The organism is Thiomonas sp. FB-6, assembly GCF_000377645.1.
Lineage (GTDB): Bacteria > Pseudomonadota > Gammaproteobacteria > Burkholderiales > Burkholderiaceae_C > Thiomonas_A.
The window spans coordinates 1-55,834 of the sequence record NZ_KB898480.1; the positions used below are offsets into that span (position 1 = coordinate 1).

A 55,834-nucleotide genomic window follows, 5' to 3' on the forward strand; every position below is an offset into this window, starting at 1 on the left:
CCTCGCTCATCGCCGCCGTCGTGATCACGGCCTCAAGCCGGGCGCCCGCAGTCCAGGCCCGCCCTCGGGCGGGCCTGGACTGCGCATCCTCGCGCCACCGCTCCAGCGTCCCCGCTCCAATGCCCACTTCCCGCGCCACCACGTCCAGCTCCGCGCTCTCCGGCGGCAGCAACCGCGCCACCGCTCTGTCCTTGAATGCTTGTCCGTATCGAGCCACGTTCGTCCTTCATCTCCGCCCCCAGGGTTGATCTATGAAGGCGACATCTATTCTGACGCAGGGGGGTACTTTGCCAAGCAGTCCGGGTGAGGTATGCGTTCATCAAGGCGCAGGAGCAGGCGCATTCGGTTCGGACGCTGTGCAGGATGATGCTGGTGCACCCCAGCGGCTACTACGCATGGCGCAGCGAGCGTCGCAGCGCCCGTGCCGTCGAGGATCGGCGTCTGCTGGGGCGCATCAAGCAGTCCTGGCTGGAGAGCGGCGGCGTGTACGGGTATCGCAAGGTCCACGACGACATGCGCGAGCTCGGCGAGCGCTGCGGCCATAGCCGGGTTGCACGCCTGATGCGTGCCGAAGGAAAGCCGGCCCGTCAGGCGGCCGCCAAGGGCCGATATCCCACACAAAACGCAGGGAAATGGCGGCGAAGTAATCGCGGCGCATGCGAATCACTAGCATTCACGGCTTCACTTCCCCACGACCCCGGAGACTCGAACCATGGCCCAGATCACCCTGCGCGGCAACCCCGTCGAAGTGCGCGGCTCGCTGCCCAAGCGCGGCGACAAGGCGCCGGCGATGCGCCTGACCGACAAGAGCCTGGCCGAGGTGGGGCTGGACGCCTGGGCCGGCAAGCGCAAGGTGCTCAACATCGTGCCCTCGCTGGACACGCCGACCTGCGCGCAGTCCACCCGGCATTTCAACCAGGACGCCTCGGCGCTGGACAACACCGTGGTGCTGGTGGTCTCCGCGGACCTGCCCTTCGGCGCCAGCCGTTTCTGCACCGTCGAGGGCCTGGGCAACGTGCTGACCCTGTCGACCTTCCGCAACCCGGAGTTCCTCGACGCCTGGGGCGTGAACATGGTCAGCGGCCCGCTGCGCGGCCTGACGGCGCGCGCCGTGGTGGTGCTGGACGAGAAGGACCAGGTGCTGCACAGCGAACTGGTGCCGGAGATCGCGCAGGAACCCGACTACGCCGCCGCGCTGGCCGCATTGCGCTGAACCGGGGCGTGAGCGCGCGCGCAGGCGCGCTCACGCTACAGTGACGGCTGATTCCAGCCTTCATCAGCCTTCACGCGTCCATGTCCAGCCTGATCTGCGGTTCGCTCGCCTTCGACACCATCGCCCTGTTCGAGGGTCGCTTCGCCGAGCACATCCTGCCCGACAAGGTGCACGTGCTCAACGTGGCCTTCCTGGTGCCCGAACTGCGGCGCGACTTCGGCGGCTGTGCCGGCAACATCGCCTACACCCTGCGCCTGCTGGGCGGGGAGCCGGTGGTGCTGGCCACGCTGGGCGAGGACGGCGGCACCTACGAGCAGCGTCTGGAAAGCCTGGGCATCGGCCGCGGCCACGTGCGCGTGGTGCCCAACACCCACACCGCGCAGGCGCACATCGTCACCGACCGCGACGACAACCAGATCACCTCCTTCCACCCGGGGGCGATGCAGTTCGCGCACGGCCAGCCGGTGCCCGCGCTGCCCGGCCTGCGCCTGGGCATCGTGGCTCCCGACGGGCGCCAGGCCATGGTCGAGCACGCCGCGCAGATGGCCGCGGCCGGCCTGCCCTTCGTGTTCGACCCGGGCCAGGGCCTGCCGATGTTCGACGGCGCCGCGCTGCGCGAATTCCTCGGCCAGGCCGCCTGGGCGGTGGTCAACGACTACGAGGCGGCGATGCTGGCCGAGCGCACCGGCTGGAGCCTGGAGCAGATCGCCGCGCAGCTGCGCGGCCTGGTGGTCACGCGCGGCGCCCAGGGCTGCGACGTGTTCGAGGCGGGGGCCTGCACCCGCGTGCCGGGCCTGGCCGCGCAGCGCGTGGTCGACCCCACCGGCTGCGGCGACGCCTTCCGCGGCGCGCTTCTGTGGGCCCTGGAGGCCGGCTGGGCGCTGGCCGACGCCTGCCGCCTGGGCAACGTGCTGGGCGCCTGCAAGGTGGCTTGCAGCGGCCCGCAGAACCATCGCACCGATCTGGAACAGGCCCTGCGGGATTTCCGCGCGGCCTACGGCGAGCCGCCGGCGGCGCGCCTGGCCGCCTGAGCCCCCGCGGGACGGGCTCGCCGGGCAGGAAAACCCTGATCGGCGTAAAGTGGTTACTTTGCGCCGCCCGCGGCGCAAAGCTTCCCGAATCTCCCTTCCGCCCGTCCCCAGCATGTCCTCGTCCGACGCCGCCGCCGGCGCCTCGCAACGCACGCATTTCCCCGTGCTCGGCGCCATCAGCCTGTCCCACCTGCTCAACGACATGATGCAGTCGTTGATGCTGGCCATCTACCCGCTGCTCAAGGGCAACCTGCACCTGAGCTTCGCCCAGATCGGCCTGATCACCCTGACCTACCAGATCACGGCCTCGATCCTGCAGCCGCTGGTGGGCCTGTTCGCCGACCGCAAGCCGCGCCCGTATTCCCTTTCAGTAGGAATGGGCTTTACCTTCGTAGGGCTGCTGCTGCTGTCGCGCGCCGACAGTTTCCCGCACGTGCTCATGGCCGCGGCCTGCGTGGGCATGGGCTCGTCGATCTTCCACCCCGAATCCTCGCGCGTGGCGCGCATGGCCTCGGGCGGACAGCACGGCCTGGCGCAGTCGATCTTCCAGGTCGGCGGCAACGCCGGCAGCGCGCTGGGGCCGCTGCTGGCCGCGGCGATCATCGTCAGCCACGGTCAGCGTTCCATCGCCTGGTTCTCGGCCGCCGCGCTGCTGGGCATGGTGGTTCTGGCGCTGGTGGGCCGCTGGGCGCGGCATCACCTGAGCCTGGTGCGCAAGCGCGCCGCGGCGAAACCGGTGCAGGCGCCCGAGCCGGCCGTGGTGCGGCGGACCATGGCGGTCCTGCTGGCCCTGGTGTTCTCGAAGTTCTTCTACCTCGCCTCGATCAACACCTACCTGATCTTTTTCCTGCAAAAGCGCTTCGACGTCAGCGTGCGCGACGCGCAGCTGCACCTGTTCGTGTTCCTGGCCGCGGTGGCCGCGGGCACGCTGCTGGGCGGGCCCATCGGCGACCGCATCGGTCGCAAGCGGGTGATCTGGGTGTCCATCCTCGGCGTGGCGCCCTTCACCCTGGCGCTGCCCTACGTGGGCCTGGGCACCTCGGCGGTGCTGACCGCGATCATCGGCTTCGTGCTGGCCTCGGCCTTCCCCGCCATGGTGGTCTACGCGCAGGAGCTGATGCCCGGGCGCGTGGGCGCGGTCTCGGGGCTGTTCTTCGGCCTGGCCTTCGGGCTCGGCGGCATCGGCGCCGCGGCGCTGGGCCAGCTGGCCGACCTGATCGGCATCGTCGGCGTCTACAAGGTCTGCTCCTTCCTGCCCCTGATCGGCCTGCTGGCCGCGCTGCTGCCGGACCTGCACCAGGCCAAGGCGAGCCCGCGCGGCGCCGCGGCGGCGGGGGCTGGAGCGGCCTGAGACCGACCCGCACCGAGCCGCTGCGCCCTTTGCGCGGCAGCGCGGCCGCGGCAGCTCCGTGCAGCGGCCCAGTGCGGCAGCTCAGTGCAGCAACTGCACGCTGCCGCTGACACTGACACTGAGCTCGCGCCGGCCCGGCTCCACCGCCAGGCCCGGCTGCGCGGCGCGCGCCGCCAGCCCCTGCTGCAGCATCATCGGGCGCGGCTGCGGCTCGGCCCCCTGCAGGTCGCCGAGCTGCACTTCGCGCAGCGTGTAGCCGGCATAGCCGAAGTCGCGCGCGGCGGCCTGAGCGCGCGCGCGAAACGCGGCGATGGCACGCGCGCCCAGGCCGTCGAGTTCGCGCTGGCGCTGCGCGGCGGACATCTCGCCGCGCACCGAGCGCAGTTGCAGGGTCTTGCCCAGCTCGCCCAGCAGCGCGCCGAGCTGCTTCGGATCGGCCGCGCGCAGGGTCAGCACCGCACTGACGGTCCAGCCGTCCTGGCGCGTGGCGCCGCCGGTTTCGCGATACCGGGGCTGGGTGGAAACCTCGCCGGTGCTGGCCTGCACGCCCCGCACCGCCTGCGCGCTGCGTAGCGCGGCGTCCAGAGCCTGCGCCACCTCGGCGTTCAGCGCGGCCAGATCGTCGCCCTGCGCCACCGCGGCCAGGCTGGCCACGCTGCGGTCGGGCACCACCTCGGCGCTGGCCTGCGCCTGCAACTGCAACACGCCCGAAGGCTGGGGCTGGTCGGCCCAGGCCGGGCCGGCCAGGGCGCCGAGCGCCATCGCGCAGCAGGCGGCGCCTCGGCGCAGGACGGAGGGAACGGCGGGCGGGCGCAGGGGCATCGTGAGACTCCTCGGATCGGGAAGGGGCTGGAACAGCGGGGCACCAAGCATCGCGCACAACCCTACGCCTTGGCGCGGCCGGGCTTCAAGCCTTCACCCAGACTCCGTGGGGTCGTCGGCTCGGGCCCGGCACAGCTTAAGCCCCCCCTAAGCCCCGGGGAGCACCATGGCATCGTGTCGGATCGAATTCACCTGGATTGCACATCAGGAGCCACGCCCCCATGAAAAACACCAAACTCCTCGCCGCGATCGCGGCTTCCGCCGCCGTCGCTCTCGGCGGCCTCGCCGTCTGGCAGACCAGCTACGCCGGCAACCCGCCGCCGGTGAAGCTCAATCACCAGAGCCTGCCGCTGTTCAACAATCCGCCGGCGGCCTCGCCGCAGGCGGCACCGGTGGGCGGCCCCAACTTCTCCTCCATCGTCAAGCGCTTCGGCCCCACGGTGGTGCACATCAACGTGCGCGGCGAAACGACCACCACCGGCGGCGCGGACATGTCGCAGGTGCCGCCGCAGCTGCGCAACTCGCCCTTCTTCCAGTTCTTCCAGCAGTTCCAGAACCAGAGCCCGCATGAAGTGCCGACCGAAGGGCTGGGCTCGGGCTTCATCATCAGCTCCGATGGCCTGGTGCTGACCAACGCCCACGTGGTCAAGGGCGCCAAGTCGGTCACCGTCACGCTGACCGACCAGCGCAGCTACAAGGCCAAGGTGCTGGGCACCGACGCCAAGACCGACATCGCGGTGCTGAAGATCGCCGCGACCGGACTGCCCACGGTGCGCATCGGCGATCCGTCCAAGCTGGAGCCGGGCGACTGGGTGCTGGCCATCGGCTCCCCCTACGGCTTCTACAACACCGTCACTGCCGGCATCGTCAGCGCCAAGAGCCGCGCGCTGCCGGATGACAGCATGGTGCCCTTCATCCAGACCGACGTCGCGGTGAACCCCGGCAACTCCGGCGGCCCGCTGTTCAACACCCAGGGCGACGTGGTGGGCATCAATTCGCAGATCTTCACCCAGACCGGCGCCTTCGAGGGCCTGTCCTTCGCCATTCCCATCAACGTGGCCGAGGCCGTGGCGCGCCAGATCATCGAGCACGGCCAGGTGCAGCACGGCAAGCTGGGCATCGCGGTGCAGACGGTCACGCAGCAGCTGGCCAACTCCTTCGGACTGCAGAATCCGCGCGGCGCGCTGGTGGCGCAGGTCACCGACGGAAGCCCGGCGGCCAAGGCCGGGCTGAAGGCGGGCGACATCATCCTCAGCGTCGACGGGCAGCCGGTGAACGATTCCACCGACCTGCCGATGATGATCGGGATGATGCAGCCCGGGCAGAAGGTCAAGCTGGGCGTATGGAGCAACCACCGCCAGTCCACGCTGGAAGCCACGCTGGGCAGCTTCAGCGACGGCACCCTGGTGGCCGACGCCGGCAGCACCGCCAGCGGCCACGGCCTGGGCCTGCAGGTGCGCCCGCTGAACACCGCGGAACAGGCGCAGGCGCAGGTGCACAACGGACTGCTGGTGCAGGGCGTCTCCGGCCCCGCCGAGCAGGCCGGAGTGCAGCCCGGCGACATCCTGCTGGCCATCGACGGCAAGCCGGTGAGCGACGTGGCGCAGGTGCGCTCGATCCTCAAGGGCGCCGGCAACACCGTGGCGCTGCTGATCCAGCGCGGCCACGCCCGCATCTTCGTGCCGGTGGACCTGGGTTGATCCAGGCCCCGCGGCGCATCCCCGCCTCGGCGGGATCCGAATTCCGGCCGGCGCCGCAGGCGCCGGCCGGGACCTCCTGACCGGGTGGCACCGGCCAGGCCTCAAGCGAGCGGCAAGCGATTGCGGCGGGGCGAGTCCCCGCCGCCTTTTTTCGGGGCGGCCGCGCACTACCATGGAGGCCTGCCACCGCCTCCCGGATGCCTCGCGTGCCCCTGCTCGAATTCGACCCCGCCACGCGCCGCATGCGCACCCAGCGCATGCTGCTGCGTCCGCTGGAAGCCACCGACGCGGCGGGGCTGCTGGGCATCTACAGCCAGCCCGAGGTGACGCGCTACTACGAGCTGGACACGCTGAGCGACCTGCTGCAGGCGCAGCGCGTGCTGGACTTTTTCCTCAAGCACCACGACCGCTTCGCCATGCTCGAGCCGGGCAGCCTGCGCATGTTCGGCACCTGCGGGCTGTTCTTCTGGGACAAGACCACCAACATGGCCTCCTTCGGCTATGACATGGCCAGCCAGTTCTGGGGCCGCGGCCTGATGCGCGAGGCCGCCGGCGCGGTGCTGGCCTACGGTTTCGCCACCATGGGGCTGAACCGGGTGAACGCGCTCACCGCGCTGGACAACCGGGCCTCGATCAAGGTACTCGAAGCGCTGGGCTTCGAGCAGGAGGCGGTGCTGCGCCAGTTCGCCTACTGGAAAGGCGCCTACCACGACATGCGCATGTTCGCGCTGCTGCGCGAGCAGCTCGGCGAAGGCCCGATCGCGCAGGCGATGGCTGCGTTCTGAATCCCCTCGGGGCGCAGCCCTGCCAGGCCCGCCCCCCGCGCTGCTTGCGCTACAGTGGCCGCATGGCGGCCGGCCCGGCACGCCCCCCCTTTTTCCATCCCCGCTTTTCCCCAACGAAATCCATGGCGCAATACGTTTTCACGATGAACCGCGTCGGCAAGGTCGTCCCGCCGAAGCGTCACATCCTGAAGGACATTTCCCTGTCCTTCTTCCCCGGAGCCAAGATCGGCGTGCTGGGCCTGAACGGCTCGGGCAAGTCCACGCTGCTCAAGATCATGGCCGGCGTGGACCTGGACTTCGAGGGCGAGGCGGTGCCGCTGGCCGGCACGCGCATCGGCTACCTGGCGCAGGAACCCCAGATCGACCCGGAGCTGACGGTGCGCGAGGCCGTCGAGCAGGGCCTGGGCGGCGTGCTGGCGGCCAAGAAACGCCTGGAGGAGGTGTACGCCGCCTACGCCGAGCCGGACGCCGATTTCGACAAGCTGGCCGAGGAGCAGGCACACCTGGAGGCGGTGATCGCCACCGGCGAAGGCGCGAACACCGACCTGCAGCTGGAGATCGCCGCCGACGCCTTGCGCCTGCCGCCTTGGGATGCGCGCATCGGCCCGCTGTCGGGCGGCGAGAAGCGCCGCGTGGCGCTGTGCCGGCTGCTGCTGTCCAAGCCCGACATGCTCTTGCTCGACGAGCCCACCAACCACCTCGACGCGGAGAGCGTCGAATGGCTGGAGCAGTTCCTGCAGCGCTTTCCCGGCACCGTGGTGGCGGTCACCCACGACCGCTACTTCCTGGACAACGCCGCGCAGTGGATCCTCGAACTCGACCGCGGGCACGGCCTGCCCTTCAAGGGCAACTACAGCTCCTGGCTGGAGCAGAAGGAACAGCGCCTGGAGCACGAGGCGCGCGCCGAGGCCGCGCACCTGAAGACCATGAAGCAGGAGCTCGAATGGGTGCGCCAGAACCCCAAGGGGCGCCAGGCCAAGAGCAAGGCACGCATGGCGCGCTTCGAGGAACTGGCCGCGGTCGAATACCAGAAGCGCAACGAGACCAACGAGATCTTCATCCCGGTGGCCGAACGCCTGGGCAACGAGGTCATCGAGCTGCGCTCGGTGAGCAAGGCCCACGGCGAGCGCCTGCTGATCGACAACCTGAGCCTGCAGATCCCGGCGGGCGCGATCGTCGGCGTGATCGGCCCCAACGGGGCCGGCAAGTCCACGCTGTTCCGCATGATCGCGGGCCAGGACCAGCCGGACTCGGGGGAGATCGTCGTCGGCCCCACCGTGCGCATGGTCTACGAGGACCAGAGCCGCGGCTCGCTGCCCGATGACAAGACGGTGTGGGAGGCCCTGTCCGACGGGCAGGACATTCTCACCGTGGGCAAGTTCCAGGTGGCCTCGCGCGCCTATTGCGGGCGCTTCAACTTCAAGGGCTCGGACCAGCAGAAGATCGTCGGCCAGCTCTCGGGCGGCGAGCGCGGGCGCCTGCACCTGGCCAAGACCCTGGTGTCGGGGGGCAACGTGCTGATGCTGGACGAACCGTCCAACGACCTGGACGTGGAAACCCTGCGCGCGCTCGAGGATGCGCTGCTGGAGTTCGCCGGCAGCGTGCTGGTGAGCAGCCACGACCGCTGGTTCCTCGACCGCATCGCCACGCACATCCTGGCGGCCGAGGGCGATTCGCAATGGACCTTCTTCTCCGGCAACTACCAGGAATACGAGGCCGACAAGAAGCGCCGCCTGGGCGACGAGGGCGCGCGCCCGAAGCGCCTGCGCTTCAAGCCCTTGCGCTGAAGGCGTGAGCGCATCGGCCATGCACCCGGCGGCCACCCCCGAGGCGCCGCAGGGCGACTGGATCGTCGCCTGCCTGTGCGCGCAGTGGTGCGGCATCTGCCGCGGCTGGCACGAGGCTTTCCGCGAGCTGGCGCGCGAATCGGCCGCGCTGCTGCCGGGCGCGCGCTGGCTGTGGGTGGATGTGGAATCCCAGGCCGACGCGCTGGGCGACTTCGAGCCGGAGAACTTTCCCGTGCTGGCGGTGCAACAGGGCGCGCGCCTGCTGTACTGCGCCGCGCTGCCTCAGCAGGCCGGCAACTGGCGCCGCATGGTGCAGTCCCTGGGCGCGCTCGACGAGCCGCAGGCCCGGCGCTGGGCGGAGCCATTGCGGGACCTGGGCCTGGACCTGCGCCGCCTGCGCGACGAGGCGCAGCAGGCCTGAGGCGCTTCGCAACTAAGGCGGCGCGCGCCTGGCTCGCTCGCCGAACAGCGCGCTGCCCACGCGCACGATGGTGGCGCCCTCGAGCACCGCGGCTTCGAGGTCGGCGCTCATGCCCATGGACAGCGTGTCCAGCGCCAGCCCCTGCCGCGCGACCAGTTGGTCGCGCAGCTCGCGCAGGCGTGCGAAGGGCGCGCGCTGCGCCGCCGGGTCGGTCTCGGGCGCCGGGATGCCCATGAGCCCGCGCAGGCGCAAGCCGGGCAGGCGCGCGACCTCGCGGGCCAGTTCCGGCAGTTGCTCCGGGTGCACGCCGCTCTTGCTCGCCTCGCCGCTCACGTTGACCTGCAGGCACAACTGCAGCGGCCCCGGCAGGCCACCCTCGCCGGGCGGCGGGCGCTGCGCCGACAGGCGCTGCGCCACCGACAGCCGGTCGACGCTGTGCACCCAGTCGAAGCCGGCAGCGACCTCGCGGGTCTTGTTGCTCTGCAGGGGGCCGATGAAATGCCAGCACAGCGCGGGCCACTGCTGGCGCAGCGCGGCGATTTTCGCCACCCCTTCCTGCACGTAGTTCTCGCCGAATTCGGCCTGGCCGCAGCGCGCCATCGCGGCCACCGCCTCGGCGCCGAAGGTCTTGGACACCGCCAGCAGTCGCACCTCGGCGGCGTCGCGCCCGGCCGCTTGCGCGGCTCGCTCGATGCGCAGGCGCACCTGCCGCAGCCGCTCGGCGGGGCCGCCGGCCATGTCGTCGGGATCTGGAATCACGGACAGAATCTGCGAAAACCCGGTCGGGCCGCCGAGGGCGACGCCGGCCGAGACGTATGGACGAAACAACAAGGCTCAGGCATGCTTGTCCCAAAAAGCGGCGGCCCGACGCCCTGCCCGTACTATAGAGTGTGTTTCGGCTCGCCAGAATATCAGGGGGATTGCAGTGGATATCACGCAATTGTTGGCGTTCAGCGTGAAGAACAACGCTTCGGATCTTCACCTGTCGGCCGGACTTCCGCCGATGATCCGGGTGCACGGAGATGTGCGCCGGATCAACGTCGAGCCGCTGGACCACAAGATGGTGCATGCGATGGTCTACGACATCATGAGCGATGTCCAGCGCAAGCACTACGAGGAATATTTCGAAGTCGACTTCTCCTTCGAGATCAACGGCCTGGCGCGCTTCCGGGTCAACGCCTTCAACCAGCAGCGCGGCGCCAGCGCGGTATTCCGCACCATCCCGAGCAAGATTCTCTCGCTCGACGACCTCAACGCCCCGAAGATCTTCGGGGAGCTCGCGCTCAAGCCGCGCGGCCTGGTACTCGTGACCGGCCCCACCGGCTCGGGCAAGTCGACCACCCTGGCGGCGATGGTCAACCACCTGAACGAAAACGAATACGGCCACATCCTCACCATCGAGGATCCGATCGAATTCGTGCACGAATCCAAGAAGTGCCTGATCAACCAGCGGGAGGTCGGGCCGCATACCCTGAGTTTCTCCAATGCCCTGCGTTCGGCGCTGCGCGAGGACCCGGATTCCATCCTGGTGGGCGAGATGCGCGACCTAGAGACCATCCGCCTGGCGCTGACGGCCTCCGAGACCGGCCACCTGGTGTTCGCCACGCTGCACACCTCGTCGGCGCCCAAGACCATCGACCGCATCATCGACGTGTTCCCCGCCGCGGAGAAGGACATGGTGCGGGCCATGCTGTCGGAGGCCCTGATCGCCGTGGTCTCGCAGACCCTGTGCAAGCTCAAGGACGGCAGCGGGCGCGTGGCGGCGCACGAGATCATGATCGGCACCCCGGCGATCCGCAACCTGATCCGCGAGAACAAGGTCGCGCAGATGTACTCGATGATCCAGACGAGCCAGGCCCACGGCATGCAGACCCTGGACCAGAACCTGTCCGATCTGGTGCGCCGCAGCCTGATCTCCCCGGCCGAGGCGCGCAGCAAGGCCAAGCAACCGGAGAATTTCCCCGGCGGCTGACCCCCGCGCCCCGCCGGGCCGCGCCGCGGCCTTCCCGCCACCGATGCTTCCATCGACACCATCGGATGCCATGAAAAGAGTCCTGGATTTCCTGCGCAACGGACGCCCCGGAAACGATGCCGAGGCCGAGCGCGAGGGCTTTCCCGAATCCCAGTTCTTCTCCACCGGCTTCCACGACGCCTCAGCCAGCCCGGGCGGCCTGCTCGAATGGGGTGAGCGCGCGCGTGCGCTGGGCGCGCGGCGCCTTCCACACGAGCCGGGCGCGCGGCGCCTGCGCGAACTGTGGACCCAGGACCGCTTCATGGCCGGGCTGTCGGGTGCCGAGCTGGAAAAGTGCGCCCGGCACTTCCAGTTCTGGGCAGTGGACGCGGACCGCGACATCATCGAGCAGAACGAACACGGAAGCTTCATGCTCATCGTGCTGCACGGCGTGATCGCCGTGGACCGCCAGCAGCCCTGGGGCGAGCGCGTACGCCTGACCGAGTCGCGCGCCGGCAGCGTGCTGGGCGAGATGTCGCTGCTCGACGCCGGCCCGCGCGCTTCCTACTGCACCACGCTGCGCCCCTCGGAGATCGCGGTGCTGGAGGCGCGCATGCTCGACGAGCTCATCGAGCGCGATCCGGCCTCCGCGGTGCGTATCGTCGGCTCGCTGGCGCGGCGCCTGTCGCTGCGCCTGCGCAAGCTCGGTGCCCCCACGGTGGGCACTTCCGCGTGAACCGCAACCGGGGAATTCGTCCATGGAACGCGACCAGGCCTCCCGATTCGTCCAGGACCTGCTGCGCAGCCTGGTGCAGCGCGGCGGCTCGGACCTTTTCCTGACCGCCGACTTCCCGCCGGCGATGAAAATCGACGGCGAGGTGCACCGCGTGTCGGCGCAGTCGCTGAGCGCGCAGCACACGCAGGCGCTGGCGCGTGCGCTGATGAGTGAACGCCAGGCGGCCGAGTTCGAGCGCAGCAAGGAATGCAATTTCGCCATCGCCCCTCCGGGCCTCGGGCGCTTCCGGGTCAACGCCTTCGTGCAGCAGGGGCGCATCGGCCTGGTGCTGCGGGTGATTCCGCAGGAGCTTCCGAGCATCGAGGCGCTGGGCCTGCCGCGCGTGCTGCAGGATCTGGCCATGAGCAAGCGCGGCCTGATGGTGCTGGTGGGGGCCACGGGCAGCGGCAAGAGCACTTCCATGGCGGCGCTGCTGGACTGGCGCAACGAGCACAGCCGCGGGCACATCGTGACCATCGAGGACCCGATCGAGTTCGTGCACGCGCACAAGAACTGCATCGTCACCCAGCGCGAGGTCGGACTGGACACCGAGAGCTGGGAAGCGGCGCTGAAGAACAGCATGCGCCAGGCGCCCGACGTGATCCTGATGGGCGAGATCCGCGACCGCGAGAGCATGGACCACGCGGTGGCCTTCGCCGAGACCGGGCACCTGGTGCTGGCCACGCTGCATGCGAACAGCGCCAACCAGGCGCTGGACCGCATGATCAACTTCTTCCCCGAGGAGCGCCGCGCGCAGCTGCTGATGGACCTGTCGCTGAACCTGCGCGCGATGGTCTCGCAGCGCCTGGTGCCGCGCCAGGACGGGCGCGGGCGCGTGGCGGCGGTGGAAGTGATGATCAACTCCCCGCTGATCGCCGATCACATCTTCAAGGGCGAGGTCGGCGAGATCAAGGAGGTCATGCGGCGCTCGCGCGAGCTGGGCATGCAGACCTTCGACCAGGCGCTGTTCGACCTGCACGAACAGGGCACCATCAGCTACGAGGATGCCCTGCGCAACGCCGATTCGGTCAACGACCTGCGCCTGCGCATCAAGCTCGACAGCCAGCGCGAGCAGGCCGACCCCGCCAGCGGGACCGAGTACCTGGCCATCGTCTGAACCAGCCGGCGGCTCAGCGCGCGCCGAAGAACCAGTAGCACACGGCGATCGAAGCCAGCACCCCGGCCAGGTCGGCCAGCAGCGCGCAGCCCACCGCGTGGCGCACGCGCCGTATGCCCACCGCCCCGAAATACACCGCCAGCACGTAGAAGGTGGTCTCGGTGCTGCCCTGCATGGTGGCGGCGGTCAGCGCCGGGAAGCTGTCGACCCCGTCGTGGCGCATGGTCTCGATCAGCATGGCGCGCGCCGCGCTGCCGGAGAAGGGCTTGACCAGCGCGGTCGGCAGCGCGTCGACGAAGCGCGTGTCCAGCCCCGCGTGCTGCACCGCCCAGCGCACGGCCTGCAGCGCCATGTCCAGCGCGCCGGACGCGCGCAGCACGCCCACCGCGCACAGCATGGCCACCAGGTAGGGCAGCAGATCGCGCGCCACCTCGAAGCCCTGGCGCGCGCCGTCGATGAAGGCTTCGTACACGGGCACGCGGCGCCAGGCGCCCGCCAGCAGGAAGGCCACGATCACTCCGAAGAGCATGAGGTTGCCGGCCAGGTCGGACACGCGCGCCAGCGCCGCCGCCGACAGCGAGGCCAGGCCGGCCAGCGCCGCCGCGTACAGCAGCAATCCCGCGGCCATCCAGCCCAGCGCGCGCGCATCGCGCAGCGGCAGGCGCTGCACCAGCGCCACGCTCAGCAGGCCCACCAGCGTGGATGCGCTGGTGGCCAGCAGGATGGGCAGGAACACCAGCGTCGGGTCGCTGGCGCCCTGCTGCGCGCGGTACATGAAGATACTCACCGGCAGCAGGGTCAGCGAGGAGGCGTTGAGCACCAGGAACAGAATCTGCGCGTTGCTCGCGGTATCGGCGCTGGGGTTGAGGCTCTGCAGCTCGCGCATGGCCTTCAAGCCGATGGGCGTGGCGGCATTGTCCAGCCCGAGCATGTTGGCGGCCATGTTCAGGGTGATCAGGCCCAGCGCAGGATGGCCGCGCGGCACCTCGGGCATCAGGCGCGCGAACAGCGGGGCGAGCAGCCGCGCCATGCCCTGCACCAGCTGCGCGCGCTCGGCGATGGCCAGCAGGCCCAGCCACAGCGTGAGGGTGCCGAACAGCAGCACCATCACGTCCACCGAAAGCCGCGCCATCGCGAACAGGCTGGCCACGATGGCGGCGAACACCCCGACGTCCCCGCCGATCAGCCAGCGCCCCGCGGCCGCCGCCGCTGCGACCAGGAACAGGCCGAGCCACAGGCGGTTGAGCATGCTGCCGGCGCGGGCGCTTCAGCGTTCGTGCTTGCGCCGCGGTGCGGCGGCCTTGGCGCGCGGCGCGGCGCTGCGCGCGGGCGGCCGGGAAGCTCCCGCGCGGGGCGAATCCTTGTACGACGCGGATTCCTTGCGCGACGGGCGCGGCTCCGCGGCGGCGCTCTCCTCGGCCGGCGCCAGTTGCAGCGGCCGCCCCAGCACGCGCAGGCGTTGCAGCATGCGCAGCACGTCGCGCGGCATGTCGGCCGGCAGTTCCACCAGGCTGTAGTCGCGGCGAATCGCGATGTTGCCGATGCGGCTGTTGTCCATGCCCGTCTCGTTGGCGATGGCGCCCACCAGGTTGCGCACTTCCACGCCGTGTTCGCGCCCGATCTCCACGCGGTAGGTCTGCAGCGCGCCCGCCGGCGCACGCCGGCGCCGCGGCCCCTCGCCGTCGCCCTCATCCTGCGCCGCGCGCGAATGCTCGAAGTCCGCCAGCGCCTGCGCGGCCAGTTGCTCCAGGCTGCGCGGCGTGCCGGCCGGCGCGGGCCGGGCCGGGCGCGGCGCGGGCTCCTCGCCAGCAGCGCGGGTCTCGCGCACGGCGCGGCTTTCGTAGGGCTCGCGCATCGCGCGAGGGCGCGCGGCGGCCTCCTCGGCCCCCAGCAGCAGCGGCTTGCCGCCCTGCACCATGCTGGCCAGCGCGGCGGCGATCTCCACCGCCGGCACGTTGTGCTCGCGCTCGTAGCGCTCCACCAGGGCCAGGTAGGGGCGCAGCGCCTCGTCCTGCTCGCGCGTCTCGCTGATGCGCTCGAAAAAGCGCGCGGTGCGGCGGTCGTTCACCGCCTCCACGCTGGGCAGTTGCATCGGCTCGATGCGCTGGCGCGTGGCGCGTTCGATGGACTGCAGCAGGTAGCGCTCGCGCGGCGTGACGAACAGGATGGCCTGGCCGCTTCGCCCGGCACGCCCGGTGCGCCCGATGCGGTGCACGTAGGACTCGGTGTCGGTGGGAATGTCGTAGTTCACCACGTGGCTGATGCGATCGACGTCCAGGCCCCGCGCGGCCACGTCGGTGGCGACCAGGATGTCCACCTGCCCGTCCTTCAGCCGCTGCACCGTGCGCTCGCGCTGCGCCTGCTGGATGTCGCCGTTCAGCGCGGCGGTGGCGAAGCCGCGGGCCGCCAGCTTTTCCGCCAGTTCCTCGGTGGCCACCTTGGTGCGCGCGAACACGATCATGGCCTCGAAGGTCTCGACCTCGAGGATGCGGGTCAGCGCGTCGAGCTTGTGCATGCCGCTGACCATCCAGTAGCGCTGCTGCACGCCCGAGGCGGTACGCGTGCGCGCCTTGATGGTGATCTGCGCCGGCTCGCGCAGGTGGCGCTGCGCGATGGCGCGGATGGCGCTGGGCATGGTGGCCGAGAACAGCGCAACCTGGCGCTGCGGCGGCGTGCTGGCGAGGATGCGCTCGACGTCGTCGATGAATCCCATGCGCAGCATCTCGTCGGCCTCGTCGAGCACCAGATGGCGCAGCGAATCGAGCTTGAGGGTGCCGCGATCGAGGTGGTCGATGATGCGCCCGGGCGTGCCCACGACCACCTGGGCGCCGCGGCGCAGCGCCGCCAGCTGCGGCGTGTAGCTCTGCCCGCCGTAGACCGGAAGCACGTGGAAGCCGGGCAGATGCGAGGCGTAGCGCGAGAAGGCCTCGGCCACCTGGATCGCCAGTTCGCGCGTGGGCGCCAGCACCAGCGCCTGGGTTTCGCGCCGCGCCGCGTCCACGCGCGCCAGGATGGGCAGCGCGAAGGCGGCGGTCTTGCCGGTTCCGGTCTGCGCCTGGCCCAGCACGTCGCGCCCCTCCAGCAAGGGCGGGATGGTTGCTGCCTGGATGGGCGAGGGGCTTTCGTAGCCCACGTCGCGCAGCGCGCGCAGCAAGGCCTCGGGAAGGCCGAGATCGGCGAAGCCGATGACGGGCTCGGAGGGCGGGCCGTCGGAGACGGGGGACTGGGATTCGACGTCGGACATGAGTGCGAGGCTGGGGCTTGGCCCGACATTGTGCGCCACGCGCACCGGCCATGGGATGCGCACGCGCGCGGCGGGCAAAAAAATGCCAAGCACGCGGCTTGGCCAAGGGGGGATCGGAAGCCCCGCGATGCCTTCGGGCACCGTCGGGCAATGGGGGGGCGGGATCAGTGCATGCCTTCGCCCGCGGCCGGCGCGCCCTGCGCCGGAGAACCGGAGGCCGCACCGCGCTCCTGCTGCGCGGACACGCCATGCGCCTCGGCGCCGGCCTGGGCCGGCGCGGCGGCCGACTGCGACTCGGCCTGAGCGGCCGCAGGCGCCTGTTCCGGGGGCATGCCCGCCGCCCACGCGCCCGCCCATGCACAGCAGCCTGCCAGTGCGAGGGTCAAGGTCCTGGAGCGAAACGCAATCATGGTCGGAACTCCCTGCGGTCGCGGACCTTGCCGCGGCACATGCCGGAGCGGGTCTGCACCCACCATGAAGCAACCGCCGTGCCAGGCTGATTTTCCCCAGATATATCGGCAACTTGGGACACTTCGGCCGCAAGGCGGCCGGATCCGGGGCGGAATTCGGGGGGCCGGCGGGCCCGTTTTGTCGCCGGGAGCCGACGCTTTGGGGCCCCGTGGGGCAAATCTGCGCCGCCAAAGGCCTTTTTTGTCGCCGTGGGACGACAGCGCCCCAGGGACTCAGTCGCCCTGCTTGAACAGCGCGGGCGAGAGCTCGTGCTTCTGCAGCAGCCGGTAGAACTCCGTGCGGTTACGCTGCGCAAGGCGTGCGGCCTCCGACACCTGTCCGGCGGTGACTTTCATCAGCTGGATCAGGTAATCGCGCTCGAAGCGGTCCTTGGCCTCGGCATAACTGAGGATTTCCACCGGCTTGTTGCGCAGCGCGCGAGCCACCAGCGCCGCCGGGATGCGTACCGTCGTGCACAGCGCGCAGCACTGCTCGACCACATTCATCAGCTGGCGCACGTTGCCGGGCCAGTCGAAGCGCATCAGCGCTTCCATCGCCTCGGGCGCGAAGCCCAGCACGTGGCGCCCGTGCTTGGGCGCCAGGGTGCTGACGAAATGCTGCGCCAGCGCGGCGATGTCCTCGCGGCGTTCGCGCAGCGGCGGAATGTGCAGGTTGACCACGTTGAGCCGGTAGTACAGGTCTTCGCGGAAGCCCTGCTCGGCGATCAGCGCTTCCAGGTCACGGTGCGTGGCGGAGACGATGCGCACGTCCACCGGCACCGCGTGCTGGCTGCCCAGGGGGCGCACCTCGCGCTCCTGCAGCACGCGCAGCAGCTTGGCCTGCAGGGCCACCGGCATGTCGCCGATCTCGTCCAGGAACACCGTGCCGCCCTGCGCACTCTGGAACAGGCCCTTGCGGGCCACGTCGGCGCCGGTGTACGCGCCCTTGACGTGCCCGAACAACTCGGATTCCAGCAGCGCCTCGGGAATGGCGGCGCAATTGATGGCCACGAAGGGGCCGGCGCGCCGCTGGCTGGCCTCGTGCACCGCGCGCGCCAGCATTTCCTTGCCGGTGCCCGATTCGCCCTGGATCAGCACGTTGGCCTGGCTGGCCCCCACCAGCGCCACCTCGTCGAGCAGCGCCGCCATCAAGGGGCTGGCGGTGACGATGCCCGCCAGGCGCGGCTTGCCGGCGGCCGGCTGGCCCGCCGCGCCCTCGCCCACCGCGCGCCGCAGCAGGTCCAGCAGTTCGGTGGCCTCGAAGGGTTTGGTGAGATAGCCGAACACGCCGCGCTGTGCCGCGGCGACGGCGTCGGGGATCGTGCCGTGGGCGGTCAGGATGATCACCGGCAGCGAGGGATCGGAGTCGTGGATGCGTTCGAACAGGGCCTGGCCGTCCATGCCGGGCATGCGCAGGTCGGTGATGACCGCGCGCGGGCGCGCCACGGCCAGGCGCGCCAGGGCCTGCTCGCCGCTGCCCGCCAGCACCGGGCGGAACCCGGCGGAGCGCAGACGCATGTCGAGCAGGCGCAGCAGGTCGGCGTCGTCGTCGACCACGAGCACGCTGGAGGCGGCCTCGCTCATCGCGCCGGCCCCTTCGGCGGCGGCGGCTTCGGGGCGTGTTCCTGGCTACGGTTCTGCAATTGCACCTCCAGGTTCTTGATCTGGCCGATCTTGTCCTCCAGATCGGCGGCCTTGCGATTGGCTTTCACGAGGTCGGCGCGAGCCTGGGAAAGTTCCACGGTCTGACGGCTCAGGCGCTGCAGAACGCGGATGAACTGGCGGCTGGCGCGATCCTCGGTCAGGAAGTCCAGACCTCCAAGCAATTCGTGTGCCTGCGCGGCCTCTTCGATGGTGGGCGCGGCCCGCGCGATCAGCAGGTAGGCCAGTTCCAGGCGCTGCTCCGGGCGGCGGCGCGCGCCCAGCGCCTGCAGTTGCTGCTGGCGCTGGTTGGCGGAAGCCTGGCTCATCGCGGAGATCTGGCGCAGCAGCTGCGCGATGGCCGGCATGCCCAGCGGAGCGCTCGCGGCGCCCGATTCGACGCCTCCAGGCGACAGCTCCGCCGCCTCGGATGCGGTCTCGGATGCGGTCTCGGATGCGGACTCGGATGCGGCCCCGGATGCGGCCGCTGCCGCGAAGGGCGCGCCGCCGGGCCGCGAAACGCCCGCGCGCGGCGCGCTGGCCCCGGGCGCGGCCGGCGCACCGGGGGTTGCCGGCGGCACCGCGCAGGCGCCGAGCCCGGCGGCCAGCGCCAGGGGCAGCGCGCGCAGGACCAGGCGCGGGGAGCGCGGAACGAACACTGGGAGGGTCATGGTCACGTGGGCGTGGGGTTCCGGGCCGGCGCCGCGAAGGCGGGCGGGACGTGGTCGTGCAGGTGCGGAAGGCGCACGGTAAAGCAGGCCCCGCCGCCCTCGGATGATTCACCAAGCTGGATGCGTCCGCCGTGAAGCGTGGCGTATTCCTGCGCGATGGCCAGGCCCAGCCCGTTGCCCGGGGCGGCGCCCGCCGGCTGGCGCATGCCCTGGAAAAAAGGCTCGAACAGGTGTTCCCGGTCCTGCTCGGCCACCCCGGGCCCCTGGTCGCAGACGCTGACCGTGACGGCCTCCTCGTCGTCGCGCATCTGGATGCGCACCACGCCCCCCGCGGGGCTGAAACGCATGGCGTTGATCAGCAGGTTCTCGAACAGGGTGTCGAGCTTGCCCTGGTCGGCCTGCAGCGCCGCGGCCTCGCCGTCGATGCGCACGGCCACGTGCTTGGCCCGCAGCGCCAGTTCGTTGCGCCGTACCAGCGAGGCCAGCAGTTCGTTCAGGTTCACGCCGGCCGACACCAGCGGGTCCAGCCGGCGCTGCGCGCGGCTGTAGTCGATCAGGTTCTCGATGCGCTGCTGCAGGTCGCGCGCGTTGCCGCGCATGATGGTGCCGATCTCGCGCTGCTGCGCGCTCAGCGGCCCCGCCACGCCGTCGAGCAGCAGTTCCACCCCCTCGCGCAGCGAGGCCAGCGGAGTCTTGAGTTCATGCGACACGTGGCGCAGGAAGCGCTGCTTCTGCTCGTCGGTCTCGCGCAGGCGCCGGCGCAGCCAGTCCAGCTGATGGCCCAGTTGCACCAGGTCGCGCGGGCCGCGCACCTGCGGCTGCGGCTGCAGGTCGCCGGCGCCGAGCTTGCGGATCGACTGGTCGATCTGGCGCAGCGGGCGCGTGAGCACCCACGACAGCAAAGCCGCGATGAGCACCGACAGCAGCAAGGCCGCCCCGGCCTGCAGCAGCAGCGCTGCGCGCAGGGTGCGCGACTGCCGGCCCAGATCGCTGACCTGGCGGTCGACCAGCAGGTTTCCCGCGCTCAGGATGCGGTCGATGCTCGAGGCCAGTTCCGCGAAGCGCGGCGCGAAGGCGTCGAAGCGCGGCAGGTCGGCCGGCCCCGCGCCGCCGAGTTCTTCGTACAAGGCGGCCTCGCGGGTGGCGATGCGCTGCAGCCTGGCCTGTTCCTGCGCGCCGAAAGGCATGGCCTGCAAGGTGCGCAGCTCGGCCTGCAGCGCCCGGTGCGCATCGCGCATGCCCACGCGCAGCTGCGGGTCCTGCAGCACGTAGTACTGCCCGGCCGAGCGCTGCAGCGCCGACAGGTCCTCGGACATCTGGCGCGTGGTGCGGGTGACGTCGACGGTGATGCGGATGGCCTGGCGGGTCTGCAGCGCCAGGCGCTGCTGCGCATAGGCCGTGTAGAGCATGCCCACGACCAGCGGCAGCATGACCAACGCGAAGGCGGCCAGCAGCAGCGCATGGAAGGAGCGCGGATACGGTGGGGTCGGGGACTTCAGCGGCATGGGCGGCGGCGGACCGGGCGCGGCGCGCCCCTTCGCGGGCTGTCGGGGGCGCTCGGGCCCATTATCCCCGGCTTCAGGGCGTATGCGCGTCCTGCACGAATCGCCCCGCCCCGTCACGACCCAGGGCCTTGGCCAGCCAGGGGCCGGCCTCGCGCAGCGCCTGCGGCAGCCCGAACGGCGGATTCAGGACGAACATGCCGCTGCCCATCAATCCGTAGCCGTCCGCGCGCGCCGGCGCGGTCCACAATTGCGCGTCCATCCAGGCGCCCGGGGCCAGCGCCCGCAGGCGCTTGGAAATGCGCTGGGATTCCAGGCTCTGCAACAAGGGATACCAGACCAGGTACACGCCGGTGGCGAAACGCTCCAGCGCGTCGCGCAAGGCGACCAGCAGGCGCGTGTAGTCGGCGTCGAGTTCGTAGGAGGGGTCGATCAGCACCAGCCCGCGGCGCGAAGGCGGCGGCAGCACGGACTTGAGCTCGGCGAAGCCGTCGGCCTGGCGCACCGTGGTCTGGCGCCGCCGGGCGAAGGTCGACTGCAGCGCGCGGAAGTCCGCGGGATGCAGCTCGAACAGACGCATCGGATCGTCCGCGCGCAGCACGCCGGCAGCCAGCAGCGGCGAGCCGGGCGCGACGCGCAGGGCGCCGTCCGGGTTGAGGCCCAGCACGGCGCGCAGGTAGTCCAGCACCGCCTCGGGCAGTTTCCCGGGCGAGCCGTCCACCAGGGCGTGCTGCACGTCCTCGCGCTGCCACAGGCTACCCACGCCCTCCATGTACTCGCCCAGGCGCTGGCTCATGCGTTCGGCGAGCTGGTAGCTGCCGGCGCCGGCGTGGGTGTCCACGTAGCTCAGCGCCTTGGGCTTGGCCGCCAGCAGGTGCAGCGCACGCAGGAGCACCACGTGTTTGAGCACGTCGGCGGGATTGCCGGCATGGAAGGCGTGGCGGTAGGCGAGCATCGGATGGGGATTCGGCGGACAAGGCGCAACTGTAGCGCCGCCGGGATTGTCCCCCGACGGACGCACCCGTGCACGGGGCCCGCAGCCGGCGCCGGGCCGCCCCAAGGCGGCTGCGACCCCCTCGGGGGGCAGCGAGCGTCAGCGAGCGTGGGGGCCGTCCCGCAGCCGGCGCCGGGCCGCCCCAAGGCGGCTGCGACCCCCTCGGGGGGCAGCGAGCGTCAGCGAGCGTGGGGGCTGTCCACTACTTGGCGGGGGCCAGGGAGCAGTGGCCGGCGTCGGCGGCGGGGCCGTTGCCCAACGCCAGCGGCATCGGCTCGGCGAAGCGGCGGTGCGGCGTGCTGGCGTGCCAGTCCAGCGCCAGCAGCACCAGCACCACGGCCCACAGCAGCCAGGCGCGCCAGGCGGCGAGCAGCCTGCGCCATGGGGCGCGGGAATCCGCGGATCGGGGATCGTGCCTCATGACGTTCAGCCCCCCACGCCCAGGCGCTTGCGCAGGCGCACGCCGAGCAGACTGCCCGCGAAAGCGCAGGCGAACCAGATCCACCCGTGCAAGGAGCCGGTGGCGATACCGGAGAAGTAGGCCCCCACGTTGCAGCCGAAGGCCAGGCGCGAGCTGTAGCCCATCAGCAGCCCGGCCACCACCGAGGCCACCCAGGCGCGCGCGGGCAGGCGCAGCTTCGGGCACAGCTTGCCGCCGCGCTGCGCGGCCAGCAAGGCGCCGAACAACATGCCCAGGTCGGTGATGCTGGTGTTGTCGGCCAGCACGCTGGCGTGCAGCTGGGCCTGCTGCACCGGCAGACCGTAGAAGGCGTTGTGCGAAAGGTCGACGCCGAAGGCCTGCACGATCTTGGCGCCCCACAGGCCCAGCCCGTAGACGATGCCCCAGGGCTGGCCGCCCACCACCAGGTTGAGCGCGCCCAGCACGCCCAGCGCGGCCGCGGCGATCCACACCGCGGAGCCCTTCCAGCGCCGCGGGGCCTCGGGCCGGCGCAGGCGCCACGCCAGCGCCGCCAGCACCGCCAGCACGCCCAGTTGCAGCACCAGCGTGCCGGCGGCACCCAGGCGCTGCACCAGGGACACCGGCGGCAGCGCGCCCAGGCTCAACCAGGCCGGAAGTTGCGCCGAGCCGGCGAAGCTTCCGAACACGAAGGCCGGCAGCACGGCCAGGCTCACCGGGTGGCCGAGCCCGGCCTTGTACAGCGTGCCGGAGCCGCAGCCGTCGGCGATCTGCATGCTGGCGCCGAACACGAAGGAGCCGATCAGCAGGCTCCACGACAGCGGCCCGTCGGCCCCCTGCAGCTCGGGATGCGCGGCCAGCAGCGGCACGCTCAGCACCATGCACACGGCGATGGCGAAAAACTGGGCCAGCAGCCCCGTGGGGTCGCGATGGGTGATCCACACGCGCCAGCCGGTGGTGAAGCCGAAGCTGCCGGCCGCCAGCGCCACGCCCAGCCCGACGCCGATGCACCACAACAAGCCCTGGCGCCAGCCCACCAGCCACGTGGTGGCGGCGAAGCCGGCGAATGCCAGCGCGAGCAGCAGGGCCTGGGTGGAGCGCGCCCCCCGCGGGCGCGCCGGGTTCAGTGTGAATGCCAGGTCTGCTTGAGTTGCGCCCATAGTTGATCGCTGCGGGAAGGAACGTGGGTCATCGGCTCGTCGTGACGCGACCAGTCGACCATGGAACCGGGGTACAGGCGCACCCCCGGGCGGTGCAGCAGTTCGGACAGCACGAACCAGTTGGTCGCCGCCCAGTGCCCGGTGTTGCAGAAGGAGATGGTCTGGCGCGCCTGGGCTTCCTGCGCCGGCAGCCCGGCCGCGAGGGTGCGCAGCACCGCCGGGGCCGGCAGCGCCCCGCCGCCCTGCGGGAACCAGCGCAGGTTGTTGAAGTCCACCGATCCGCCGATGGTCCCGGGGGCCACCGCGGCCGGGGCCTTGGCCTTGCCTTCCCAGAAGGCGGGCGGGCGCGCGTCCAGCAGCACGCGCGAGGCCTGCGGGGCCTGCACGGCCTGCAGCACCTCGGCGCGCGTGGCCAGCAGCGCGGGGTCGGGGCGCGCGACGAAATCCGAAGGCGTCACGCTGGGGACGGCCGTCTGCAGTCCGCCCAGCCCGGCGTCCTTCCAGGCCTGCATGCCGCCGTTGAGGATCGACAGGTGGCGCATGCCCAGCCACTTCAGGGTCCAGTACACACGCGCCGGCGCGCCGAAGTCGCTGGGGTCGCCGCCGGCCGAGACCAGCACGACCTGCTCCGAGGCGTGCAGCCCGAGGCTGCGCACCAGATGCACGAAGCTGTCCACCGGCAGCAGCTTGCCGGGGTTGTCGGCGCCGCCGCGCCAGCGCCCGTAGGGCGCGTTCACCGCGCCGGGCAGGTGCCCCGCCGCATAGTCGTCGGCGTCGCGCAGGTCGACGATGCGCAGGTCGGCCAGGCGCTCCTGCAAGGCCGCCTGCAGCTGCGCCGGCTGCACCAGCGGCCCCAGGGAGCCGGCCGCCGCGGCGCCGGCCTGCGTCGCCCCCGCGGGCTGGCTCAAGGCCCAGGCCGCCAGCGTCAGCCCCAGCCCGAGCCCGCGCAGCAGACGCCGCCAGAAACCGCCCCTGGGCGCGGCAACATCAGCATGAGTTTTCATGCCGACATTTTCCGCCCCGCCCCTCATCCGAAAAAATACCCTTTTCGCATACCCTTAGAACCCAAGGAAATAAGCGAACACTCCCCGCACGCCATGCGCTATCGCCGCGCCGCCAACGGCGGCAGCGGCCCGCTACCGAGCCCGCCTGAAAACCTCCCGCAAACGCGCAACTCCCCCAATGCCAGGAAACCTCCTGCCGCCGGGCCGCCTCAGGCGCCTCTGGAGCCTCTGGAGCCCGCCTGAAAACCTCCCCCAAACGCGCAACTCCCCCAATGCCAGGAAACCTCCTGCCGCCGGGCCGCCCCAAGGCAGGGGTTGTCCCCCACGGGGGGACGGAGCCGGGCTCGCGCCCGGCGACGGAGGGGGCCGTCAATACCTCCCCGTACCCCCCGCCAGCGCGATGAACAGGCGCGCCGCGAAGCCGACCAGCGGCCGCGTCCACCAGGCCACGCGCTGGCGCAGGCGGGCTTGGTCGATGGGCAGCGCCCAATGCAGCTGCTCGCGCACGTGGCGCGCCAGGTCCCCGGCGAAGCCGGCATCGCGCACCACCACGTTGGCTTCGCGATTGACCAGCAGGGACAGCGGGTCGATGTTGGAACTGCCCACGGTGGCCCAGGCCTCGTCGACCACGGCCACCTTGCCGTGCAGGTAGGCCCGCTGGTATTCGTGGATGCTCACGCCGGCGTCGATCAGCTCGCGGTACAGCGCCTGCGCGGCCCAGGCCGCGGCGCGGTAGTCCGCGCGCCCCTGCAGCAGCAGGCTGACGCGCACGCCGCGCAGCGCGGCCGCCTTCAGGCTGTCGCGGAAAGCCTGCCCGGGATAGAAGTAGGGGCAGACCAGCAGCACCGATTCGCGCGCCTCGTCGATGGCCTGGATGTAGCAGTGTTCGATGGACCGCCGGCGCAGCAGGTTGTCGCGCAGCACCAGCGCGGCGCGCTGCGGCGCGGCGCCGCCGGCGCAGGCGGCCGCGGCGGGCGCCGAGACCGCCGCGACGCGGGCGGCACGCAGCCCGCGCGAACCCGGCAGCACGCCGGCGGCGCGCAGTTCCTCCACGTAGCGCCTGCGCTGCTCCTGCGAGCCCAGCAGGCGCGGGCCGGGCGCGCGGCGCAGCCCGCGCTGCACGCTGCCGGTGGCCACCGTGCGCAGCCACAGCCGGCGCATGCTGCGCAGCACCTGCGCCACCACCGGCCCCTGCACGCTCACCGCGTAGTCCAGGCGCGGCTGCTCGCTCCAGCCATGGTGGATGTCGTAGCAGTCGTCGATCAGGTTGATGCCGCCGACGAAGGCCACGCGGGCGTCGACCACGCACATCTTGCGATGCAGGCGGCGCCAGTGCCCGCGCTGCAGCAGGTCGATCCAGCGCCGCCAGGGCCGGTACACCATGAATTCCACGCCCTCCGCTTCGAAACGATGGCGCAGCGTGGGAATCGACCGGTTCGACCCCAGCCCGTCCACCAGGACCCGCACCTGCACGCCGCGGCGCGCCGCGGCGATCAGCGCCTCGGCCAGTTCCAGGCCGGTGGCGTCGTCGTGGAAGATGTAGGTTTCCACCCAGATGCTGCTGCGCGCCTCGCCCCAGGCCCGCAGCAGCGCCGGGAACAGGCTCTGCCCCAGCGGCAGCAGCTCGACGCAGTTGCCGTCGCGCCAGGAGGTGCGCAGCGGCGCGCGTTCGCTGCCGCTGCCCTCGCGCAGCGCGCGCAGGTTGCGCCGCCACCACGCGCGCAGGCGCCTGCGCCGCGGGCTGCTGCTAGCCATGGGCCTCGCGCCGCGCCGCGCCCCGGCCCAGCACCCGCGGCGCCCCCTCGGGCAGCGCGGTCAGGTCGACCAGCAGCGGGGCATGGTCGGAAAGGCGCGCCCAGTCGGCGCCCCAGCCCAGGCCCAGGCCGTGGGGGGCGAAGCCGCGCACATAGATGCGGTCCAGCGGCATCAGGGGCAGCCAGGCCGGGAAGGTGCGCGTGCGGTGGTGCCAGCGCGGATGGCGCGGGTCGACGCTGGCCGCGGCGCGCGCCGACACGTCCAGCAGGCCCGAGACGGCGAGCTCGGCGCCGAGTTCGCCGCGCCAGTCGTTGAAGTCGCCGCCGACGATCACCGGCTCCTGCGCCGGAACCTGGCGCGCCAGGTACTCCGCCAGGCGCTCGATCTGGCGCTTGCGCCCGCCGCGGAACAGTCCGAAGTGCACCACCACGCAATGCAGCACCTGCGCCGGCGCGCCGCCCGCGCTGCCCTGGGGCAGGGCCAGGCGCACGTGCAGCAGCCCGCGCTGCTCGAAGCGGTGGTCCGAGACGTCCTCGTGCGAGACGCCCAGGATCGGAAAGCGCGACAGCAGCGCGTTGCCGTGCTCGCCGTGGCGGGTGCGCGCGTTGGTGTGATAGGCGGCGAACATGCCCAGGCCCTGGCCCAGCAGTTCGTGCTGCGGCTGCTCGGGCCATCCGGCCAGGCGCAGCGCGTGGCGCCGGTGCTCGAACTGCACCTCCTGCAGCAGCACCACGTCCGCGTCCAGCCTGCGCAGGCCTTCCTGCAGCGCGTGGATGCGCAGGCGCTTGGCCGGCCCCATGCCCAGCACGCCCTTGTGGATGTTGTACGAGGCCACGCGCAGCGCATGCGGCCAGTCGCGTGCCGGCGTGCGCGGGTGCATCAGGCCCCCTCGCAGCGGCCCAGGCGCCGCGGCAACTGTTCGATGGCCTGGGCGTTGGACGCGGAAAAGCACTTCGCGGCCGCGTCGCGCCACGGCAGCCATTGCCAGGCGCGGTGTTCGCGCTCGGCCAGGCGCACCGGCGTGGCCTCGGGCACTTCCAGGCTGAACACGTGCTCGACGTTTTTCCACACGCCGGGCGCGTAGCGATGGCGCCAGCGCGGGTAGATCTCGTATTCGTTGGCCAGGCGCCAGTCGCACAGCGCGCCGCCGGCCACGATGCCGGTCTCCTCGGCCACCTCGCGCGCGGCCGCCGCGGCCAGCGGCTCGTCCACGGCGTCGAGGCTGCCGGTGACGCTTTGCCAGAATCCGGGCTGCGCCGCGCGCTCGATCAGCAGCACGTGCAGCCGCGGGTCGTGGATCACCACGAGCACGGACACCGGCAGCTTGGGCGCCGGCACGGCCTCAGCCCCCTCCCCGCCGCGCGCGCACGCCGGCGGCCAGGTCGTGCAGCAGCGCCAGGGTGTCTTCCCAGCCCAGGCAGGCATCGGTGATCGACACCCCCTCGCGCAGCGGCTGGCCGGGGCACAGGTCCTGCCGGCCTTCGTGCAGATGGCTCTCGACCATGACGCCGGCGATGCGACGCTCGCCGGCCGCGATGCGCCGCCCGATGTCGGCGGCCACCTCGATCTGGCGCCGCGGCTGCTTGGAGGAATTGGCGTGCGAGCAGTCGATCATCACCTGCTCGCGCAGCCCGGCACGGCGCAGCACCTGGCAGGCACCGTCGACCGCCGCGGCGTCGTAGTTGGGCTGGCGCCCGCCGCGCAGGATGACGTGGCAGTCGGCATTTCCGCGGGTCTCGAAGATCGCGGCCACGCCCATCTTGGTCATGCCCATGAAGGCATGCGGCGCCCCGGCGGCCACCACCGCGTCGGCGGCCACCTGCACGCCGCCGTCGGTGCCGTTCTTGAAGCCCACCGGGCACGAAAGCCCCGAGGCCAGTTGCCGGTGGCTCTGGCTCTCCGTGGTGCGCGCTCCGATGGCGCCCCAGGCGATGAGGTCGCTGAAATACTGCGGCGACAGCAGGTCGAGGAATTCGGTGCCGGCCGGCACCCCCATGCCGCCGATCTGCAGCAGCAGTTCGCGCGCCCGGCGCAGGCCTTCGTTGATGCGAAAGCTGCCGTCCAGGCGAGGGTCGTTGATGAAGCCCTTCCAGCCCACCGTGGTGCGCGGCTTCTCGAAGTACACCCGCATCACCGGCAGCAGCGCGTCGCCCAGCGCGGGGCCTGCGTCGCGCAGGCGCGAGGCGTACTCCAGCGCCTGCGCGGCGTCGTGGATGGAACAGGGCCCGACGACCACGATCAGCCGGTCGTCGTCGCCACGCAGCACGCGCGCGATGTCCGCGCGCGCCTGCTCCACCAGTTGCTCCACCGCCGGCGTCACCGCCAGTTCCTCCAACAGCACCGCCGGCGACACCAGCGCGCGCACCGCGGCGATGCGCGTGTCGTCGATGCGCGTGGTGTCCAGCGTGGCCTCGGCCCGGCCGGCCTCGCTGTCGTGCCGGGGGTCGTCGATGCGGGTCATGGCGGGGGCGGCCGGTTCAGGTGGGGGTGTCCTGGCGCAGGCGGATGTGCAGTTCGCGCAACTGGCGCTCGTCGACCGCGCTCGGGGCGTCGGTGAGCAGGCATTGCGCGCGCTGGGTCTTGGGGAAGGCGATGACGTCGCGGATACTGGCCGCGCCGGTCATCATGGTGACGATGCGGTCCAGCCCGAAGGCGATGCCGCCGTGCGGCGGCGCGCCGTATTGCAGCGCGTCGAGCAGGAAGCCGAACTTGGCCCGCGCCTCCTCCTCGCCGATGCCCAGCGCGGTGAACACCTTGCGCTGCATGTCGGCACGGTGGATGCGCACCGAGCCGCCGCCGATCTCCCAGCCGTTGAGCACCATGTCGTAGGCCTTCGCCAGGCAGCGCCCGGGGTCGCTGGCCAGGTAGTCGACGTGCTCGTCCTTGGGCGCGGTGAAGGGATGGTGGCAGGCCACCCAGCGCTGCTCGTCGTCGTCGAACTCGAACATCGGGAAGTCCACCACCCACAGCGGCTTCCAGGCGTCCTCGAACAGGCCGGCGGCGCGGCCGAACTCGCTGTGGCCGATCTTCACGCGCAGCGCGCCCAGCGCGGCGTTGACCACCTTGGCGCGGTCGGCGCCGAACAGCAGCAGGTCGCCGTCGCGGGCTCCGCTGCGCTCGAGCAGCGCGGCGATGGCCGCGTCGTGCAGGTTCTTGACGATCGGCGACTGCAGGCCGTCGCGCCCGCGGGCGACCTCGTTGACCTTGATCCACGCCAGGCCCTTGGCGCCGTAGATCTTGACGAAATCGGTGTAGGCGTCGATCTCGCTGCGGCTGATCTGGCCGCCGCCGGGAACGCGCAGCGCCACCACGCGCCCGTCGTCCAGCGCGGCCGCGGCGCTGAACACCTTGAATTCCACCTCGCGCATGACATCGGTCAGCTCGGTGAACTCCATGCGCACGCGCAGGTCGGGCTTGTCCGAGCCGAAGCGCGCCATCGCCTCGGAATAGGGCATCACCGGGAAGGGTTCGGCCAGGCGCACGCCCAGCACCTCGGCGAACACGCCGCGGATCATCGGCTCGAACAGCCCGCGGATCTCGGTCTCGTCGAGGAAAGAGGTCTCGCAGTCGATCTGCGTGAACTCGGGCTGGCGGTCGGCGCGCAGGTCCTCGTCGCGGAAACACTTGGTGATCTGGTAGTAGCGGTCGAAGCCCGAGACCATCAGCATCTGCTTGAACAGCTGCGGCGACTGCGGCAGCGCGAAGAACTGCCCGGCGTTGACCCGGCTGGGCACCAGGTAGTCGCGCGCGCCTTCCGGCGTGCTCTTGGTGAGCATGGGCGTCTCGATGTCGATGAAGCCCTGGGCGTCCAGGTAGCGGCGCACGGCCATCGACACCCGATAGCGCAGCTTCAGGTTGTGCTGCATCTGCGGGCGCCGCAGGTCCAGCACCCGGTGGGTCAGGCGCGTGGTCTCCGACAGGTTGTCGTCGTCCAGCTGGAAGGGCAGCGCGGCCGAGGCGTTGAGCACCTGCAGCTCATGGCACAGCAGTTCGACCTTGCCCGAGCCCAGCGATGCGTTCTCGGTGCCCTGCGGGCGGGCGCGCACCAGGCCGCGCACCTGCACGCAGTATTCGTTGCGCACCCCCTCGGCCACCGCGAACATGGCGGCGCGGTCGGGGTCGCACACCACCTGCACCAGGCCCTCGCGGTCGCGCAGGTCGATGAAAATCACCCCGCCATGGTCGCGGCGCCGCTGCACCCAGCCGCACAGGCTGATGGTTTGTCCGAGCAGGGCTTCGGTGACGGCGCCCAGGGTATGGCTGCGTAGGGTCATGATCGAGAGCAAATGAGGCTTTGGCGTTGCCGAAAGGAGTTTCGGGAGACTTGCGGCGCGAGGCGGCGCCGCGACGGCGGGGTCAGCGCGACGGAGCCTGCGCGGATGGCGGCAGCGGCGCGACCACTCCCATCGAGATCACGTATTTGAGCGCCTCGTCGACGCTCATCGAAAGTTCCACCACTTCGGCCCTGGGCACCATGAGGAAAAAGCCCGAGGTCGGGTTCGGCGTCGTGGGCACGTACACGCTGATGTGCTCGCCCGGCAGGTGCCGCGCCACCTCGCCCCCGGGCTGTCCGGTGACGAAGGCGATGGTCCAGCTCCCCGAGCGCGGGTACTGCACCATCACCGCCTGGCGGAAGGCGTTGCCGTTGCTGGAGAACAGCGTGTCGGAGACCTGCTTGACGCTGCTGTAGATGCTCTTGACGATGGGGATGCGGGCGATCACCGAATCCCACTGACGCAGCCACCATTGGCCGACGAAGTTGGCCACCAGCAGCCCGGTCAGCAGGATGGCCGCGACCACCACGACCACGCCCAGCCCGGGCGTGCGCGCCAGGTTGTCCAGCAGCGGCTGCAGCGAAGGCGCGACGGCATCCAGCGCGCCGATCACGGCGCGGAAAATGCCGTCGAACACCGACAGCAGCTGCCACAGCACCCAGATGGTGATGGTCAGCGGCAGCCAGACCAGCAATCCGGCGACGAACAGGTTTTTCAGGCGCATGCGCAGCTTTCGCGCGGCAACGTCGGTTGGGGGCGGCGGCGCGCGCCGATCGGGGGTGTTCTTCAGTGGCAGGCGCAGGACGCCCCGCAGGACGCCGCTGGCGCGGACTCGCCCGCCGTGGGCGTCGCCGCGGCCGTCGCCGCGGCGGGCGCGGCGGCCCCTGCGGCCGACTTGTCGGCGGTGGAGGCGCCCGAGCCGCCCTTGAAGTCGGTCGCGTACCAGCCCGAACCCTTGAGCTGGAAGCCCGCGGCGGTGACCTGCTTGTGCAGGGCGGCGGCGCCGCAGGCGGGGCAATCGCGCAACGGCGCGTCCGAAACCTTCTGCAGCGCGTCCAGGCTATGTCCGCAGGACTCGCAGCGGTATGCGTAGATGGGCATGACGAACTCCTGATGCGAAAACCGCTCGCCCGACGACGTCGCGGGCTGGGGCCGACTTGTAGATGAAGGGAATGCGCACGGAATTCAAGGTCCGTGCCCGCACCCCCGGCGCCTGGGGCCCGGAGGTGCAAGATTCGTGCCGATTATAGGGAAAACACCGCGGCGGGGGCCGCGGGCGCCGACCCGTGAAACGCTCCTAGCGCGCCGGCTGCGGGTCGCGCACGAGGCGCCGGCCGCTGCCCTGCGGGAAATCCGCGAAGGCGGCCGCGGCGAGCTGCGCCGCCACCGGTCCGATACGCTGGTCGTAGCCGCCGATCACCGCGCTGCTGCGCCACACCAACGCGCCGCTGGCCGCGTCGCGGATCTCCACCTCGAACACCCGTTCGTACCACGGCGGGGGCCACGACCAGCCGTGGTACCACCACGGATAGCCGTTGTAGATCCAGGCGCCGTCGGGCAGCAGGATCGGGGGCCCTGGAGGCGGCCAGGCGCTGGGGAAGCTGGCCTCGAAATCGACGTAGACGCGAAAGGCGTAGCGCGCGGTGTACGGAGCCGGGCTGCCCAGCAGCGGCACCATGCCGGCGCGGGTCATGGCGTCGAGCACGGCCGTGCGCAGCGCCTCGGCCTGCGGGCCCTCGGCATCGGCGGGGGCGGCCTGCAGTTGCACATGGGCGCCGACCAGCGCCTGCGGCGCGGGCTTGGGCGTGTCGACGTGGTAGGCGTTGACGTTCAGCGAGGCGCAACCGCCCAGCAGGCCGAGCAGCGCCAGCGCGCCGAGCAGCAGCAAGGCGCGCAGCGAGTACGCCGCGCCACGGGCAGGACCAGGAGTCGACAGCGAAGGATTCATGGGTCGGCACGCGCGGGACGGGAGCCCGCTGCGTCAGGAGCTACTGTACTCGCCCGGCGCGACCCTTGGCTTGCCACGGCCACGGCCTTCGGGGCCGGCGCGGGGCCCCGTGCCGCCTGTCAGCCCGCGCTGTCCAGCCAGGCCAGTGCCTGGCCTGCCGCGGGGGACGGCGCGCAGGGTTCGGGGTCGAAGGCCTTGTCGCCGTCCGGGTCGGGCAGGCCCTGCGCGCGCAGTCCGGCGAAGGGGTAGGCGCCGCGATCGAGCAGATGCGAAGGCACGACCCGCCCGAGCGCGCCGAACATGGACTCCAGGCGCCCGGGATATTGGCGCTCCCAGTCGCGCAGCAAGGCCGCCACCTGCTTGCGCTGCAGCTGTTCCTGGCTGCCGCACAGGGTGCAGGGGATGATGGGAAAGTTCCGGTGCGCGGCCCAGCGCGCCAGGTCGGCTTCCTCGACGTAGGCCAGCGGGCGGATGACCACGTGGCGCCCGTCGTCGCTGACCAGCTTGGGCGGCATGGCCTTGAGCTTGCCGCCGAAGAACAGGTTGAGCAGGAAGGTCTGCAGGATGTCGTCGCGGTGGTGGCCCAGCGCGATCTTGGTGGCGCCGAGTTCGCCGGCCACGCGGTACAGGATGCCGCGGCGCAGGCGCGAGCACAGGCTGCACATCGTGGCGCCCTCGGGAACCACGCGCTTGACCACCGAGTAGGTGTCCTGCTGCTCGATGTGGAAGGGTACGCCGCGGCCCTGCAGGTAGCGCGGCAGCACCTCTTCCGGAAAGCCCGGCTGTTTCTGGTCCAGGTTGACGGCGACGATGTCGAAGTCCACCGGCGCGCGCTCGCGCAGGCTGAGCAGCAGGTCGAGCAGCACGTGGCTGTCCTTGCCGCCGGACATGCACACCATGACCTTGTCGCCGTCCTCGATCATGCCGAAGTCGCCGATGGCCTGCCCGACCAGGCGGTGCAGGCGCTTGGACAGCTTGTTCAACTCGTGCTCGTGCTTGCGCGGGTCCATCGCGTCGCTCCGGAACGCGCTCAGCGCGCGGGGCGGTCCTGGGCGACCTCGATGCCCACGCCGTCGCAATCCGGAAAGATGTTGGGCTTGTCCACGCGCACGCGCACGCGGCGCACGCCTTCGAGCCCCAGCACGCGCTGCGCGATGCGCCCGGCCAGGGTCTCCAGCATGTTCACGTGGCCGTGGCCGACCTCCTCCAGCGCGATCGAGCGCAACAGGCGGTAGTCCAGCACGTGGGCCACGTCGTCGGCGGCCGGCAGCGACGGGGCATCGGGCAGCTCGGCGGCGATCGACACCAGCAGTTGCTGGCGCGAACGCAGTTCGTGCTCGAGGATGCCCACGCTGGCCTGCACGCGCAGGCGTTCGAGATACAGGGTACGCATGGTCAGAAGGCGAAATCGCGGGAGCGCGGTTGCAGGTGCTGGCCGGCGTCCACCAGCAGCTCGCAGCCGCTGATGGCGGGGTTGCGCAGCGCGAACAGCACGGCGTCGGCGACGTCCTCGGCGCGCGGCCCCTCGCCCAGCGGGCCGGCGGCCTGCAGTTCGCGCAGCCGCGCCTCGTCGATCAGCTCGCTGCCCAGGGTCATGCCCGGGGCCACGCCCACCACGCGCACATGCGGCGCCAGCGCCTGCGCCAGCAGGGTGTTGGCCTCGCGCAGCGCCGCCTTGCTCAGCGTGTACGAAAGGTGGTCGGGGTTCGGGTTCCACAGCTTCTGGTCGAGCAGGTTGACCACGCAGCCGCGCGCCCCGCGCCTGGCCACGTCCTCGTGCAGCGCGCGTGCCAGCAGCACCGGCGCGACGGTGTTGACGCGGTAGTGGCGCAGCGCCGCCTCGGCGCCGAAGTCGGCCACTGCGTCGTACTCGAACAGCGAGGCGTTGTTGACCAGGGCATCGACCCGCCCGAGGGCGCCGGCCGCGCGCGGCACCAGCTCGCGGGCCTGGGCCTCGTCGCCCAGTTCGGCGCCGAAGCTCTCGGCGCGGGCGCCCAGCGCGCGCAGGCACGCGCCCAGCTGCTCGGCCTCGTCGCGCGAACCCCGGTAGTGCAGCGCCAAATCCCAGCCGGCCTCGGCCAGGCGCACGGCCACCGCGCGGCCGATGCGCCGCGCCGCGCCGGTGACCAGCGCCACCGGCCGCTGCGCGGCGGGGTCGCCGGCCGCGCCGGCAGCGCCGGACGCGGGGCTGGATGGAGCTTCGGACATGGCGGCGAATCTACAATCGCGTCGATGGAGCAAACGTGTAGTCTACCCCGCGAGCCGGCCGCCGCTCCGGCCGGCCAGGAGCAGCGCGCCGCCGGGCTGATGGAGCTGCTGCACCGCGAAATCGCCACGTCCGGCGGCTGGATCGGTTTCGACCGCTACATGCAGCTGGCGCTGTACCAGCCCGGGCTGGGCTATTACGCGGCCTCGCCCGGCGTGCTCGGCGCCTGGGGCGGCGCCAGCGACTTCATCACCGCCCCCGAGCTGTCGCCGTTGTTCGCGGCCACGCTGGCCCGCCAGCTGGGCGGGCTCGGCGCCTCGCTGGGCCTGCAACGCGTGGTGGAGTTCGGCGCCGGCAGCGCGGCGCTGGCCTGCGGCCTGCTGCGCGAACTGGCCGAGGCCGGGGCCTGGCTGCCCGAGGAATACGCCATCGTCGAAGTCTCCGCGGCGATGCGTGAGCGCCAGCAGGCGGCGGTGGCCGCGCTGCCGGCGGAACTGGCGCGGCGCGTGCGCTGGTGGGAAAGCCTTCCGCAGCGCTTCGACGCGCTGGTACTGGGCAACGAGGTGCTGGACGCGATGCCGGTGCGCCTGCTGCACCACACGCAGGCCGGCTGGGTGGAGCGAGGCGTGGGCCTGGACGCCGGCGGCGCTCTGGCCTGGAGCGAGCGCGAGCTGCCGCCGGGCTGCGAGCTGCGCCCCAGCCTGCGCCAGCTGCCGCCGGGCAGCGTCACCGAATGGCACGAGGCGGCCGAGGGCTTCATGCGCAGCCTGGGCGCGCACCTGGGCCGCGGCGTGGCGCTGCTGTTCGACTATGGCTTTCCGGCGCGCGAATACGACCATCCGCAGCGCACGGGCGGCACGCTGCGCTGCCACCGCGCCCACCGTGCCCACGACGACCCGCTGTGGGAACCGGGGCTTTCGGACATCACCGCCCACGTCGACTTCAGCGCCATGGCGCGCGCCGCGCGCGAAGGCGGGCTGGATCTGCTGGGCTACACCAGCCAGGCGCGCTTCCTGCTCAACGCCGGCCTGCTGGATCTGCTGGCCCCGCGCATGGCCGCCGGGGACGCAGCCTCGCTGCGCCTGGCCGCCGGCGTGCAGAAACTGCTGGGCGAGCACGAGATGGGCGAGCTGTTCAAGGTGCTGGCGGTCGGCCGAGGCGTGGACGCCCCGCTGGCCGGCTTCGCCCAGGGAGACCGCAGCGCCGCGCTGGACGACGCGCCCTCCCCGGACGCGCCGCCGCACGAGGCCGCGCCATGGGACTGATCGGCTTCCTGCTCGGCAGCCTGGTGCTCAGCGCCCTGCTGCCCTGGCTGAGCAAGTTCGGCTTCGGCCGCATGCCCCTGGACCTGCGCTGGCGCATGTTCGGCAAGCCCTGGCTGCTGCCGCTGGGCTCGCTAAGCCTGCTGTGGCTGGGGCTGTGGCTGGTGGACCGCCTGCTGCGCTGATTCCGCGCGCGCCGGCCAGATGCGCAGCGCCGCCACGGCAATCAGCAGTTGCACCAGGATGACCAGGGCCACGCAGCCGGGCCAGCCGGCGTGCAGCCACACCACGCTGGGGGCGAAGGCCCCCACGCTGCCCCCGATGTAGTAGCACATCACGTACAGCCCCACCGCGCTGGAACGCGCCTGGCGCGCGAACACCGGAACCTGCGAGGTCGCCATGCTTTGCGCGATGAAGACCCCGACCGAACTCAGGGTCAGGCCGATCACGATCAGCACCAGGCTCGACGCCAGGGTCAGCGCGATGCCCAGCACCGAACAGGCCACCGCGGCGAAGAACACCCGGCGCTGGCCGAAGCGCCAGGCCAGGCGCCCGGCCGGCGGCGTGACCAGCATGCCCACCAGGTACACGGTGAACAGCAGGCTGAGCTGGCGCAGGTCCAGCCCGTAGGGGGCGGCCGCCAGGTGGAAGCTGACGTAGGTGAAGCTGCACACCTGGGAGAACAGGATGCCGAATCCGATGGCGTAGCTGCCCAGCAGCAGCGGATTGCGCAGGTGCAGCGGCAGCCCGGCGAGGGATTCGCGCAGGCTGGTGGACGGACGAAAACGCGTCGAGGCGGGCAGCCACGCGGCGATCACCACGGCGATGCCGGCATTGATCAGGCCCAGCAGCACGAAGGCGGACTGCCAGTCCCAGCGAGCGGTGGCCAGCCCGGCGATGAAACGCCCCAGGAAGCCCCCGGCGACCGAGCCGGAGATGTACAGCGCCGTCACCGACGGGATCTGCCCCGGCGGCCATTCCTCGCCGATGTACGCCACGGTGGCGGTGAAGATGCCGGGAATGCACAGCCCCTGCAGCAGGCGCCACAGCAGCAGGCCGTGCAGGGAGTGCGCGGTGGCCGCCAGCAGCGTGGTCAGGGCCAGCGCGCCCACCGACAACAGCAGCACGCGGCGCCGCCCGAAGCGGTCCGAGACGCTGCCGGAGAAGGGAGCGGCCAGCGCCACCGCCAGGGTGGTGAAGGTGATGGTCAGGCTGAGTTCGGCGACGCCGGCGTGGAACACGCTTTGCAGCGAGGGCAGCAGGCCCTGCGTCACGTACATGGTGAAAAAGGCGCTCATGCCGGCGGCGACCACGGCGACACGGGCCCGCCACGACGGCGTGGCCGCGGGTGGGCGCATCAGCACCGCGGGCGGCGCAACGGAGGGCGAGACGGTGGGTGTGGCGGGCATGCGCGACGCCGGCGCGCCGGGGCGCGCGGCGGAAATTCAGGCTGGGATGACCAGCATAGTCCCCGGCATTCCATATGGAAAATCGGTTTTCCGTCTGCTTTGATATGATTTTCATATGGACATGCAGGATCTGCGGGCCTTCCTGGCGGTCGCCGAGGAACGTCATTTCTCCCGCGCGGCGCAGCGGCTGCACATTTCCCAGCCGCCGTTGTCCCAGCGCATCGGCGGGCTGGAGCGCAAGCTCGGCGTGCGCCTGTTCGAGCGCGGGCGCGGCGGCGTGTCGCTGACCGCGGCCGGCGCGGCCCTGCTGCCGCAGGCACGCGTGGTGCTGCAGCAACTGGCCCGTGCGCAGGAACTCGCGCAGCGCGCCGGGCGCGGGCAAAGCGGCCAGTTGTCCATCGGCTTCGCCGGCTCCATGCCCTTTTCCGAGCTGCTGCCCAGGCTGCTCAGCGAGTTCCGCAGGGCCTGGCCCGCCGTGCAGTTGCAACTGCGCCAGCTCTCGTCCAACGAGCAATTGCGCCAGTTGCAGGAACACGGGCTGGACCTGGCCTTCATCCGCAGCACCAGCGGGGCGGACGATACGGCCTTGCGTCTGCGCGTACTGCAGCGCGAACCGCTGTACGCCGCGGTGCACTCCGGACACGCGCTGGCCGGCCTCGGGCGCGTGTCCCTGAGCCGCCTGCGCGACGACCCCTTCATCCTGTACAGCCGCGAATTCGGCTCCGGGCTGCGCGAGCAGATCCTCGCGCTGTGCCAGCAGGCCGGGTTCAGCCCTCAGGTGGTGCAGGACGTGCACGAGATGCCCACGCTGATCAGCCTGGTCTCGGCAGGCATCGGCGTGGGTCTGGTCGCCGCGTCGATGCAACGCGCCTCGGTGCCCCAAGTGCGCTACCTGGAACTGTCCGACCCCGGCGCCAGCACCGACGTGGTGCTCGCCTGGCGCCGCGGCGACGCCTCCCCGGTGCTGCGCAATTTCCTCGACCTGGCTTTCGGCCCGGAGCCCGGCTCCGGCGCGGGCGCGGGCGCCTGAACGGCGCGCGCGCCGGCACGCGGCGGCGGGCAGCTCGTCGCCGACCATGATCGGGGCCCGGCCGCCGCTGGCCCGCAAGATCAGACCGGGCCCGCCTCGCCCAGCGCGCGTTCGATGGCCTGCTCGCGAGCGCGTGCCACCGCCTGCGCGATGGCCTGCGTGCCGGCGCCGCGCGCCACGGCCTCGCGCGCCGCCGCGCCGGCATCCACCGCCAGCGCGGCGCGCTGCGCGGCCAGCAGGCGGGGCTCCTGCGGATAGGGGCGCTCGGGCCAGTCGCCGCCGCGCCCCAGATGGTCGGCGCGGCAGGCCTGCAGCGCCAGCTCGAAACGCGCCGGGCGGCGCAGCGCGTCGCAACGCTGCAGCAGGCGCAGCGTGGCGGCCGCGCCCAGTTCCAGGCTGCGGTGCACGTTGCCATGCTCGGCGGCGACCACCGCCGCCAGCTCGGCGCATTCGGCCGGAACCCGCAGCCGGGCGGCCACGGCGGCGGCCAGACGCACGCTGCGCGCTTCGTGGCCGATGTGGCGCGGCAGCACGTCCGCCGGGGTCAGCGCCTTGCCCAGGTCGTGCATCAGGCAGGCCCAGCGCACCGGCAGCGGCGCGCCCCCGGCGGCGGCCGCCTGCAGCACCAGCATCTGGTGCTCCCCGCAGTCGACTTCCGGATGGGCGTCGGCGCGCTGCGGCACGCCCCACAGGGCATCGAGCTCGGGCAGCACCCGCGCCAGCGCGCCGCACTCACGCAGCACCTCGAACATGCGCCGCGGCGCCTGCTCCATCAGGCCGCGCGCCAGCTCCTGCCACACCCGCTCGGGCACCAGCGTGTCGGCCTCGCCGGCCGCGACCATGCCGCGCATCAGCTCCAGCGTGTCCGGGTGCAGGCGGAACTGCGGCAGCCGCGCCGCGAAGCGTGCCACGCGCAGGATGCGCACCGGGTCCTCGGCGAAGGCGGGCCCCACGTGGCGCAGCAGGCGCTGCTCGAGGTCGCGCCGACCGCCCCAGGGGTCGACGATGCGCCCCTGCCCGTCCTGCGCCATCGCGTTGATGGTGAGGTCGCGGCGCTGCAGGTCCTGCTCCAGGGTCACCGAGGGATCGGCGTGCACGGCGAAGCCGCGGTAGCCCGCACCGGTCTTGCGCTCGGTGCGCGCCAGCGCGTACTCGGCACCGCTGAGCGGGTGCAGGAACACGGGGAAGTCCCGCCCCACCGGGCGGAAGCCGGCGTCGATCATCTGCTGCGCGGTGGCGCCCACCACCACCCAGTCGCGGTCGTGCACCGGCCGGCCCAGCAGCGCATCGCGCACGGCGCCGCCGACGACGTAGGCGCGCCCGGGGATCGGCGGCTGGGTCATGGGGCCTGGCGCGAGCGCCTCAGGGACGCGCACCCTGGCGCTGCGCCATCTGCTCGCGCAGCGAGCGCCGCAGGATCTTGCCCACCGAGGTCTTGGGCAACTCGTCGCGGAATTCGATGCGCCGCGGGCGCTTGTAGCCGGTCAGGCGCTCGGCCATCCAGGCGCGCAGGCCGGCCTCGTCCAGCGTGGGGTCGGAGCGCACCACGAACAGCAGCACGGATTCGCCCGAATCGGGGTCGGGCACGCCCACCGCGGCGGCCTCCAGCACCCCGGGGTGCGACACCGCCACGTCCTCGATCTCGTTGGGATAGACGTTGAAGCCGGACACCAGGATCATGTCCTTCTTGCGGTCGACGATGCGCACGTAGCCCTGCGCGTCGATGATGCCCACGTCGCCGGTCTTGAAATAGCCGTCGGAGGTGAAGGCCTTCGCGGTGTCCTCCGGGCGCCCCCAGTAGCCCTGCATGACCTGCGGGCCGCGCACGGCCACCTCGCCGCGCTCGCCGGCCGGCAGCACGCGGCCATCGTCGTCGACCACCACCATGTCCGTGGACGGCAGCGGCAGCCCGATGGTGCCGCTGAAGTGATCGGTGTCGGTCGGGTTGCAGCACACCGACGGCGAGGTCTCCGACAGGCCGTAGCCCTCGCAGATGGGGCAGCCGGTGCGCTCCAGCCATTGCCGGGCCACCGCTTCCTGCACCGCCATGCCCCCGCCCACCGAAAGCATCAGCTTGCTGGTGTTCAGGCGCCCGAAGTCCGGATGGTGCAGCAGCGCGTTGAACAGGGTGTTGACCGCCGGGAAGCAGTGCAGCTCGTAGTGGCTGAGCTCGTCGATGGTGGCCTTCAGGTCGCGCGGGTTGGGAATCAGCACGATCATCCCGCCTTGGTAGGCCGCCAGGAACATGACCACCGTGAAGGCGAAGATGTGATAAAGGGGGAGCGCGCACACCGTGTTCATCTGCGCCAGCTCGGGGTGGCGGCGCAGGGCCGGCTGGTTCCAGGCGTCGCTTTGCAGCACGTTGGCGATCAGGTTGCGGTGGCTCAGCGCCGCCCCCTTGGACACTCCGGTGGTGCCGCCCGTGTACTGCAGCACCGCGACGTCCTCGGAACGCGCCTCGACCGGCGTGAAGCGCAGGCCGCGGCCGCGGGCCAGCGCACGCGGGAAGCGGTGGTGGCCGGGCAGCGAGAACCTGGGCACCAGGTGCTTGAGGTGGCGCACCACGAGGTTGACCAGCGTGCCCTTGACGCCGCCGAGCGTGTCGCCCATGCTGGCCACCAGCACCACGCGCAGACCCGCGCGCCCGCCCACCTGCTCCAGCGTATGGGCGAAGTTCTCCAGGATGATGATCGCGCTGGCGCCGCTGTCGAGCAGCTGGTGCTCGAGCTCGCGCGCGGTGTACAGCGGATTCACGTTGACCACCACCAGCCCGGCGCGCAGCGCCGCGGCCACCGCGATCGGGTACTGCGGCACGTTGGGCATCATCAGGGCGATGCGCTCGCCCGCGCGCAGGCCCTGGGCCTGCAGCCACGCCGCCAGGGCGGCCGAATCGCGCTCCCACTGCGCATAGCTGGTGCGCTTGCCCATGAACGCGAAGGCCGGGCGCTCGGCGAACTGCTCGAAGCTGCGCTGCAGCAGCTTCGGCAGGGAGCTGAAGGCGCCGGGGTCGATGTCGGCGGGCACCCCTTGCGGGTATTGCGCGAGCCAGGGTCGGTCCATCGGGTTCTCCTCCTTGGGAAACCGCCCTTCTGCGGGGCGGAAAAACGAACGACCGTTCGTATCTCCGCGAAGCATAACCCGCGGTATCCGGCTTGCCCAGATCTCCCTTACGCAACGCGGGGATCCGGCGCCGCGGGGCCGGCGCCCGAGTTCAGGTCTCCACCACCTTGATGCTGGGAAAGCGCGCGGAATAGTCGCGCGCGCGCTGCGCCACGCGCGCGCCCAGGCGCCGCGCGATGGCCAGGTATTCCAGCGCCGCCGGCCCCTGCGGCTCGGCCGCCACGCTGGGGGTTCCGCTGTCGGCCTGCTCGCGGATGCGCAGGTCCAGCGGCAGCGAGCCCAGCAGTTCGACGCCGTAGTCCTCGGCCATGCGCCGGCCTCCGCCGCTGCCGAAGATGGCCTCCACGTGGCCGCAGTTGGAACAGACGTGGGTGGCCATGTTCTCCACGATGCCCAGCACCGGCACCTGCACCTTCTCGAACATCTTCAGGCCCTTGCGTGCGTCCAGCAGCGCGATGTCCTGGGGCGTCGTGACGATCACCGCGCCGGTCAGCGGCACGCGCTGGCTCAGCGTGAGCTGGATGTCGCCGGTGCCGGGGGGCATGTCGACGATCAGGTAGTCCAGGTCCTGCCAGTGGGTCTGGTGCAGCAGTTGCTCCAGCGCCTGCGTGGCCATCGGGCCGCGCCAGATCATCGGCGTGTCGGCGTCCATCAGCACGCCGATGGACATGACCTGCAGGCCGTGGCTGAGCATGGGCTCCATGGTCTTGCCGTCGCTGCTCTGCGGGCGGCCCTGCAGGCCCAGCATCATCTGCTGCGAGGGGCCGTAGATGTCGGCGTCGAGCAGCCCGACCTTGGCCCCTTCGGCGGCCAGCGCCAGCGCCAGGTTGGCGGCCGTGGTGCTCTTGCCCACGCCGCCCTTGCCCGAGGCCACCGCGATCACGTTGCGCACGCCCTCGATGGTGCGCACGCCGCGCTGCACCGAGTGCGCCTCGATGCGCGTGGCGATGTCCACCTGCACCTCGGCCGCGGCGGCGCCGGGCAGCGCGCGCACGGCCGCGCGCACCGCCTCGCTCACGGCCTCGTGCTGGCTGCGCGCCGGGTAGCCGAACTGCAGCTGCACGCGCACGCCGGAGCCGGAGGGCTCCACCTTGCGCAGCACGCGCGCGGCGCGCAGCCCCTGGCCGCTGCCGGGGTCGGCAACGGCGTCGAGGGCTTGTTCGATCTGTTCCTGGGTCGGCAACGGGGGCATGGCGGGGCTGGACGGAGTGACAAGTTGCGGCAGGTGCCCGGGCGGGCGTGCCGGGGTCTGCAAGTCTAGCCCCGCCCGCCACAAGGCTGCGCGGCGCCTGCCTACAATGGCGCATTCGGCGCGCCGAGCGCCGCCTTGCCGGCCAGCGCCGGCTCCAGCCGCCTCCCCCCGCGCCGGCCCCCGCCGGCCGGCACGCCTTCGACCGCGCATGACCTCGCCGACGCCCTCCCCTTCCAGCAGCCCGCTCGCCGACAAGCGGCGCCTGTTCGTCACCACGGCCCTGCCCTACGCCAACGGCGCCTTCCACATCGGCCACATGATGGAGTACATCCAGGCCGACATCTGGGTGCGCCTGCAGCGCATGCTGGGGCACGAGGTGCACTTCGTCTGCGCCGACGACGCGCACGGCGCACCGATCATGATCGCCGCCGAGAAGGCCGGCCAGACGCCTCAGCAGTTCGTCGCCGGCATCGCGGCCGGCCGCCAGGCCTACCTGGACGGCTTCCTGATCCGCTTCGACAACTGGCACAGCACCGACGGGCCCGAGAACCACCGGCTGGCGCAGGACATCTACCGCGCGCTGCGCAAGGCGGGGCTGATCTACGCCCGCTCGATCGAGCAGTTCTACGACCCGGTCAAGGGCATGTTCCTGCCCGACCGCTACATCAAGGGCCACTGCCCGAAGTGCGACGCCGCCGACCAGTACGGCGATTCCTGCGAGGTCTGCGGCGCGGTCTACGGCCCGACGGAGCTGCGCCAGCCCTATTCGGTGCTGTCCGGGGCCACGCCGGAACTGCGCAGCAGCGAGCACTATTTCTTCCAGCTGTCCTCTCCGCGCTGCGCCGAGTTCCTGCGCGACTGGACCCAGGGCAACGGCGCCCACGGGGTGCCGCGCCTGCAGGCCGAGATGCTCAACAAGGTGCGCGAGTGGTTCGCCGTCGACGAGCACGGCCACGGCGGGCTGGCCGACTGGGACATCTCGCGCGACGCGCCCTACTTCGGCATCGAGATCCCCGACGCGCCGGGCAAGTACTTCTACGTCTGGCTGGATGCGCCCATCGGCTACCTGGCCAGCCTGAAGAACCACTTCGACAAGGGCCAGGCGGCCGCGCACTGGCACGAGGCCTCGCGCACGCAGCAGAGCTTCGACGAATTCATCGCCGACCCGGCGGTGGAGCAGGTGCATTTCATCGGCAAGGACATCGTGTACTTCCACACCCTGTTCTGGCCCGCGATGCTGCACTACTCCGGGCGCAAGACGCCGAGCCAGATCAACGTGCACGGCCACGTGACCGTCGGCGGCGAGAAGATGAGCAAGAGCCGCGGCACCGGCATCTCGCCGCTGCGCTACCTGGAGCTCAAGCTCGATCCCGAATGGCTGCGCTACTACCTGGCGGCCAAGCTGTCGGCGCGCGTGGACGACCTGGACTTCGGGCCCGAGGATTTCGTCGCCCGCGTGAACAGCGACCTGATCGGCAAGTACGTGAACATCGCCAGCCGCGCGAGCCGCTTCATCGCCCAGCATTTCGAGGGCCGCCTGGACTACGTGGGCGCCACCGACCCGCTGCGCGAGGCCGCCGCGGCCCTGGCGCACGACGTGCGCGCGGCGCTGGACGGGCGCGAATACGCCCGCGCGCTGCGCGAGATCATGGCCCACGCCGACCGCATCAACGCCGCCTTCGACAGCGCGCAGCCCTGGGTGCTGGCCAAGGACCCGGCGCGCCGCGCCGAGTTGCAGGACGTGTGCTCGCGCGCGCTGGCGGGCTTCTGGACCCTGTCGGTGCTGCTGGCGCCGGTGCTGCCGGCGACCGCTTCGCGGGTGGCGCGCGAACTGTTCGGGCTGGAGCGCGATTTCCTCTGGGGCGACTGCACCGAACTGCCGCGCCGCGTGGCGCCCTACAGGCACCTGATGCAGCGGGTCGATCCCGCCGCGCTGCAGCGCCTGCTGGAGCCCGAAGCCGCCCCCGCCGCGCCGGCCGCCCCCGCCACGTCCGCGGCGGCCGCGCCGCGCGCCGAGGCCGCCGCGCCGCAGACCATCGGCATCGACGACTTCGCCCGCGTGGACCTGCGCATCGCGCGCATCCACGACGCGCAGGCCGTGGAAGGCTCGACCAAGCTGCTGCGCCTGAGCCTGGACCTCGGCGAACACGACGACGCGGGCCAGCCGCGCCTGCGCAACGTGTTCTCGGGCATCGCCTCGGCCTACGACCCGGCCGCGCTGGTGGGCAAGCTCACCGTGGTGGTGGCCAACCTGGCGCCGCGCAAGATGAAATTCGGACTCAGCGAAGGCATGGTGTTGGCCGCCTCCGGCGACGACGGCACGCCGGGCATCTTCCTGCTGTCTCCCGACACGGGCGCGAGGCCCGGCATGCGGGTGAGCTGAGCCGCTTCGTCCGAAGGAATCGCGATGTCAGGCCCGATGACCCTGCCCCAGGGGCGCCCGCCGGAGCAACCGCTGCCGCAGCAGGCGCTGCGCGATTTCGACGACACCGCCTACGAGCAGGGGCCGAGCCGGCACCTGGAGCACCTGGTGGAGGGCGGCTGCGTGCTGCGCTTCCCGCACATGCCCTTCGTGCTGCGCGAGGGCGAGGCGCGCTTCCTGGACCCGCGCTGGAGCAACGGCAACGCCAAGAACATCAGCCTGCGCGGCTCCGGCGAACTGCGCGGCGCGCAGGGCGAGGCGGCCGATCTGCAGGCGCTGCGCGCGTTGATCGAGCGCTTCGCGCTGCAATCGGCGCAACTGGTGGATCGCCTGTTCCCCCAGTACCGCGGCAAGCTGCGCCCCGGCAACGCCTCGCTGCGCCCCTTCGAGGTGGAGACCCGCAACCGCTCCTGGCGCCAGGACGACACCCGGCTGCACGTGGACGCCTTCCCCTCCAACCCGATGCGCGGCGTGCGCCTGCTGCGGGTGTTCACCAACGTGCACCCCGGCGCGCGAGCGCGCCAGTGGCGGGTCGGCGAGGCCTTCGGCGACTTCGCCCTGCGCTTCGCGCCGCGCCTGCGCCCGCCCCTGCCCGGCTCGGCGCGCCTGCTGCGCCTGCTGCGCGTGACCAAGGCGGTGCGCACACCCTACGACCATGCCATGCTGCAACTGCACGACCTGGCCAAGGCCGACCTGGACTACCAGCGCGACGCCCCGCAGGCCGCGGTGGACTTCGCGCCCGGCAGCACCTGGGTGGTGTTCTCCGACCAGGTGCTGCACGCCGTCATGGGCGGGCAGCACATGATGGAACAGACCTTCTACCTGCACCCCGACGACCAGCTGGTGCCGTCCACCGCGCCGCTGCGCGTGCTCGAGCGCCTGCTCGGGCATGAGCTCGGCGTGCCGGCGCGACACCCGTGAGCGCCGTGCCGCCGCCGGGCGCGGCGCCGCGCCCGCAGCCGCTGTGGGCCGGGCCGCGCGGCGACGCGCCCGCCCGCGTGCTGCTGGTGCAGCTGTCGGCCATGGGCGACCAGGTGCAGACCCTGCCCGCCGTCTCGGACATCCTGGCGCGCTGGCCGGCGCTGCGCCTGCACTGGGCGGTGGACCGGCGATTCGCCGAGATTCCGCGCCTGCACCCGGGGGTGCACCGCGTGCATGCCCTGGCGCTCAAGGAGGTGCAGCAAGGCCGCGCCGGCGCGCTGCCCGCGCTGCTGCGGGAACTGCGCGGCCTGCGCGAGCAGCGCTTCGACATCGTCTGGGACCCGCAAAGCGTGCTCAAGAGCGCGCTGGTGGCGCGCCTGGCGCGCCTGCGGCCCGGCGGCCTGCGCGTGGGCTACCGCGCCGCCGACTGCGGCGGCGAGCCTCTGGCCGCGCGCCTGTTCGACCGCCACTACGCGCGTCCGCCGGGGGTGCACGGCACCCTCGGCCGGCGCCTGTTCGCGCAGGCCGTGTTCGGCACCGAGCCGTCGGGCCCGCCGCGCTACGGCATTCGCCAGGCTTTCGCCGAAGCGGCGTCCGGCGCGGGCCCGGACGGGGCCTACGCGGTGTTCGCGCACGGTGCGTCCAAGCCCGAGAAACTCTGGCCGCGGGAGCACTGGCTCGCCCTGGGCGAGTGCCTGCTCGGCCGCGGCCTGCGCCTGGTGCTGCCCTGGGGCAGCGACGAGGAGCGCGAGCGCGCGCTGGCGTTGATCGCCGCCTGGCCGGCCGGCGGCGCCAGCCTGGCGCCGCGCGGGAGCCTGAGCGACATGGCCCGGCTGCTCGCCGGCGCGCGCCTGGTGGTGGGCGTGGACAGCGGCTTCAGCCACCTGGCTGCCGCGCTGGCGCGCCCGCTGCTCATGCTGTTCACGAGCACCGGCCCGGAACTGTTCAGCCCCGAGGCGGAGCAGCTCAGCCGCACCCTCGGGGGCTATGGGCAGGTGCCGACGTCCGGGGCGGCCTGCGAAGCGGCACGGGCCCTGCTGGACGCCGGCCCGGACCCGGACTCGCAAACCGCCTAAGATTGCACATTCCCTGAATTGCCGACCCCTCCTTCCCCGGAACGACGCCCATGCCCTTCGCCGTCAAACCCTACGTGTCCGAAGCCACGCGTTTCCTGCAGGAACTGAAGTCGCAGCGTCCCGAGCTCGAGTCCGAGCAGAAGGCCGGGCGCGCGATGCTGTGGGATCGTCCGCAGGACTCCCAGCTGCGTGCCGGATTCGACGCCGCCCGCGTGCGCCAGAAGGCCTACGTGTACGGCATCGACTGAGCCGCGGAGCCCTGCGTTGTCCAGCGCGATCTCCGGTGCCGGCGGCCCCGAGCAGGCGCTCGCCGTGGCCGCGGACTCGCTGCCGCAGACCGTCGACGGCCTGGCGGTGGCCCGGCTGTACGGGCAGCCGCTGTTCGCGTTGCCGCAGGACCTGTACATCCCCCCCGATGCGCTGGAGGTCTTTCTCGAGGCCTTCGAGGGGCCGCTGGACCTGCTGCTCTACCTGATCCGGCGCCAGGACTTCAACATCCTGGACATCCCGCTGGCCCAGGTCACGCACCAGTACCTCGAGTACGTGGAGCAGATCCGGCGCACCAACCTGGAGCTGGCCGCCGAGTACCTGCTGATGGCGGCCATGCTCATCGAGATCAAGTCGCGCATGCTGCTGCCGCGCCCGCCGGCGCCCGACGGCGGCGAACCCGAGGATCCGCGCGCCGAACTGGTGCGCCGGCTGCTCGAGTACGAGCGCATGAAACTGGCGGCCCAGCAGCTCGACGCGCTACCGCAGGCCGGACGCGATTTCTGGCGCGTGCAGGTGGCGGTGGAGCGCACGCCCCGCTCGCTGCTGCCCGAGCTCGGCGTGGACGAGCTGCGCAGCGCCTGGGCCGACGTACTGCGCCGCGCGCGCCTGAACGCGCACCACACCATCGGGCGCGAGCAGATCTCCATGCGCGAAGTCATGAGCGGCGTGCTGCGGCGCCTGCAGGACCGCCGCTGGGCCGAGTTCACCGATCTCTTCGAGCCGACGCAGGGCGTGCTTCACGCGGTGGTCACCTTCGTGGCGCTGCTGGAGCTGGCGCGCGAGGGCCTGGTGCAGATCACCCAGGCCGAGGCCTTCGCGCCGTTGTACCTGCGCCTGGCCTACACCCCTTCCTGACCATGTCCGAATCCCCTTCCCAGGGTAGCGCGCCCTACGGCGGCGCGGCCGCCGCCGCCAGCCGCAAGCCCATGACCCTGCACCGCCTGCGCTCGATGCACGAGGCGGGCGAGAAGATCGCCATGCTCACCGCCTACGACGCCGCCAGCGCGGCGCTGCTGGAGGACTGCGGCGTGGACTGCCTGCTGGTGGGCGATTCGCTGGGCATGGTCATGCAGGGCCACGCCTCCACGCTGCCCGTGAGCCTGGAACAGATGAGCTACCACGTGGGCTGCGTGGCGCGCGGCGCGCCGCGCTCCTGGGTGCTGGCCGACCTGCCCTTCGGCAGCTACCAGGCCGACGTGGCGCAGGCGGTGCGCAGCGCCGCGGCGCTGATGCAGGCGGGCGCGCAGATGGTCAAGCTCGAAGGCGGCGGCTGGACACCGCCGGTGGTGGCCGCGCTGGTGGAGCGCGGCATCCCGGTGTGCGCGCATCTGGGGCTGACGCCGCAAAGCGTGCACGCGCTCGGCGGCTACCGCATCCAGGGACGCGACGAACAGGGCGCACGAACCCTGCTGCGCCAGGCGCGCGAACTCGGCCAGGCCGGCGCGGCGATGCTGGTGCTCGAACTCGTGCCCTCGGATCTGGCCGCCCAGCTCAGCGTCGAGTTCCCCGGCATGACCATCGGCATCGGCGCCGGCGCGCGCACCCACGGCCAGGTGCTGGTGCTGCACGACATGCTGGACATCACGCTGGGCCCCAAGCCGCGCTTCGTGCGCAATTTCATGCTCGGCGCGGGCAGCATGCGCGCGGCCGTGCTGGCCTACGTACGCGACGTCAAGTCCGGCGCCTTCCCCGACGAGGCGCTGCACGGCTACGCCGCCTGAGGAATCCGTCCGATGCGCATGCTGCACAGCCGCGCCGCGCTGCGCGAGGCGCTGTCCCCCGGGCCCCGGCCCGTGCTGGTGCCCACGATGGGCAACCTGCATGCCGGCCACCTGGCGCTGGTGGCGCGGGCGCGCGAACTCGGCGCGCCGGTGATCGCCAGCGTGTTCGTCAACCGCCTGCAGTTCGGCCCCGGCGAGGACTTCGACCGCTACCCCCGCACGCTGCAGCGCGACGCGCAACTGCTCGAGCAGGCGGGCTGCGACCTGCTGTTCGCGCCCGACGAGGCCGAGATGTACCCGGCGCCGCAGACCTTCCACGTGCGCCCGGACCCGAGCCTGGCTGGCGAACTCGAGGGCGCGTCGCGCCCCGGGCATTTCGAGGGCGTCACCACCGTCGTGCTCAAGTTGCTGCAACTGGTGCAGCCGGCCGCCGCGGTGTTCGGCAAGAAGGACTACCAGCAGCTCATGCTGATCCGCGCCATGGTCGAGCAGTTCGCGCTGCCGGTGCGCATCGAGGGCCTGGACACGGTGCGCGAGCAGGACGGGCTGGCCCTGTCCTCGCGCAACGGCTACCTCGGCCCGGACGAGCGCGTACGGGCGCCGCAGCTGGCGCGCGCGCTGCGCGAGCTGGCGGCGCGCGCGCGCGCCTGCGCCGACCTGGGGCAGCTGCGCCAGGCGCAGGCCGAGGCCGGGCAGGGTCTGCGCGAGCTGGGCTGGGAGCCCGATTACCTCAGCGTGCGCAGGCGCGCCGACCTGCAGGCGCCGCAGCGGCCCGAGGAGCTGCGCCTGGCCGCCCACCTGGTGGTGCTGGGGGCCGCCCGCCTGGGGCGCACGCGCCTGATCGACAACCTGGAATTCTGAGCGAGCCATGGCCGCAAGCGATTCTTTCTCCGACGGCGTGCTGATCATCGGCGGCGGCCTGGCCGGAATCAGCGCCGCGCTGCAGCTGGCCGACCGCATGCCCGTGACCCTGCTGGCCAAGCGCGAGCTGGAAATCTCCTCCAGCCAGTGGGCGCAGGGCGGCATCGCGGCGGTGCTGGGCAGCGGCGACAGCTTCGAGTCCCACGTGCACGACACGCTGGTGGCCGGCGCCATGCTCAACGACCTGCCGGCCACGCGCTTCGTCATCGAGCAGGGACCCCGGGCCATCGAATGGCTGCGCGCGCAGGGCGTGCCCTTCGATACCGAGCAGGGCCAGCTGCACCTGACCCGCGAGGGCGGCCACAGCCAGCGGCGCATCGCGCACGTGGCCGACGCCACCGGCGCGGCCATCCAGCGCACGCTGCTGGCGCGCGCGCGCGCCCACCCGCGCATCCGCCTGCTGGAGAACCACGTGGCGGTGGACCTGATCACCGGGCGCCACGTCGAGGACGGGCACCAGGACCGCTGCTGGGGCGCCTACGCGCTGGACCTGGACAGCGGACGCGTGGACGTATTCGGCGCAGCGCACACCATCCTGGCCACCGGCGGCGCCGGCAAGGTCTACCGCTACACCACCAACCCGGACACGGCCAGCGGCGACGGCGTGGCCATGGCCTGGCGCGCGGGCTGTCGGGTGGCGAACATGGAATTCATCCAGTTCCATCCCACCTGCCTGTACCACCCGAAGGCCAAGAGCTTCCTCATCTCCGAGGCGGTGCGCGGCGAGGGCGGCGTGCTGCGCCTGCCCGACGGCACGCGCTTCATGCCGGCGCACGACGAGCGCGCCGAGCTGGCGCCGCGCGACGTCGTCGCGCGCGCCATCGATTTCGAGATGAAGCGCCACGGCATCGACTGCGTGTACCTGGATATCACCGCGCGCGGCGAGGAGTTCATCCGGCACCATTTCCCGACCATCCACCAGCGCTGCCTGGAACTGGGCATCGACATCGCGCGCGAGCCCATTCCGGTGGTGCCGGCGGTGCACTTCACCTGCGGCGGCGTGCTCACCGACCTGGCCGGGCGCACCGATCTGCCGGGGCTGCACGCCATCGGCGAGGTGGCCTACACCGGGCTGCACGGCGCCAACCGCCTGGCGAGCAACTCCCTGCTGGAATGCGTGGTGTTCGGCACGGCGGCGGCGCAGGCCATCGCGCAGGAGGCACCCGCGCGGGTGCCGAGCCTGCGCGACTGGGACGAGAGCCGGGTCAGCGACGCCGACGAACTGGTGGTGATCAGCCACAACTGGGACGAACTGCGGCGCATGATGTGGAACTACGTGGGCATCGTGCGCACCGACAAGCGCCTGGAGCGCGCCGCCCACCGCATCGCGCTGCTGCAGGCCGAGGTGCAGGAGTTCTACGCCAATTTCCGCGTCACCCGCGACCTGCTCGAGCTGCGCAACCTGCTGCAGGTGGCCGAGCTGATCGTGCGCTCGGCGCGCCTGCGCCACGAAAGCCGCGGCCTGCACTTCAGCGCCGACTGGCCGCGCACCGCGGCGCCGGCGGCACCCACCATCCTGGTGCCGGGAGCACCGGCGGGCGAGTCCTGAGCCCGGACCCCGCAACGACGCCCCGCCGCGCGAGAATCGCACCATGCCCCGACACCTGCCCCGCCCCGACGACCTGGACGCCCTCGGCGCGCTGCTGCGCGAGGCGGCCCGCGAACACATCCTGCCCCGCGCGGCCGAGCCGCGGGCCCGCCTGAAGGACGACGGCAGCTGGGTCACCGACGCCGACCTGGGCATGCAGCGCCACCTGCAGGCGCGCCTGGCCGAAGGCTGGCCCGCGGTGCCGCTGCTGGGCGAGGAAATGAGCCCGGAGCAGCAAAGCAGCCTGATGGCCGCCGAGGCCGGCGCGCCCGACGGCCCCGGCCTGTGGGTGCTCGATCCCTTGGACGGGACCAGCAACTTCACCGCCGGCCTCCCCGCCTTCGGCCCCTCGCTGGCCTGGGTGCAGGCCGGGCGCGTGCGCCTCGGGCTGGTGCTCGACGTCATGCGCGACGAACTCTTCGACGCCGCGCTGGGCCACGGCGCGCGCCTGCAGGGGCAGGCCCTGCGCTGCCCGCCGGCGCCGCGCATGCAGCGCGCCATCGCCTGCGTGGACTTCAAGCGCCTGGGCGCGCCGCTGGCCGCCAGCCTGGCCACCCGCCCGCCCTACGCCTCGCAGCGCTCGCTCGGCTCGGTGGCGCTGGACTGGTGCTGGGTGGCCGCCGGACGCTTCCACCTGTACGTGCACGGGGCGCAGGGCCTGTGGGACTACGCCGCCGGTTGCCTGATCCTCGCCGAGGCCGGAGGCGCCTCGCAGACCCTGCAGGGCGAGGCGGTGTTCGAAAACTCGCTGCGCAAGCGCTCGGCGCTGGCCGCGGTGGATCCCTCGCTGCTGCGCGACTGGGCCGACTGGGTGGCCGGCGCCGGACAGGGCTGAGCTCCGTCGCCCGGCAGCCCGCTCAATGTGCCGGCGCCGTCTTCGGCCGGTCGCAGACCAGCTTGTTGATGCGGGTGTCCAGACTCACCGTGCTGCGCGGCGCGCAAGTGGCCTGGTAGTCCAGCAGCTGGGCGGGCAGCGGCACGAAGGTCCTGCAGTCGGCCCTCAGCACGCCGTCGTCGTAGCGCGGGTCGTGGCATTGATCACGATAGGACCCGGCGGGCATGAATGCCTGGTCGCAAACCATCTGCCCCTGCCGGTTGGATAGCGGGCTGCCCGGCGCGCAGCGGTAGTAGACCTCCAGGCTGCTCGGCTGCTCGGCACCTCGCGCATCGGAGCACATTGCCTGCAGCAGTCCCTCGGCCGCGTCGAAGCCGAAAGGCCTGCAGGTGTCCAGGTAGCTGCCGCGCGGCACCGCCTGCGCGAGCTGGTCGCAGCGCAGCGAACCCTGGTCGTTGGACACCGTCGAGCCGGGCTCGCACAGACTGCCGTAGTCCAGCCACGTGTCCAGGTGCGTGTTCCGGAACGCATCCATGCAGTCGGCCGTCAGCCGCCCGGATGCCCCGTCCTGGCTGCCCAGACAGCTCTGGCGCCAACTGCCGGGTGGCAGCGGGGCGCCGTCGCGCGCGAAGATCACCCAGGCGGCCACGGTGTCGTAGTAGCCCGCGCCGGTGAACCGGATTTGCGTGTCCATGCGCGCATCGCTGGTCCCGATGGCGATATAGGGCGGGATCGAGATCGCCTTGTCGCTGTGCGCGACTTTCACGTTGCGCCGTACCGCCACGTGGTACGACTCCTGGTTGTCGGTCCACAGCCTGGCCACCGCCCCGTCGTATTCCCCGCCGCTGACTTCCACGCTGAAGTCCGAATCCACGCAGCCGATGCGCTCCATGTAGACCAGGATCGCGCTGTCGGCCGGAACCCGCGTGCCGTCGGGAAAGGTGGATGAATCCCAGCAGCCGTGGGAGTCGGAGGGCTGCGGATGCAGAACCACGTCCTCGGAACTGTTGTTGATGAAATTCCAGTAGATTCCGGTGCCGGCGAAGGCGCAAGGGGCGAGCAGCCCGCCCCACAGCGCCGTCACCAGCAGTGCGCGCCAGTGCGCGCGGGTGGCGCGGATGGAGTTCCACGACAGGATGGCTCGCATGCTCGGCTCCTCGTGCGCGACGGCGACTCGCTGAGGTATAGCCGATGCGCGCGAAGCCGCGGGCGGGCTTGCGCGCGATCAACGCGGAGCTACTGGAAAGCTACCTCGTCGAAGCTGCGCAGCTTGCGGCTGTGCAGGCGTTCCATGCGCTGGCCGCGCAGGATCTCCAGCGCGCGCAGGCCGATGCGCAGGTGCTGGCCCACACGTTCGCGGTAGAAGCGGTCGGCCATGCCGGGCAATTTCAGGTCGCCGTGCAGCGGCTTGTCGCTGACGCACAGCAGCGTGCCGTAGGGAACGCGCAGGCGGAAACCGTTGGCGGCGATGGTGGCGCTTTCCATGTCCAGCGCAATCGCACGGCTCTGGGAAAAGCGCAGGCGCGGCGTGCTCAGCGGCCCGCCGAAGGGCTGCAGTTCCCAGTGGCGGTTGTCGGTGGTGGCCACCGTGCCGGTGCGCATCACCCGCTTGAGTTCCAGCCCCTGCAGGCGCGTGACCTCGGCCACCGCCTGCTGCAGCGCCACCTGCACCTCGGCCAGCGCCGGAATGGGCACCCACGGCGGAAGGTCTTCGTCCAGCACGTGGTCCTCGCGCACGTAGCCGTGGGCCAGCACGTAGTCGCCCAGTTGCTGGCTGCTGCGCAGCCCCGCGCAATGCCCCAGCATCAGCCAGGTGTGGGGGCGCAGCACGGCCACGTGGTCGGTGATGGTGCGCGCGTTGGAGGGGCCCACGCCGATGTTCACCAGCGTGATGCCCGAGCGGTCCCCGCGCACCAGGTGGTAGGCGGGCATCTGCGGCATGCGCGCCGGGGGCTGGCCGGCGTCGCCGGGCAAGGGCGGGGTGCCGGCGCGGCGCGTGATGACGTTGCCCGGCTCGACCAGCGCCAGGTAGTCCTGCGCGTGTCCAGCCGGCTCGGCCATCATCTCGCGCGCCATGCGAACGAACTCGTCGACGTAGAAGCCGTAGTTCGTGAACAGCACGAAATTCTGGAAATGCTCGGCCGAGCAGCCGGTGTAGTGGCGCAGGCGCTGCAGCGAATAGTCGACCCGCGGCGCATTGAACAGCGCCAGCGGACGGGGCTGCCCGGGCGCCGGCGAGAAGGTGCCGTTGGCGATGCCGTCGTCCATGGCCGACAGGTCGGGCATGTCGAAGCGCGCCAGCAGTTCGCGGCGCGCCGCGGCGTCCAGCTCGGCCTCGAAACGCGTGTGTTCGTCGAAGGTGAAGGGCAGCGCGATGGGCACCTCGCTGGGGCCGACCTGCAACGGCGCGCCGTGGTTGCGCAGCAGCAGCTCGAACTGCTCGCGGTAGTAGTCGGCGAACAGGTCGGGCCGGGTCAGCGTGGCCTCGAACACCCCGGGGGCCGAGACGAAGCCGTAGCTGGGCAGGGAATCGGCCAGCGCCTCGGGGCTCGGATGCCCCTGCGCGACCAGGCGCACCCGCGGATAGAAGGCACGCACCCGCTGCGCCGGAGGCGCGCCGCGCACCGTGTCGCGCAGCGCCTCGTGCAGCCGCGCCACGCCGTCGGCGTACAGCGCCTGCACATGCGCCAGCGCCGACTCGGCGCTGACATGGCTGGACTGCGCCGCCTCGCCCGCCAGCGCGGGCCGCGCCACGCCGCCCAGCGGCACCGGCTCCGGCAAGGGCCCGGAACCCTCGTCGGGGACTCGCTCGTTCGAAACAGCTTCGCTCATGCGCCGAGCTTAGCAGCCCCCCCAATCCCCCCCACCCCCACCAGCCGCCTCAGGCGCCTCTGGAGCCTCTGGAGCCTCTGGAGCCTCTGGAGCCTCTGGAGCCCGCCTGAAAATCTCCCGCAAACGCGCAACTCCCCCAATGCCAGGAAACCTCCTGCCGCAGGGCCGCCCCAAGGCAGAGTGGCTTTCCCACCCCGCCCGACGCGGCCAGTTCCTGCACCACGCCCCGCTGCCGAGAGCACACCCGCCGCAGGGCCGCCCCAAGGCGGGGTGCGTCCCCCTCGGGGGGACGGAGCCGGGGCCGCCCCCGGCGACGAAGGGGGCACCCCTCACCCCGCCCTTACGCGTTCCAGGACTCCCAGGCTGGCCTCGGCCTGGTTCAGGGTGTACAGGTGCAGCCCCGGCGCACCGCCGGCCAGCAGCCGGCAACACAGCTCGGCCACCACGTCGCGCCCGAATTCCACGATGGAGGCACGGTCGTCGCCGAAGGACTGCAGGCGCAGCCGGATCCAGCGCGGCACCTCGGCGCCGCAGACCTCGGAGAAGCGCAGCATCTGGCTGGCGTTGGTCACCGGCATGATGCCCGGCACCACCGGCGCCTCGACACCCGCCTTGCGGACCTCGTCGGCGAAACGGAAATACGCGTCGGCGTTGAAAAAGTACTGGGTGATCGCGGAGTTCGCGCCAGCGCGCATCTTGGCCACGAAGTGCTTCAGGTCGTCGGCCGGGCTGCGCGCCTGCGGGTGCATCTCGGGATAGGCGGCGACCTCGATGTGGAACCAGTCCCCCGTGTGCTCGCGGATGAAGGCCACGAGGTCGGCGGCGTGGGCGAACTCGCCTCCCAGGCCGTAGCCCGAGGGCAGGTCGCCGCGCAGCGCCACGATGCGCCGGATGCCCTCGTCGCGGTAGCGCTGCAGCAGCGCGCGCACGCTGTCGCGGCTGCCGCCGATGCACGACAGGTGCGGCGCCGCGCGCATGCCCTCCGCGGCGATCTCCAGCACCGTGCCCAGCGTGCC

The 55,834-nt window shown here is 71.8% G+C and carries 52 protein-coding genes and 2 pseudogenes (1 of these 54 cut by a window edge); 23 read left to right on the plus strand and 31 right to left on the minus strand.

Translation table 11 applies throughout. The features are described from left to right. Window positions 1-217, minus strand: a pseudogene (locus D466_RS0109780) (IS3 family transposase); the annotation flags it as partial. A 59-nt stretch (window positions 218-276) separates the two neighbouring features. Between D466_RS0109780 and D466_RS23310 the strand changes: the two are divergent. The 4 genes and pseudogenes from D466_RS23310 to D466_RS0109795 form a co-directional block, all read left to right on the plus strand. Next, window positions 277-576, plus strand: a pseudogene (locus D466_RS23310) (IS3 family transposase); the annotation flags it as partial. Window positions 577-712: 136 nt separating this feature from the next. After that, entirely contained in the window at window positions 713-1,213 is a 501-nt protein-coding gene (gene tpx, locus D466_RS0109785; RefSeq protein ID WP_018913539.1) for a thiol peroxidase, read from the plus strand. Between the two features lie 80 nt (window positions 1,214-1,293). Further along, a complete protein-coding gene (locus D466_RS0109790) occupies window positions 1,294-2,244 on the plus strand; it encodes a carbohydrate kinase family protein (protein ID WP_018913540.1) in 951 nt (316 codons plus the stop codon). A 112-nt stretch (window positions 2,245-2,356) separates the two neighbouring features. Beyond that, window positions 2,357-3,595 (plus strand): MFS transporter, encoded by a 1,239-nt coding sequence (locus D466_RS0109795; RefSeq protein ID WP_018913541.1) that lies wholly within the window; start codon window positions 2,357-2,359, stop codon window positions 3,593-3,595. 81 nt (window positions 3,596-3,676) lie between these two features. Here the strand turns inward: D466_RS0109795 and D466_RS21320 are convergent, their stop codons facing one another. Next, window positions 3,677-4,417: an SIMPL domain-containing protein gene (locus D466_RS21320; protein ID WP_018913542.1), complete on the minus strand. Its 741-nt coding sequence runs from the start codon at window positions 4,415-4,417 to the stop codon at window positions 3,677-3,679. Window positions 4,418-4,638: 221 nt separating this feature from the next. Here D466_RS21320 and D466_RS0109805 point away from each other — a divergent pair, with 221 nt between their 5' ends. The 4 genes from D466_RS0109805 (at window position 4,639) to D466_RS0109820 (ending at window position 9,110) form a co-directional block, all read left to right on the plus strand. Next, window positions 4,639-6,117 carry a Do family serine endopeptidase gene (locus D466_RS0109805; protein WP_018913543.1) on the plus strand — a complete coding sequence of 493 codons (1,479 nt, stop codon included), beginning with the start codon at window positions 4,639-4,641 and terminating at the stop codon, window positions 6,115-6,117. 206 nt (window positions 6,118-6,323) lie between these two features. Then, window positions 6,324-6,902 (plus strand): GNAT family N-acetyltransferase, encoded by a 579-nt coding sequence (locus D466_RS21325; RefSeq protein WP_196803459.1) that lies wholly within the window; start codon window positions 6,324-6,326, stop codon window positions 6,900-6,902. A gap of 122 nt (window positions 6,903-7,024) precedes the next feature. Further along, entirely contained in the window at window positions 7,025-8,689 is a 1,665-nt protein-coding gene (gene ettA / locus D466_RS0109815; RefSeq protein ID WP_018913545.1) for an energy-dependent translational throttle protein EttA, read from the plus strand. 4 nt (window positions 8,690-8,693) lie between these two features. Next, on the plus strand, window positions 8,694-9,110 hold the full coding sequence (locus D466_RS0109820) for a thioredoxin (protein WP_231385689.1): 417 nt from the start codon (window positions 8,694-8,696) through the stop codon (window positions 9,108-9,110). Window positions 9,111-9,122: 12 nt separating this feature from the next. Here D466_RS0109820 and D466_RS0109825 read toward each other — a convergent pair whose 3' ends face one another. After that, a complete protein-coding gene (locus D466_RS0109825) occupies window positions 9,123-9,848 on the minus strand; it encodes a YggS family pyridoxal phosphate-dependent enzyme (protein WP_018913547.1) in 726 nt (241 codons plus the stop codon). A gap of 187 nt (window positions 9,849-10,035) precedes the next feature. Between D466_RS0109825 and D466_RS0109830 the strand changes: the two genes are divergently transcribed. The 3 genes from D466_RS0109830 to D466_RS0109840 all read left to right on the plus strand — a co-directional run bounded on the left by D466_RS0109830 (window position 10,036) and on the right by D466_RS0109840 (window position 12,953). Continuing rightward, window positions 10,036-11,082: a type IV pilus twitching motility protein PilT gene (locus D466_RS0109830; RefSeq protein ID WP_026285108.1), complete on the plus strand. Its 1,047-nt coding sequence runs from the start codon at window positions 10,036-10,038 to the stop codon at window positions 11,080-11,082. Between the two features lie 70 nt (window positions 11,083-11,152). Next, window positions 11,153-11,797, plus strand: coding sequence for a cyclic nucleotide-binding domain-containing protein (locus tag D466_RS0109835; protein ID WP_018913549.1), 645 nt, complete (start codon window positions 11,153-11,155; stop codon window positions 11,795-11,797). A gap of 22 nt (window positions 11,798-11,819) precedes the next feature. Then, window positions 11,820-12,953, plus strand: a complete 1,134-nt coding sequence (locus D466_RS0109840; RefSeq protein WP_018913550.1) for a PilT/PilU family type 4a pilus ATPase — start codon at window positions 11,820-11,822, stop codon at window positions 12,951-12,953. A gap of 13 nt (window positions 12,954-12,966) precedes the next feature. Here the strand turns inward: D466_RS0109840 and D466_RS0109845 are convergent, their stop codons facing one another. From D466_RS0109845 to D466_RS0109945, 21 genes are all read right to left on the minus strand, one after another. Further along, window positions 12,967-14,202: a nucleoside recognition domain-containing protein gene (locus D466_RS0109845; protein ID WP_018913551.1), complete on the minus strand. Its 1,236-nt coding sequence runs from the start codon at window positions 14,200-14,202 to the stop codon at window positions 12,967-12,969. Between the two features lie 18 nt (window positions 14,203-14,220). Continuing rightward, window positions 14,221-16,197 (minus strand): DEAD/DEAH box helicase, encoded by a 1,977-nt coding sequence (locus D466_RS0109850; RefSeq protein WP_018913552.1) that lies wholly within the window; start codon window positions 16,195-16,197, stop codon window positions 14,221-14,223. Between the two features lie 164 nt (window positions 16,198-16,361). Continuing rightward, the gene (locus tag D466_RS23895) at window positions 16,362-16,607 is read right to left on the minus strand and encodes a hypothetical protein (RefSeq protein ID WP_196803460.1); all 246 of its coding nucleotides are present in this window, start codon (window positions 16,605-16,607) and stop codon (window positions 16,362-16,364) included. A 273-nt stretch (window positions 16,608-16,880) separates the two neighbouring features. Further along, window positions 16,881-18,230, minus strand: a complete 1,350-nt coding sequence (locus D466_RS0109860; protein ID WP_018913554.1) for a sigma-54 dependent transcriptional regulator — start codon at window positions 18,228-18,230, stop codon at window positions 16,881-16,883. Then, window positions 18,227-18,958 (minus strand): hypothetical protein, encoded by a 732-nt coding sequence (locus tag D466_RS0109865; protein ID WP_038165921.1) that lies wholly within the window; start codon window positions 18,956-18,958, stop codon window positions 18,227-18,229. Before D466_RS0109865 ends, D466_RS0109860 begins: the two co-directional genes overlap by 4 nt. 2 nt (window positions 18,959-18,960) lie before the next feature. Further along, entirely contained in the window at window positions 18,961-20,463 is a 1,503-nt protein-coding gene (locus D466_RS21330) for a HAMP domain-containing sensor histidine kinase (RefSeq protein WP_018913555.1), read from the minus strand. 73 nt (window positions 20,464-20,536) lie between these two features. Continuing rightward, window positions 20,537-21,415 carry a 23S rRNA (adenine(2030)-N(6))-methyltransferase RlmJ gene (locus D466_RS0109875; protein WP_018913556.1) on the minus strand — a complete coding sequence of 293 codons (879 nt, stop codon included), beginning with the start codon at window positions 21,413-21,415 and terminating at the stop codon, window positions 20,537-20,539. A 241-nt stretch (window positions 21,416-21,656) separates the two neighbouring features. Next, the gene (locus tag D466_RS21335) at window positions 21,657-21,875 is read right to left on the minus strand and encodes a hypothetical protein (RefSeq protein ID WP_018913557.1); all 219 of its coding nucleotides are present in this window, start codon (window positions 21,873-21,875) and stop codon (window positions 21,657-21,659) included. A gap of 5 nt (window positions 21,876-21,880) precedes the next feature. After that, window positions 21,881-23,032 (minus strand): YeeE/YedE family protein, encoded by a 1,152-nt coding sequence (locus D466_RS0109885; RefSeq protein ID WP_018913558.1) that lies wholly within the window; start codon window positions 23,030-23,032, stop codon window positions 21,881-21,883. Beyond that, on the minus strand, window positions 22,996-24,036 hold the full coding sequence (locus D466_RS0109890; protein WP_018913559.1) for a sulfurtransferase: 1,041 nt from the start codon (window positions 24,034-24,036) through the stop codon (window positions 22,996-22,998). Before D466_RS0109890 ends, D466_RS0109885 begins: the two co-directional genes overlap by 37 nt. A 369-nt stretch (window positions 24,037-24,405) precedes the next feature. Further along, a complete protein-coding gene (clsB, locus tag D466_RS0109895) occupies window positions 24,406-25,791 on the minus strand; it encodes a cardiolipin synthase ClsB (protein WP_018913560.1) in 1,386 nt (461 codons plus the stop codon). Then, window positions 25,784-26,671 (minus strand): endonuclease/exonuclease/phosphatase family protein, encoded by an 888-nt coding sequence (locus D466_RS0109900; protein WP_018913561.1) that lies wholly within the window; start codon window positions 26,669-26,671, stop codon window positions 25,784-25,786. Before D466_RS0109900 ends, clsB begins: the two co-directional genes overlap by 8 nt. Next, a complete protein-coding gene (nudB, locus tag D466_RS0109905; protein ID WP_018913562.1) occupies window positions 26,671-27,129 on the minus strand; it encodes a dihydroneopterin triphosphate diphosphatase in 459 nt (152 codons plus the stop codon). Before nudB ends, D466_RS0109900 begins: the two co-directional genes overlap by 1 nt. Window positions 27,130-27,133: 4 nt before the next feature. Next, window positions 27,134-28,252, minus strand: coding sequence for a 3-deoxy-7-phosphoheptulonate synthase (locus D466_RS0109910; RefSeq protein WP_018913563.1), 1,119 nt, complete (start codon window positions 28,250-28,252; stop codon window positions 27,134-27,136). 16 nt (window positions 28,253-28,268) lie between these two features. Then, entirely contained in the window at window positions 28,269-30,065 is a 1,797-nt protein-coding gene (gene aspS, locus D466_RS0109915) for an aspartate--tRNA ligase (RefSeq protein ID WP_026285111.1), read from the minus strand. An 82-nt stretch (window positions 30,066-30,147) separates the two neighbouring features. Further along, window positions 30,148-30,789, minus strand: a complete 642-nt coding sequence (locus tag D466_RS0109920) for a DUF502 domain-containing protein (protein WP_018913565.1) — start codon at window positions 30,787-30,789, stop codon at window positions 30,148-30,150. A 62-nt stretch (window positions 30,790-30,851) separates the two neighbouring features. Then, window positions 30,852-31,166, minus strand: coding sequence for an FmdB family zinc ribbon protein (locus D466_RS0109925; RefSeq protein WP_018913566.1), 315 nt, complete (start codon window positions 31,164-31,166; stop codon window positions 30,852-30,854). 196 nt (window positions 31,167-31,362) lie between these two features. After that, window positions 31,363-32,013: a DUF4136 domain-containing protein gene (locus D466_RS21340; protein ID WP_196803461.1), complete on the minus strand. Its 651-nt coding sequence runs from the start codon at window positions 32,011-32,013 to the stop codon at window positions 31,363-31,365. Window positions 32,014-32,132: 119 nt separating this feature from the next. After that, complete coding sequence (gene ttcA, locus D466_RS0109935; RefSeq protein ID WP_018913568.1) at window positions 32,133-33,023, minus strand: tRNA 2-thiocytidine(32) synthetase TtcA; 891 nt, start codon at window positions 33,021-33,023, stop codon at window positions 32,133-32,135. A gap of 20 nt (window positions 33,024-33,043) precedes the next feature. Beyond that, complete coding sequence (locus tag D466_RS0109940; RefSeq protein WP_018913569.1) at window positions 33,044-33,406, minus strand: dihydroneopterin aldolase; 363 nt, start codon at window positions 33,404-33,406, stop codon at window positions 33,044-33,046. A gap of 2 nt (window positions 33,407-33,408) precedes the next feature. After that, the gene (locus tag D466_RS0109945; RefSeq protein ID WP_018913570.1) at window positions 33,409-34,221 is read right to left on the minus strand and encodes an SDR family oxidoreductase; all 813 of its coding nucleotides are present in this window, start codon (window positions 34,219-34,221) and stop codon (window positions 33,409-33,411) included. A gap of 24 nt (window positions 34,222-34,245) precedes the next feature. On the opposite strand from D466_RS0109945, the gene D466_RS21345 reads away from it, so the two are divergent. Further along, window positions 34,246-35,484 (plus strand): class I SAM-dependent methyltransferase, encoded by a 1,239-nt coding sequence (locus D466_RS21345; protein WP_051083731.1) that lies wholly within the window; start codon window positions 34,246-34,248, stop codon window positions 35,482-35,484. Further along, window positions 35,475-35,666, plus strand: coding sequence for a DUF2905 family protein (locus tag D466_RS0109955; protein WP_018913572.1), 192 nt, complete (start codon window positions 35,475-35,477; stop codon window positions 35,664-35,666). The genes D466_RS21345 and D466_RS0109955 overlap by 10 nt, the downstream gene beginning before the upstream one ends. On the opposite strand, the gene D466_RS21350 is transcribed toward D466_RS0109955, so the two are convergent. Next, window positions 35,616-36,890, minus strand: a complete 1,275-nt coding sequence (locus tag D466_RS21350; protein WP_231385690.1) for an MFS transporter — start codon at window positions 36,888-36,890, stop codon at window positions 35,616-35,618. The genes D466_RS0109955 and D466_RS21350 overlap by 51 nt on opposite strands. Before the next feature lie 115 nt (window positions 36,891-37,005). Here D466_RS21350 and D466_RS0109965 point away from each other — a divergent pair, with 115 nt between their 5' ends. Continuing rightward, window positions 37,006-37,920, plus strand: a complete 915-nt coding sequence (locus tag D466_RS0109965) for a LysR family transcriptional regulator (RefSeq protein WP_018913575.1) — start codon at window positions 37,006-37,008, stop codon at window positions 37,918-37,920. Window positions 37,921-38,000: 80 nt separating this feature from the next. Here the strand turns inward: D466_RS0109965 and D466_RS0109970 are convergent, their stop codons facing one another. From D466_RS0109970 to apbC, 3 genes are all read right to left on the minus strand, one after another. After that, window positions 38,001-39,263 (minus strand): multifunctional CCA addition/repair protein, encoded by a 1,263-nt coding sequence (locus D466_RS0109970; RefSeq protein WP_018913576.1) that lies wholly within the window; start codon window positions 39,261-39,263, stop codon window positions 38,001-38,003. 19 nt (window positions 39,264-39,282) lie between these two features. Then, window positions 39,283-40,980 carry a long-chain-fatty-acid--CoA ligase gene (locus D466_RS0109975; RefSeq protein ID WP_018913577.1) on the minus strand — a complete coding sequence of 566 codons (1,698 nt, stop codon included), beginning with the start codon at window positions 40,978-40,980 and terminating at the stop codon, window positions 39,283-39,285. Between the two features lie 151 nt (window positions 40,981-41,131). Next, a complete protein-coding gene (apbC, locus tag D466_RS0109980; protein ID WP_038165924.1) occupies window positions 41,132-42,232 on the minus strand; it encodes an iron-sulfur cluster carrier protein ApbC in 1,101 nt (366 codons plus the stop codon). A gap of 208 nt (window positions 42,233-42,440) precedes the next feature. On the opposite strand from apbC, the gene metG reads away from it, so the two are divergent. The 9 genes from metG to D466_RS0110025 are packed head-to-tail and all read left to right on the plus strand — an operon-like array spanning window position 42,441 to window position 51,986. Then, the gene (metG, locus tag D466_RS0109985; protein WP_018913579.1) at window positions 42,441-44,615 is read left to right on the plus strand and encodes a methionine--tRNA ligase; all 2,175 of its coding nucleotides are present in this window, start codon (window positions 42,441-42,443) and stop codon (window positions 44,613-44,615) included. A gap of 24 nt (window positions 44,616-44,639) precedes the next feature. Beyond that, window positions 44,640-45,575, plus strand: coding sequence for a Kdo hydroxylase family protein (locus D466_RS0109990; protein ID WP_231385691.1), 936 nt, complete (start codon window positions 44,640-44,642; stop codon window positions 45,573-45,575). Beyond that, entirely contained in the window at window positions 45,572-46,651 is a 1,080-nt protein-coding gene (waaC, locus tag D466_RS0109995) for a lipopolysaccharide heptosyltransferase I (RefSeq protein WP_018913581.1), read from the plus strand. The genes D466_RS0109990 and waaC overlap by 4 nt, the downstream gene beginning before the upstream one ends. 50 nt (window positions 46,652-46,701) lie before the next feature. Then, a complete protein-coding gene (locus D466_RS0110000) occupies window positions 46,702-46,899 on the plus strand; it encodes a DUF3460 family protein (RefSeq protein WP_018913582.1) in 198 nt (65 codons plus the stop codon). Window positions 46,900-46,915: 16 nt separating this feature from the next. Beyond that, complete coding sequence (locus tag D466_RS0110005; protein WP_018913583.1) at window positions 46,916-47,776, plus strand: segregation/condensation protein A; 861 nt, start codon at window positions 46,916-46,918, stop codon at window positions 47,774-47,776. Window positions 47,777-47,778: 2 nt separating this feature from the next. After that, a complete protein-coding gene (gene panB, locus D466_RS0110010; protein ID WP_026285116.1) occupies window positions 47,779-48,642 on the plus strand; it encodes a 3-methyl-2-oxobutanoate hydroxymethyltransferase in 864 nt (287 codons plus the stop codon). Window positions 48,643-48,654: 12 nt separating this feature from the next. Continuing rightward, window positions 48,655-49,503 (plus strand): pantoate--beta-alanine ligase, encoded by an 849-nt coding sequence (gene panC / locus D466_RS0110015; protein WP_018913585.1) that lies wholly within the window; start codon window positions 48,655-48,657, stop codon window positions 49,501-49,503. Window positions 49,504-49,510: 7 nt separating this feature from the next. Then, window positions 49,511-51,112, plus strand: coding sequence for an L-aspartate oxidase (gene nadB, locus D466_RS0110020; RefSeq protein ID WP_018913586.1), 1,602 nt, complete (start codon window positions 49,511-49,513; stop codon window positions 51,110-51,112). 43 nt (window positions 51,113-51,155) lie between these two features. Then, entirely contained in the window at window positions 51,156-51,986 is an 831-nt protein-coding gene (locus tag D466_RS0110025; RefSeq protein WP_018913587.1) for an inositol monophosphatase family protein, read from the plus strand. A 22-nt stretch (window positions 51,987-52,008) separates the two neighbouring features. On the opposite strand, the gene D466_RS0110030 is transcribed toward D466_RS0110025, so the two are convergent. From D466_RS0110030 to metF, 3 genes are all read right to left on the minus strand, one after another. After that, a complete protein-coding gene (locus D466_RS0110030; protein ID WP_018913588.1) occupies window positions 52,009-53,133 on the minus strand; it encodes a hypothetical protein in 1,125 nt (374 codons plus the stop codon). Between the two features lie 89 nt (window positions 53,134-53,222). After that, entirely contained in the window at window positions 53,223-54,818 is a 1,596-nt protein-coding gene (locus D466_RS0110035; RefSeq protein WP_081629909.1) for an AMP nucleosidase, read from the minus strand. A gap of 329 nt (window positions 54,819-55,147) precedes the next feature. Then, a protein-coding gene (gene metF, locus D466_RS0110045) for a methylenetetrahydrofolate reductase [NAD(P)H] (RefSeq protein ID WP_018913590.1) crosses the window boundary here: on the minus strand, window positions 55,148-55,834 show its 3' portion. It continues 147 nt past the right edge of the window; 687 of the gene's 834 nt are visible here — the last part of the coding sequence; its start codon lies off the right edge, out of view; it ends in the stop codon at window positions 55,148-55,150.

Bases quoted from the DNA above. Each gene is read 5' to 3' on its own strand.
- D466_RS0109825 (WP_018913547.1), bottom strand. From the start codon at position 9,848: ATGGCCGGCGGCCCCGCCGAGCGGCTGCGGCAGGTGCGCCTGCGCATC.
- D466_RS21320 (WP_018913542.1), bottom strand. From the start codon at position 4,417: ATGCCCCTGCGCCCGCCCGCCGTTCCCTCCGTCCTGCGCCGAGGCGCC.
- D466_RS0109945 (WP_018913570.1), bottom strand. From the start codon at position 34,221: ATGTCCGAAGCTCCATCCAGCCCCGCGTCCGGCGCTGCCGGCGCGGCC.
- D466_RS0109925 (WP_018913566.1), bottom strand. From the start codon at position 31,166: ATGCCCATCTACGCATACCGCTGCGAGTCCTGCGGACATAGCCTGGAC.
- D466_RS0109865 (WP_038165921.1), bottom strand. From the start codon at position 18,958: ATGACCCTCCCAGTGTTCGTTCCGCGCTCCCCGCGCCTGGTCCTGCGC.
- panC (WP_018913585.1), top strand. From the start codon at position 48,655: ATGCGCATGCTGCACAGCCGCGCCGCGCTGCGCGAGGCGCTGTCCCCC.
- D466_RS23895 (WP_196803460.1), bottom strand. From the start codon at position 16,607: ATGATTGCGTTTCGCTCCAGGACCTTGACCCTCGCACTGGCAGGCTGC.
- D466_RS0109890 (WP_018913559.1), bottom strand. From the start codon at position 24,036: ATGAAAACTCATGCTGATGTTGCCGCGCCCAGGGGCGGTTTCTGGCGG.
- ettA (WP_018913545.1), top strand. From the start codon at position 7,025: ATGGCGCAATACGTTTTCACGATGAACCGCGTCGGCAAGGTCGTCCCG.
- D466_RS0109975 (WP_018913577.1), bottom strand. From the start codon at position 40,980: ATGGACCGACCCTGGCTCGCGCAATACCCGCAAGGGGTGCCCGCCGAC.
- tpx (WP_018913539.1), top strand. From the start codon at position 713: ATGGCCCAGATCACCCTGCGCGGCAACCCCGTCGAAGTGCGCGGCTCG.
- D466_RS0109910 (WP_018913563.1), bottom strand. From the start codon at position 28,252: ATGACCCGCATCGACGACCCCCGGCACGACAGCGAGGCCGGCCGGGCC.
- D466_RS0110000 (WP_018913582.1), top strand. From the start codon at position 46,702: ATGCCCTTCGCCGTCAAACCCTACGTGTCCGAAGCCACGCGTTTCCTG.
- D466_RS21330 (WP_018913555.1), bottom strand. From the start codon at position 20,463: ATGCCGCTGAAGTCCCCGACCCCACCGTATCCGCGCTCCTTCCATGCG.
- D466_RS0109970 (WP_018913576.1), bottom strand. From the start codon at position 39,263: ATGACCCAGCCGCCGATCCCCGGGCGCGCCTACGTCGTCGGCGGCGCC.
- aspS (WP_026285111.1), bottom strand. From the start codon at position 30,065: ATGACCCTACGCAGCCATACCCTGGGCGCCGTCACCGAAGCCCTGCTC.
- D466_RS21345 (WP_051083731.1), top strand. From the start codon at position 34,246: ATGGAGCAAACGTGTAGTCTACCCCGCGAGCCGGCCGCCGCTCCGGCC.
- D466_RS0109965 (WP_018913575.1), top strand. From the start codon at position 37,006: ATGGACATGCAGGATCTGCGGGCCTTCCTGGCGGTCGCCGAGGAACGT.
- D466_RS0110030 (WP_018913588.1), bottom strand. From the start codon at position 53,133: ATGCGAGCCATCCTGTCGTGGAACTCCATCCGCGCCACCCGCGCGCAC.
- D466_RS0109790 (WP_018913540.1), top strand. From the start codon at position 1,294: ATGTCCAGCCTGATCTGCGGTTCGCTCGCCTTCGACACCATCGCCCTG.
- D466_RS21350 (WP_231385690.1), bottom strand. From the start codon at position 36,890: ATGCCCGCCACACCCACCGTCTCGCCCTCCGTTGCGCCGCCCGCGGTG.
- D466_RS0109955 (WP_018913572.1), top strand. From the start codon at position 35,475: ATGGGACTGATCGGCTTCCTGCTCGGCAGCCTGGTGCTCAGCGCCCTG.
- D466_RS0109845 (WP_018913551.1), bottom strand. From the start codon at position 14,202: ATGCTCAACCGCCTGTGGCTCGGCCTGTTCCTGGTCGCAGCGGCGGCG.
- D466_RS0109835 (WP_018913549.1), top strand. From the start codon at position 11,153: ATGAAAAGAGTCCTGGATTTCCTGCGCAACGGACGCCCCGGAAACGAT.
- D466_RS0109885 (WP_018913558.1), bottom strand. From the start codon at position 23,032: ATGGGCGCAACTCAAGCAGACCTGGCATTCACACTGAACCCGGCGCGC.
- D466_RS0110025 (WP_018913587.1), top strand. From the start codon at position 51,156: ATGCCCCGACACCTGCCCCGCCCCGACGACCTGGACGCCCTCGGCGCG.
- D466_RS0109860 (WP_018913554.1), bottom strand. From the start codon at position 18,230: ATGAGCGAGGCCGCCTCCAGCGTGCTCGTGGTCGACGACGACGCCGAC.
- panB (WP_026285116.1), top strand. From the start codon at position 47,779: ATGTCCGAATCCCCTTCCCAGGGTAGCGCGCCCTACGGCGGCGCGGCC.
- ttcA (WP_018913568.1), bottom strand. From the start codon at position 33,023: ATGGACCCGCGCAAGCACGAGCACGAGTTGAACAAGCTGTCCAAGCGC.
- D466_RS0109875 (WP_018913556.1), bottom strand. From the start codon at position 21,415: ATGCTCGCCTACCGCCACGCCTTCCATGCCGGCAATCCCGCCGACGTG.
- D466_RS21335 (WP_018913557.1), bottom strand. From the start codon at position 21,875: ATGAGGCACGATCCCCGATCCGCGGATTCCCGCGCCCCATGGCGCAGG.
- nadB (WP_018913586.1), top strand. From the start codon at position 49,511: ATGGCCGCAAGCGATTCTTTCTCCGACGGCGTGCTGATCATCGGCGGC.
- D466_RS0109850 (WP_018913552.1), bottom strand. From the start codon at position 16,197: ATGTCCGACGTCGAATCCCAGTCCCCCGTCTCCGACGGCCCGCCCTCC.
- D466_RS0109990 (WP_231385691.1), top strand. From the start codon at position 44,640: ATGTCAGGCCCGATGACCCTGCCCCAGGGGCGCCCGCCGGAGCAACCG.
- clsB (WP_018913560.1), bottom strand. From the start codon at position 25,791: ATGGCTAGCAGCAGCCCGCGGCGCAGGCGCCTGCGCGCGTGGTGGCGG.
- D466_RS0109940 (WP_018913569.1), bottom strand. From the start codon at position 33,406: ATGCGTACCCTGTATCTCGAACGCCTGCGCGTGCAGGCCAGCGTGGGC.
- D466_RS21340 (WP_196803461.1), bottom strand. From the start codon at position 32,013: ATGAATCCTTCGCTGTCGACTCCTGGTCCTGCCCGTGGCGCGGCGTAC.
- metG (WP_018913579.1), top strand. From the start codon at position 42,441: ATGACCTCGCCGACGCCCTCCCCTTCCAGCAGCCCGCTCGCCGACAAG.
- D466_RS0109840 (WP_018913550.1), top strand. From the start codon at position 11,820: ATGGAACGCGACCAGGCCTCCCGATTCGTCCAGGACCTGCTGCGCAGC.
- D466_RS0110035 (WP_081629909.1), bottom strand. From the start codon at position 54,818: ATGAGCGAAGCTGTTTCGAACGAGCGAGTCCCCGACGAGGGTTCCGGG.
- apbC (WP_038165924.1), bottom strand. From the start codon at position 42,232: ATGCCCCCGTTGCCGACCCAGGAACAGATCGAACAAGCCCTCGACGCC.
- D466_RS0109920 (WP_018913565.1), bottom strand. From the start codon at position 30,789: ATGCGCCTGAAAAACCTGTTCGTCGCCGGATTGCTGGTCTGGCTGCCG.
- D466_RS0109795 (WP_018913541.1), top strand. From the start codon at position 2,357: ATGTCCTCGTCCGACGCCGCCGCCGGCGCCTCGCAACGCACGCATTTC.
- D466_RS0109900 (WP_018913561.1), bottom strand. From the start codon at position 26,671: ATGCACCCGCGCACGCCGGCACGCGACTGGCCGCATGCGCTGCGCGTG.
- D466_RS0109805 (WP_018913543.1), top strand. From the start codon at position 4,639: ATGAAAAACACCAAACTCCTCGCCGCGATCGCGGCTTCCGCCGCCGTC.